The 40,494-nt window shown below is 72.6% G+C and carries 42 protein-coding genes (1 of these 42 running past the window's edge); 24 read left to right on the top strand and 18 right to left on the bottom strand.

The window, feature by feature from the left end; translation table 11 throughout:
- Positions 1 to 158: 158 nt before the first annotated feature.
- The 4 genes from QFW80_RS10050 to QFW80_RS10035 all read right to left on the bottom strand — a co-directional run bounded on the left by QFW80_RS10050 (position 159) and on the right by QFW80_RS10035 (position 3,226).
- Positions 159 to 914, bottom strand: coding sequence for an SDR family NAD(P)-dependent oxidoreductase (locus tag QFW80_RS10050; RefSeq protein WP_280601727.1), 756 nt, complete (start codon positions 912 to 914; stop codon positions 159 to 161).
- 32 nt (positions 915 to 946) lie between these two features.
- A complete protein-coding gene (locus QFW80_RS10045) occupies positions 947 to 1,459 on the bottom strand; it encodes a DUF1097 domain-containing protein (RefSeq protein WP_280601726.1) in 513 nt (170 codons plus the stop codon).
- 73 nt (positions 1,460 to 1,532) lie between these two features.
- Positions 1,533 to 2,462, bottom strand: a complete 930-nt coding sequence (locus tag QFW80_RS10040) for an SDR family NAD(P)-dependent oxidoreductase (RefSeq protein WP_280601725.1) — start codon at positions 2,460 to 2,462, stop codon at positions 1,533 to 1,535.
- A gap of 17 nt (positions 2,463 to 2,479) precedes the next feature.
- Entirely contained in the window at positions 2,480 to 3,226 is a 747-nt protein-coding gene (locus QFW80_RS10035; RefSeq protein ID WP_280601724.1) for an SDR family oxidoreductase, read from the bottom strand.
- Between the two features lie 253 nt (positions 3,227 to 3,479).
- Between QFW80_RS10035 and QFW80_RS10030 the strand changes: the two genes are divergently transcribed.
- The gene (locus tag QFW80_RS10030) at positions 3,480 to 4,364 is read left to right on the top strand and encodes a LysR family transcriptional regulator (protein ID WP_280601723.1); all 885 of its coding nucleotides are present in this window, start codon (positions 3,480 to 3,482) and stop codon (positions 4,362 to 4,364) included.
- 116 nt (positions 4,365 to 4,480) lie between these two features.
- Entirely contained in the window at positions 4,481 to 5,491 is a 1,011-nt protein-coding gene (locus tag QFW80_RS10025) for an aldo/keto reductase (RefSeq protein WP_280601721.1), read from the top strand.
- Between the two features lie 197 nt (positions 5,492 to 5,688).
- On the opposite strand, the gene QFW80_RS10020 is transcribed toward QFW80_RS10025, so the two are convergent.
- The 4 genes from QFW80_RS10020 to QFW80_RS10005 form a co-directional block, all read right to left on the bottom strand.
- Positions 5,689 to 7,830 carry a prolyl oligopeptidase family serine peptidase gene (locus QFW80_RS10020; RefSeq protein ID WP_280601720.1) on the bottom strand — a complete coding sequence of 714 codons (2,142 nt, stop codon included), beginning with the start codon at positions 7,828 to 7,830 and terminating at the stop codon, positions 5,689 to 5,691.
- A 338-nt stretch (positions 7,831 to 8,168) separates the two neighbouring features.
- Entirely contained in the window at positions 8,169 to 8,600 is a 432-nt protein-coding gene (locus tag QFW80_RS10015) for an SRPBCC family protein (RefSeq protein WP_280601719.1), read from the bottom strand.
- 10 nt (positions 8,601 to 8,610) lie between these two features.
- Entirely contained in the window at positions 8,611 to 8,940 is a 330-nt protein-coding gene (locus tag QFW80_RS10010) for a metalloregulator ArsR/SmtB family transcription factor (RefSeq protein ID WP_280601717.1), read from the bottom strand.
- A gap of 304 nt (positions 8,941 to 9,244) precedes the next feature.
- Positions 9,245 to 9,778, bottom strand: coding sequence for a hypothetical protein (locus QFW80_RS10005; protein WP_280601716.1), 534 nt, complete (start codon positions 9,776 to 9,778; stop codon positions 9,245 to 9,247).
- A 406-nt stretch (positions 9,779 to 10,184) separates the two neighbouring features.
- On the opposite strand from QFW80_RS10005, the gene QFW80_RS10000 reads away from it, so the two are divergent.
- Positions 10,185 to 10,808 carry a DUF6630 family protein gene (locus tag QFW80_RS10000; protein WP_280601714.1) on the top strand — a complete coding sequence of 208 codons (624 nt, stop codon included), beginning with the start codon at positions 10,185 to 10,187 and terminating at the stop codon, positions 10,806 to 10,808.
- Between the two features lie 51 nt (positions 10,809 to 10,859).
- Here the strand turns inward: QFW80_RS10000 and QFW80_RS09995 are convergent, their stop codons facing one another.
- Together QFW80_RS09995 and QFW80_RS09990 are read right to left on the bottom strand one after the other, a co-directional pair.
- Positions 10,860 to 11,159, bottom strand: a complete 300-nt coding sequence (locus QFW80_RS09995; RefSeq protein WP_280601713.1) for an excalibur calcium-binding domain-containing protein — start codon at positions 11,157 to 11,159, stop codon at positions 10,860 to 10,862.
- Positions 11,160 to 11,207: 48 nt separating this feature from the next.
- A complete protein-coding gene (locus QFW80_RS09990) occupies positions 11,208 to 12,107 on the bottom strand; it encodes a restriction endonuclease (protein WP_280601712.1) in 900 nt (299 codons plus the stop codon).
- A 203-nt stretch (positions 12,108 to 12,310) separates the two neighbouring features.
- Between QFW80_RS09990 and QFW80_RS09985 the strand changes: the two genes are divergently transcribed.
- From QFW80_RS09985 to QFW80_RS09975, 3 genes are all read left to right on the top strand, one after another.
- A complete protein-coding gene (locus QFW80_RS09985; RefSeq protein WP_280601711.1) occupies positions 12,311 to 12,712 on the top strand; it encodes a hypothetical protein in 402 nt (133 codons plus the stop codon).
- Positions 12,713 to 12,880: 168 nt separating this feature from the next.
- A complete protein-coding gene (locus QFW80_RS09980; protein WP_280601710.1) occupies positions 12,881 to 14,002 on the top strand; it encodes a DUF4932 domain-containing protein in 1,122 nt (373 codons plus the stop codon).
- Between the two features lie 20 nt (positions 14,003 to 14,022).
- A complete protein-coding gene (locus QFW80_RS09975; protein ID WP_280601708.1) occupies positions 14,023 to 14,859 on the top strand; it encodes a DUF5694 domain-containing protein in 837 nt (278 codons plus the stop codon).
- A 225-nt stretch (positions 14,860 to 15,084) separates the two neighbouring features.
- On the opposite strand, the gene QFW80_RS09970 is transcribed toward QFW80_RS09975, so the two are convergent.
- Positions 15,085 to 15,795 carry an alpha/beta fold hydrolase gene (locus QFW80_RS09970; protein ID WP_280601706.1) on the bottom strand — a complete coding sequence of 237 codons (711 nt, stop codon included), beginning with the start codon at positions 15,793 to 15,795 and terminating at the stop codon, positions 15,085 to 15,087.
- Between the two features lie 257 nt (positions 15,796 to 16,052).
- On the bottom strand, positions 16,053 to 16,949 hold the full coding sequence (locus QFW80_RS09965) for a LysR family transcriptional regulator (RefSeq protein ID WP_280601704.1): 897 nt from the start codon (positions 16,947 to 16,949) through the stop codon (positions 16,053 to 16,055).
- A gap of 99 nt (positions 16,950 to 17,048) precedes the next feature.
- Here QFW80_RS09965 and QFW80_RS09960 point away from each other — a divergent pair, with 99 nt between their 5' ends.
- From QFW80_RS09960 to QFW80_RS09950, 3 genes are all read left to right on the top strand, one after another.
- Entirely contained in the window at positions 17,049 to 17,414 is a 366-nt protein-coding gene (locus QFW80_RS09960) for an Atu4866 domain-containing protein (RefSeq protein ID WP_280601702.1), read from the top strand.
- Positions 17,415 to 17,484: 70 nt separating this feature from the next.
- Entirely contained in the window at positions 17,485 to 18,219 is a 735-nt protein-coding gene (locus QFW80_RS09955) for an SDR family oxidoreductase (RefSeq protein ID WP_280601701.1), read from the top strand.
- Positions 18,216 to 18,890, top strand: a complete 675-nt coding sequence (locus QFW80_RS09950; protein ID WP_280601700.1) for a nuclear transport factor 2 family protein — start codon at positions 18,216 to 18,218, stop codon at positions 18,888 to 18,890. Before QFW80_RS09955 ends, QFW80_RS09950 begins: the two co-directional genes overlap by 4 nt.
- 257 nt (positions 18,891 to 19,147) lie before the next feature.
- Here QFW80_RS09950 and QFW80_RS09945 read toward each other — a convergent pair whose 3' ends face one another.
- From QFW80_RS09945 to QFW80_RS09935, 3 genes are all read right to left on the bottom strand, one after another.
- Positions 19,148 to 19,528: a hypothetical protein gene (locus tag QFW80_RS09945; RefSeq protein WP_280601698.1), complete on the bottom strand. Its 381-nt coding sequence runs from the start codon at positions 19,526 to 19,528 to the stop codon at positions 19,148 to 19,150.
- Positions 19,525 to 19,827 carry an autorepressor SdpR family transcription factor gene (locus QFW80_RS09940; RefSeq protein WP_280601697.1) on the bottom strand — a complete coding sequence of 101 codons (303 nt, stop codon included), beginning with the start codon at positions 19,825 to 19,827 and terminating at the stop codon, positions 19,525 to 19,527. Before QFW80_RS09940 ends, QFW80_RS09945 begins: the two co-directional genes overlap by 4 nt.
- A 253-nt stretch (positions 19,828 to 20,080) precedes the next feature.
- Positions 20,081 to 20,317, bottom strand: coding sequence for a hypothetical protein (locus tag QFW80_RS09935; RefSeq protein ID WP_280601695.1), 237 nt, complete (start codon positions 20,315 to 20,317; stop codon positions 20,081 to 20,083).
- 310 nt (positions 20,318 to 20,627) lie between these two features.
- On the opposite strand from QFW80_RS09935, the gene QFW80_RS09930 reads away from it, so the two are divergent.
- Genes QFW80_RS09930 through QFW80_RS09910 form a run of 5 tightly spaced genes read left to right on the top strand, consistent with a single transcriptional unit; the run spans position 20,628 to position 27,479 of the window.
- Complete coding sequence (locus QFW80_RS09930) at positions 20,628 to 23,447, top strand: ATP-binding protein (protein WP_280601694.1); 2,820 nt, start codon at positions 20,628 to 20,630, stop codon at positions 23,445 to 23,447.
- Complete coding sequence (locus QFW80_RS09925) at positions 23,444 to 23,830, top strand: response regulator (protein WP_280601693.1); 387 nt, start codon at positions 23,444 to 23,446, stop codon at positions 23,828 to 23,830. The genes QFW80_RS09930 and QFW80_RS09925 overlap by 4 nt, the downstream gene beginning before the upstream one ends.
- Complete coding sequence (locus QFW80_RS09920) at positions 23,827 to 24,993, top strand: YaiO family outer membrane beta-barrel protein (protein ID WP_280601692.1); 1,167 nt, start codon at positions 23,827 to 23,829, stop codon at positions 24,991 to 24,993. Before QFW80_RS09925 ends, QFW80_RS09920 begins: the two co-directional genes overlap by 4 nt.
- A 3-nt stretch (positions 24,994 to 24,996) precedes the next feature.
- Positions 24,997 to 26,082, top strand: coding sequence for a HEAT repeat domain-containing protein (locus tag QFW80_RS09915; protein ID WP_280601691.1), 1,086 nt, complete (start codon positions 24,997 to 24,999; stop codon positions 26,080 to 26,082).
- Entirely contained in the window at positions 26,079 to 27,479 is a 1,401-nt protein-coding gene (locus tag QFW80_RS09910) for a glycosyltransferase family 2 protein (protein ID WP_280601689.1), read from the top strand. Before QFW80_RS09915 ends, QFW80_RS09910 begins: the two co-directional genes overlap by 4 nt.
- A 22-nt stretch (positions 27,480 to 27,501) precedes the next feature.
- Here the strand turns inward: QFW80_RS09910 and QFW80_RS09905 are convergent, their stop codons facing one another.
- Together QFW80_RS09905 and QFW80_RS09900 are read right to left on the bottom strand one after the other, a co-directional pair.
- Positions 27,502 to 28,890 (bottom strand): sensor histidine kinase, encoded by a 1,389-nt coding sequence (locus QFW80_RS09905; protein ID WP_280601688.1) that lies wholly within the window; start codon positions 28,888 to 28,890, stop codon positions 27,502 to 27,504.
- Positions 28,887 to 29,552: a response regulator transcription factor gene (locus QFW80_RS09900; protein WP_280601686.1), complete on the bottom strand. Its 666-nt coding sequence runs from the start codon at positions 29,550 to 29,552 to the stop codon at positions 28,887 to 28,889. The genes QFW80_RS09905 and QFW80_RS09900 overlap by 4 nt, the downstream gene beginning before the upstream one ends.
- Before the next feature lie 173 nt (positions 29,553 to 29,725).
- On the opposite strand from QFW80_RS09900, the gene QFW80_RS09895 reads away from it, so the two are divergent.
- The 7 genes from QFW80_RS09895 to QFW80_RS09865 are packed head-to-tail and all read left to right on the top strand — an operon-like array spanning position 29,726 to position 36,541.
- Positions 29,726 to 30,805, top strand: a complete 1,080-nt coding sequence (locus QFW80_RS09895; protein WP_280601685.1) for an SDR family oxidoreductase — start codon at positions 29,726 to 29,728, stop codon at positions 30,803 to 30,805.
- Between the two features lies 1 nt (position 30,806).
- Positions 30,807 to 32,204 (top strand): NTP/NDP exchange transporter, encoded by a 1,398-nt coding sequence (locus tag QFW80_RS09890; RefSeq protein WP_280601683.1) that lies wholly within the window; start codon positions 30,807 to 30,809, stop codon positions 32,202 to 32,204.
- Entirely contained in the window at positions 32,201 to 33,013 is an 813-nt protein-coding gene (locus QFW80_RS09885; protein ID WP_280601681.1) for a MipA/OmpV family protein, read from the top strand. The genes QFW80_RS09890 and QFW80_RS09885 overlap by 4 nt, the downstream gene beginning before the upstream one ends.
- Before the next feature lies 1 nt (position 33,014).
- Entirely contained in the window at positions 33,015 to 33,959 is a 945-nt protein-coding gene (locus tag QFW80_RS09880) for an alpha/beta hydrolase (RefSeq protein ID WP_280601680.1), read from the top strand.
- A 47-nt stretch (positions 33,960 to 34,006) separates the two neighbouring features.
- Entirely contained in the window at positions 34,007 to 35,125 is a 1,119-nt protein-coding gene (locus tag QFW80_RS09875; protein WP_280601679.1) for an SDR family oxidoreductase, read from the top strand.
- A gap of 31 nt (positions 35,126 to 35,156) precedes the next feature.
- Positions 35,157 to 36,143 carry an oxidoreductase gene (locus QFW80_RS09870; protein WP_280601678.1) on the top strand — a complete coding sequence of 329 codons (987 nt, stop codon included), beginning with the start codon at positions 35,157 to 35,159 and terminating at the stop codon, positions 36,141 to 36,143.
- A gap of 17 nt (positions 36,144 to 36,160) precedes the next feature.
- Positions 36,161 to 36,541 (top strand): hypothetical protein, encoded by a 381-nt coding sequence (locus QFW80_RS09865; RefSeq protein ID WP_280601676.1) that lies wholly within the window; start codon positions 36,161 to 36,163, stop codon positions 36,539 to 36,541.
- A gap of 384 nt (positions 36,542 to 36,925) precedes the next feature.
- On the opposite strand, the gene QFW80_RS09860 is transcribed toward QFW80_RS09865, so the two are convergent.
- Positions 36,926 to 37,765, bottom strand: coding sequence for a helix-turn-helix domain-containing protein (locus QFW80_RS09860; protein WP_280601674.1), 840 nt, complete (start codon positions 37,763 to 37,765; stop codon positions 36,926 to 36,928).
- A gap of 89 nt (positions 37,766 to 37,854) precedes the next feature.
- On the opposite strand from QFW80_RS09860, the gene QFW80_RS09855 reads away from it, so the two are divergent.
- The 3 genes from QFW80_RS09855 to QFW80_RS09845 form a co-directional block, all read left to right on the top strand.
- Positions 37,855 to 38,682 (top strand): NAD-dependent epimerase/dehydratase family protein, encoded by an 828-nt coding sequence (locus QFW80_RS09855; RefSeq protein ID WP_280601672.1) that lies wholly within the window; start codon positions 37,855 to 37,857, stop codon positions 38,680 to 38,682.
- A 202-nt stretch (positions 38,683 to 38,884) separates the two neighbouring features.
- The gene (locus QFW80_RS09850) at positions 38,885 to 39,427 is read left to right on the top strand and encodes a hypothetical protein (RefSeq protein ID WP_280601671.1); all 543 of its coding nucleotides are present in this window, start codon (positions 38,885 to 38,887) and stop codon (positions 39,425 to 39,427) included.
- A gap of 25 nt (positions 39,428 to 39,452) precedes the next feature.
- On the top strand, positions 39,453 to 40,494 hold the 5' portion of the coding sequence (locus QFW80_RS09845) for a hypothetical protein (RefSeq protein WP_280601669.1). Its footprint extends 422 nt past the window's final position; the window shows 1,042 of its 1,464 coding nt (coding positions 1–1,042); it begins with the start codon at positions 39,453 to 39,455; the stop codon falls past the right edge of the window.

The following is a 40,494-nucleotide window of genomic DNA, read 5'->3' as shown; positions in this document are numbered from 1 at the left end:
CCCGGGGAACCGCCGGGCGGACGAGTGGTGCGACGATGTCCGTGTCGCCTGCCAGTCGCGCCTCGCGGGGGCGGCCACGACCCGACACGGCACGTCGCAGGCGCGCATCCCGGCCGCCGCACTCCGCGGCCCGGGGATGCGCTCGCCCCGTGCAGGGCTCAGATCCCCTGCCCGCCCGAGACCTCGATTCGCTGCGCGTTGACCCAGCGGTTGGCGTCGGTGAGCAGCGAGGCGATCATCGGCCCGATGTCGTCCGGCACGCCCGCGCGGCCGAGCGCGGTGGCGCTGGCGATGTGGGCGTTGAGCTCGGCGTTGTCGCGCACCGCGCCGCCGCCGAAGTCGGTCTCGATCGCGCCGGGCGCGACGCAGTTCACCGCGATGCCGCGTTCGCCCAGCTCCTTGGCGAGGTAGCGCGTGAGCACCTCGACCGCGCCCTTTGCCGACGCGTACGCGGCGTAGCCCGGATACGCGAAGCGGGTGAGTCCGCTGGACAGGTTGACGATGCGGCTGCCGTCGGCCAGCCGCGGCAGCAGCGCCTGGGTGAGGAAGAACACGCCCTTGAGCTGCACGTCGATCAGGCGGTCGAACTGCTCGACCGTGGTCTCGGCGAACGGCGCCATGAGGCCGTGGCCGGCGTTGTTGACCAGGTGGTCGAAGCGGTCGCGCCGCCACGTCCCGCGCAGCGCCGCGTCGACCCGTTCGGCGAAGGCCTCGAAGCCGGACACGTCGCCGGTGTCGAGCGGCAGCGCGACCGCGCGCCGGCCGAGCGCTTCGATCTCGGCGACGACCACCGCGGCCTCGTCGGCCTGGCTGCGGTAGGTGAGGATGACATCGCCGCCGTTGCGGGCGACGGCCAGGGCGGTATTGCGGCCCAAGCCGCGGCTGCCGCCGGTGATGAGGGTGATCTTGCTCACGGGATGCTCCTGATGTCGGTGGGAAGGGTCAGTCACGCGCGGTGACGATCCGGTCGATCTCCCCGCGCCATGCGCGCCGGCAGGCGATGCGCGATCCAGCCGGCGGCCGATCCGATCGCGGTCGCAACGAACAGGTGCAGCCAGCTCGCGACGGTCGGTTCGAGGTGGGCGGCGAACCACGTCACCAGGCCGAGGAAGTAGGCCAGCAGGTTGTTCATCGCCGGCAGGCCGCGCAGGCTCACGACCTGGAACGCGACCACGAGCACTACCAGCGGCAGCGCGACGCCCGGCCCGGTCATCGCCGCCACGCGCGGCAGGGCGAGCGAGGCCAGCAGGCCGATCGCGAGACCCAGGCCGACGCAGCCGAGGTTCTCGAACGTGCTGCGGGTGGTCAGGCCGCGGGTGTAGAACGCGATCCAGCCGACGAACATCGCCCAGACGGGCAAGCCGACGGTCAGGCTCAGCGCCGCCGCCGATGACGCGACGATGGCGGCGATGAGGGTGGTGAGGAAGAACACGCGGGGCGGGGTTCGGGCAGGGCCCATGGGTGCTGTCCGGGTCGGGCGAATGCGAGGGGCCGCGGTCGTGCGGGGGGCCGGCGGGGTGCCTGCGCCGCGATCAGCCGGGTGCAGCGGGCCTGAGCAGGCTTTCCAGCCCGAGGTTGCGGTAGAACTCGCGGCGCACGCGGTCGCCCACGGCGTTCACCGCTTCGGCGCCGTCTTCGCTGGGGTCCACATGCACGCGGAACGGACGCGTGCCATGCGGCAGCTCGACCACGCGCGCGATCGCGGCGGCGACATCGGCCACGTCGGCGTCGTCGGGCTCGAGCGCCTTCAGCCGCTCCAGGATCTGATCGGGCAGCCCGGCATAGGGGCCTTCGTCGTACTCGCGCGCGCGCCCGGCATCGCCGGGCTTGCCGGCGTTGGCGAAGTGGTTGGTGCCCTGCGTATAGGCACCGGGCAGCACGATGGTGGTCTCGATGCCCCAGCGCGAGAGTTCGGTCGCGTAGGAGACCGCGATCGAATCCATCGCCGCCTTCGCCGCGAAGTACGGCGCCAGGTACGGTGGCGTGCCACCGCGCGTGCTGCTCGACCCCACCCACACCAGCAGGCCGCTGCGCTGCGCGCGCAGGTGCGGCAGCGCCGCGCGGTTGACACGCTGGGTACCCACCACGTTGACCTCGTACTGCTCGACGAACTGTTCCGGCGTGAACGCCTCCGTGGGGCCGAACACCATGTGGCCGGCGTTGTGGACCAGCACGTCCAGGCGCCCGGCCTGGTCGAGGACGTGCTGCACGGCGGCGTCGGCCGACGCCTGCGACAGCACGTCGAGCTCGACCGTGCGCAGGTCGACACCGTGTTCGGACGCATGCAACGCGGCCGCGGCGGCCTGCTTCGCGTTGCGCCCGGCGATGTCGCGCATGCTGGCGTAGACGGTGTGCCCGGCCGCGGCCAGGCGGCGCGCGCTCAGCGCACCGAAGCCGGACGAGGCGCCGGTGACCAGGATGGTCGTGCGCGCCTCTCGCGAGGCCTGCATGTGCTCAGTCATGTCTTGATCTCCCGTGTTCAGACCATGCCGCCGTTGGCGCGCAGCACCTGGCCGTTGATCCAGGCGCCGTCGGCGCCGGCGAGGAAGGACACGACCGAGGCGATGTCGTCGGGCGTGCCGAGGCGCTCGAGCGGAGTCATCTTGGCCATGCGCTCGATCAGTTCGGGCGACTTGCCGTCGAGGAACAGGGCGGTGCCCGTCGGACCGGGCGCGACCGCGTTGACCGTGATCGAGCGACCGCGCAGCTCCTTCGCGAGGATCGCGGTCAGCGTCTCGATGGCGGCCTTGGTGGCGGCGTAGGCGCCGTAGGTTTCCAGCTTCAGGCCGACCACGCTGGTGGACAGGCTGACGATGCGCCCGCCGTCGCGCAGTCGCCGCGCCGCCTCGCGCATGGCGTTGAAGCTGCCCTTGAGGTTGATGGCCAGCATGCGGTCGAACACGTCGTCTTCGGTGTCCGACAGCGGCGCGAGCTGCATCACGCCGGCGTTGTTGACCAGCACGTCGATGCCGCCGAAGCGCGCCTCGGCCGCATCGAACATCCGTCGCACGGCGGCGGGATCGGCCACGTCGGCCTTCAGGGCGATGGCCTCGCCACCGGCATCGGCGATGCGCGCGAGGACCTGGTCGGCGTCCTCGCGGCCGCCGGCGTAATTGAGGACCACCGCGTGGCCATCGGCGGCCAGACGCTGCGCGATGGCGGCGCCGATGCCGCGGGAACTGCCGGTGACCAGGGCGACGGGACGGGGCGGGGCTGGCTGGGACATGGGGGACTCCGGGGAAGGGGCGCGCGCCGCGGCGCGCGACCGCGCTGACGGGGGAAGGGCGAGGCCGGGCGTGGCGCCGGGGAAGGCCGGTGGCGCGTGCGCCGCGCCAGGGTTCGCCGGCGCCGCATCGGCATGGTCGGCAGGGGCGGCTTGCGGCGGTCTTACGGGTCGGTTGGGTGTGCGACGACCTTATCCGTTCATCTTTTCCGGATAATCCCCGATAATCCGGCAACTCTATCCGAGAGACCGGACAATGGACCGCATCGACGCCATGCGCGTATTCGCGCGGATCGTGGAGCGCCGCAGCTTCACCCGCGCCGCGGACGACCTGGACCTGCCGCGCGCGACCGTCACCGATGCGATCAAATCGCTCGAGGCGCGGGTGGGCGTGCAGCTGCTGCAGCGGACCACCCGCCAGGTGGCGCCCACGCTCGAGGGCGAGGCGTTCTACGGCCGGTGCCTGCGCCTGATCGCTGACATGGAGGATGCCGAAAGCGCGTTCAGCGCCTCCGCACCCGCCGGGCCGCTGCGCATCGACGTGCACGGCATGCTGGCGCGGCACCTGCTGTTCCCGCGGCTGCCGGACTTCCTGGCGCAGCACCCCGGCATCGAACTGGACGTCAGCGAGGGCGACCGCTACGTCGACCTGGTGCGCGAGGGCGTGGACTGCGCGGTGCGCGTGGGCGAACTGCGCGACAGCGACCTGGTCGCACGCCGGCTGACCACCCTTCCCGAAGCCACCGCGGCCTCGCCCGGCTACTGCGCGCGCCACGGCACCCCGGCCACCATCGACGCGTTGCAGGACGGCCATCTGATGGTGGGCTTCCAGTCGACCTCGACCGGCGGCCTGCTGCCGCTGGAATTCCAGCTCGGCAGCCGCGTGCGCGAGCTGGTGCTGCCCACCCGCGTGCGCGTGGGTGGCGCCGAGTCGTACCTGGGCGCCGCGCTCGCCGGCTTCGGCCTGCTGCAGGCGCCGCGCTACCGGCTGGAGCCGCATTTCGCCGCCGGCGAACTGGTGCCGTTGCTGGCGGCGACCCCGCCCAGGCCCAGCCCGGTCCACATCGTCTACACCCGCACGCGCCTGCCCTCGCCACGTCTGCGCGCGTTCATCGACTGGGCGGCGCGCGAGTTCGGCTGAGTTCGCCGCCGCGCTCGATGCCCGCGACGACATCGCCTGAAGGCGCGCGGGTGCATGCTGGCGCCTTCGCGTGCCCGCACGCGCATGCCTTCCCCCGCTTTCCGAGGAATTCCCCCATGCCCCTGAAAGACCTCCTGCCCCAGCGCGTCGGCTTCGGGACCGCGCCACTTGGGAACATGTTCCGCGACATCCCCGAGGACGAAGCCCGCGCCACGGTCGACGCCGCCTGGGACGACGGCATCCGCTACTTCGACACCGCGCCGCTGTACGGCGCGGGGCTGGCCGAACTGCGCCTGGGCGAGATGCTCTCGGCGCGCCCGCGCGACGAGTACGTGATCAGCACCAAGGTCGGCCGCCTGATCCTCGACGAACGCGAGACCGGCGCACGCGACCAGGGCGAGAAGGGCGGCCTGTTCGAGCACGGCCGGCCCAACCGCGTGGTCAACGACTACTCGCACGACGCCACCCTGCGTTCGCTCGACGACAGCATGCAGCGCCTGCGCACCGACCGCATCGAGATTGCCTGGGTGCACGACGTGGCCCAGGACTTTTACGGCGACGAATGGATCGGCCAGTTCGAACACGCGCGCACCGGCGCGTTCCGCGCGCTCGACCGGCTGCGCGACGAGGGCGTGATCCAGGCCTGGGGCCTGGGCGTGAACAAGGTGGAGGCGATCGAGCTGCTGCTGGACCTGGACGAACCGCGCCCCGACGGCTTCCTGCTGGCCGGCCGCTACACCCTGCTCGACCACGACCTCGCCCTGCAGCGGGTGATGCCGAAGGTGGCCGAACGCGGCCTGGGCATCGTGGTCGGCGGCCCGTACAGCTCCGGGGTGCTGGTGGGCGGGCCGAATTTCGAATACGCACCCGCGCCGCCGCACATCCTCGGCAAGGTAGCGCGGATCAAGGCGATCGCCGACCGCTACGGCGTGAGCATGAAGGCCGCGGGCCTGCAGTTCGCGCTCGCCCATCCGGCGGTGGCCGCGGTGATTCCCGGCGCAAGCCGGCCCGACCGGATCGCCGAGGACCGCGCCGCGCTCGCCGAAACCGTGCCCGACGATTTCTGGCGCGAGCTGCGCGAAGCGCAGCTGGTGCATCCGCTGGCGCCGTTGCCGAGCGACAATTGAGCGCGGCGCCGCGCGGCTCAGCGCGGCCGGCACCAGGACATCGCGCAATAGACGCGCACCCGGGCCCGATGCGGCGGCGGTGGACGAGGCGGATGCCGAGCGACGCCTGTTCCACCATCGGCCGCCCCTGCACCCGGTTGGCCGGCGCCAGCAGCGCTGCGGCGGCGCAGGCATGCGAGCGGGCGAGGCCCGCTTGACTACGGCGTCGCGGACACGGGCGGCTGAAACGCCTGCAGGCCGCCCTGCCACAGCGCGAACGCGTAGATGTCCGTCCATACCTCGTCGAGCTGGCTGCGGCTGGACCCCATGCCGTGGCCGGCCTCGAAATCGATGCGCAGCAGCACCGGTTCGTCGCTGGCAGTGGCGGCGGCCAGGCGCGCGGCGTACTTGGCGCTGTGAAAGGTGGCCGCGCGCGGATCGTTGAGGCCGCTCACCACCAGCGTCGCCGGATAGTCCACGCCCTCGCGGATGTGCTGGTAGGGATCGAGGTCGTACATGGTGCGGAACGAGGCCTCATCCGTGATCGGCCCGCCCCACTCCTCGATGTCGGCGTAGTTCTGCTCGGATACGTAGCGGATCGGATTCATGAAACCAACGTTCGCGATCGCGCCGCTGAACAGGTCGGGGCGTTCGTTGATCGCGCCGCCCAGCATCACCCCGCCGGCGGAGGTGCCGAGCAGCGTGAGCGTGGCCGGCGACCCCACCTTGCCCGCCACCAGCGTCTCCGCCACGTCGATCGCATCGCGCCAGGTGTTGGCCTTGGTGCCGGCCTTGCCGGCGTAGTGCCAGTCGCGGCCGAACTCTCCGCCGCCGCGCACGTTGGCCACCGCGTACACGCCGCCGCGATCGAGGAAGGCGAGCAGGCGCGCGTTGAACCGCGGCGAGGCGGGATAGCCGTAGGAGCCGTAGGCCTCGAGCAGCACCGGCGTACTGGCGTCGGGCGTGGCGCCCTGCTTCATCACGAGGGTGTACGGCACCTGCACGCCGTCGCGCGCGGTGGCCACGCTGCGGCGCGCCTCGTAACCCGCGATGTCGAACGGCGGCGGCGGTACCAGGGTCAGGTCTTCCATGCGGCCGCTGTCCAGGTCCAGGCGGTAGACGGTGAGCGGCGTGAACCAGCCGGTCATCGCCACCAGCACGTGGTCCGCGTGCGTGTCGCCGCGCAGCCACGAGACCTGGCCGTCGAACGGCAGGGCGATGCGCTCGGGCGCCTGCCCGTCGGCGATCCGCCACAGCCCGGACACCGCGCCCTCGAGCGTGCGCACCAGCAGCCCGGTGCGGGTGGGCAGGAACGATTCGATCACCGGATCGCCCGGCAGCGACAGCGCGCGCGCCCGCGCCAGGTCCGGCGCGGTCGCCGAGGTTTCCAGCACGCGGCCACCGGACGCGCCCTGCTTCGACAGCAGGAACATGCGGTCGCCGTGCAGCGCGGCGTCCACAACCAGATCGTCGAAGCCGGCGAAGCGGGTCCACTGCGCCTGGCCGGTCATCGCCGTGTCGGCATCGGCGCGGTACATGGCCATCTCGCTGCGGCCGTCGCGCACGAAGGCCAGCGCGGTGTCGCTGCCCGGATCGAACAGCACCGGCAGGAACTGGGTCGGCGCGGCCTCGATGCCGCCTTCGCCGCGTCGCGCCAGCACCATGTCGGCGGCGTCCGCGCCCACGCGGTGCAGGCGCGGCTCGTTGCCGACGAAGTACCCGGGCGTGCCCGGCTCGCCGACGAACTTGAGATAGCTGAAGGCGCGGCCGTCGGTGGTCCAGCCCATTGCCATCGCGTGCGGGATCGCCGCGGGCAGCAGGGTCGCGCCGGCCACCTCGAGCACCCGCAGGGTGGAATGTTCGGTACCGCGTTTGGACAGCGCCACCAGCACGTGCATGCCGTCGGGTGCGGCGGACCAGGTGTCGAGCACCTGTTCGCCGTCGCCCTGCAGCTGGGTGGGGTCGAGCAGCACGCGCACCGTGCCGTCGGCCTCGCGCACCATCAGCTTGGTGTCCTGCTCGCCGGCGGCGCGGATCTCGTGGAAGACGCGGCCGCCCGCCAGTTCGCTGCGGCCCACGCTGCTCAGTTCTCCCGAGCGTGCGGCCACGTCGGCCAGCAGCGACGCACGCCCCGGCAGCGCCGCGAACACCGTCTGCGTGTGCGCGCCCTGCGCCTTCAGCCACGGCAGCCATTCCGGATCCTTGCCGCTCTCCATCCAGCGGTACGGGTCGGTGACGCGGGTGCCGTAGTAGTCGTCGACCACCGGCTCGACCTTCGCGACGGGCGGCTGGGCGACGGCCAGGCAGGGAACCAGCAGGGCGAGCAGGCACAGCGGTCGCGACAGGCGGACATGGGGCATCAGGGCTCTCCGGATCGGGACGAAACGCAAGGTGCGGGGTGCCTGGTTTTGAACGCGAAAAGCGCCGACGAACCGACAGGCACACCATTGCGGTCCCCTGCCGGATGCGGCGAATTCGGGTTCCGGCCACGCATGCCGGTCCCGTAGCCCGGGTCAGCAAAGCGCACCCGGCTGCCGCTGCCAGGCCACACGACGAGCGCCCCCGCTCCGGCACAACGGAGCGCCGCCGCCCTCAGAACGACGCGGGCTCGGATCGTGCTCCGATGTCTCCGTCTCGCCGGATGTGGCCTGCGGCCGTATCCGGGCGACGCGTCTGATCGCGCCGGGCCCCGCATCCGTCAGTCCAACGCCTGCTCCAGCGCCGCCAGCATCTTCGCCCAGGCCTGGCGGCTGCTGTCCTCGTACTCGCGCCAGGCCGGATCCATTTCGGCGGTGAGCGTGAGTTCGCAGCCGTCGTCGAGCGCGCGGAAGTCCAGCGTGATGCGGTCCTCGTCGGGCGAGACGGCGGGAATGCCGAAGGTGAACACCAGCCGGTGCGGACGGTCGATCTCCAGGTAGCGGCCGCAGTGCTCGACATCGCCATCGGCGCGGCGGTCGACCATGACGAAGCGGCCGCCTACGCGCGGGTCGAGTTCGCAGCGCACCAGACCGCCGGTCTCGGCGGAGAACATGAAGCGCGCGACGGTGGCGGGGTCCAGCCAGGCATCGAACACGCGTGCGGCTGGATGCGCGTAGCGGTGGGTGACGCGGATCAGGATCGGCGCGGTCATGCGGGCTCCTTCAGTCGGGCGATGCGGAATCGAGGACCCGGGCGAGGCGCTCGAGGCGCCCGCTCCACTGGGCGGTGCGGGCGTGCATCCACGCCGCGGCGTCCTCGATCGGCCGCGGGTCGATCCGCAGCAGGTGTTCGCGCCCCACGCGGCGGCGCCGCACCAGGCGCGCGCGCTCGAGGATGCGGATGTGCTTGGAGACCGAGTTGAGCGAGATCGCGAACGGCGCGGCCACGTCGGTCACGCGCGCCTCGCCGCGCGCGAGGCGCTCCAGGATCGCGCGCCGCACCGGATCGGCGAAGGCGATCAGCACATTGTCGCGGGCGTCGTGCTTCAACATTCACCCATCTTGGTGAATGTTATCAGGCATGTCAATCGGACGCGTGTGGGGCCGAACTTCGATATCGGGCGCTTGGCGGGTGAACGCAGGCGCCCGCAGCGACCGAATCGCGTCGGGCGCGCCGAGCGCCTGCGCGGTGCCGGCACGCCCCTGACGCCAACCGTCAGGACAGGCGCACGAGGCATCGATCCTGCAGCGCGCCCATCGCTTGCGGCGCGCGCCTCGCGGACTCGGACAGGGTCGCCGCAGACGCGCAGGCCTCGGGTGGCCTAGGTCGCCCCGGATCCGGCGTGCAGCGTGCGCGTCAGTCGTCGCCGTCCGGCGGACGCAGCATCTCGCCGGTCCGCTCGCGCGCCTTCCAGGCCTCGTATTCGGCGCGTGTGATGGTGCCGTCGGGCACGGTGTCGATCTCGCCGAAACGCTCCTGCAGGTCGGCGTGCCGGGACAGGTCGACCCGCCGCACGCTGCCGTCGCCGCGCGCGTTGATCTCCTCGTAGCCGGGCGTGCGGTCGCCGCCGAACTCCCGCGTCGCCGTGCCCGGCGGTTGCCCCGGGATACGCGTGGTGGGCACCTGCGGCTGCACCAGCGGCCGGGTGGGCTCCGCGAGCGGCCGCACCGGCTGCGTCAGCGGACGCGTCGGCTGCGCGAGCGGACGCGCGGATTGGCCGAGCGGCCGGGCCGGCTGTGCCACCGGTCGCACGGGCTGCACGGCAGGGCGCGCCGGTGGCGTCGGTTGCGCACCCTCGCTGCCGGTACCAGCGCGCTGTTGAGCGTACGCGACGCCGGTGGAGAGGGCGATGGCCATGGCCGTCAGTGCGAACGCGTGGATGGTCATCATGTCGGTTGTCCTCTCCGGATTCGGGCACACGACTCGAACGCCGTGACGCCGGATCGGCCGCCCGCGTGGCCGCCCTGCGCATGCAGGAGACCACACCGGGGATTCGCATCCCGTGCGGACACGCCGGCCGCGGCCTCACGCCGTCTTACCGTCCGGGTACGGATCGGAAGTGGCTGCATGGGCGGCGCGCAATGCGCCACGCCTGATGCACGGAGCCGGGCCACCGCGCTGTGGAATGCGCGTGCGGGCGCATGCAGGCGAGCGGGATTCCGCTGCGGCGTCCGATTCCATCGCGCCTGCGCCGGGCGGCGACGCACGCGTCCATCGCCTGAACCCGCGAACCGTTGCGCGCTCCCGCCAGCCATCGGCACGTGCCCGACACGCCCGCGGCCATGGACGCATTAGCATGTCATACGCACCCGCCCGTGCGACCACGCGCGCGGCCGCTGCGCCCCACCTGCCCGCGGATCCCATGACCATGGCCACGCCCGACCCCGAATTCGACCCGGACGACAACTACACCGGCGACGCCGATCGCATGGACCTGGACGAGGACCTCTCGGCCGAGGCCCTGGTCTGGCAGCTGCTGCTGCTCGTCAATCCCGGCGACGAGGACGCGGCGCTGCAGCAGTTCGGCGCGTTCCAGGAAGCGCTCGACGGCGGCGATGCGGAGGACGTCGACGTAGCGTGGGTGCTGAAGGACGTGATCGACTGGAAGTCCGGCTTCCACATCGAGGAGACCGATCCCGGCGCCCTGATCGACTGTCTCGCCGAACTGGCCGCGCGCTTCGGCATCACCTTCGACTGGGGCGTGGAAGACCCGACCGACGACGCCTTCCTCGCGCAGGCGTCGACCGATGCCCTGCTCGAGACCGCGCACGACCAGCTGCGCCTGGACGGCTACAGCCTGTGGACCTGGGAGACCGGCACGGACGCGCGCGCCGGCTGGATGACGCTGGCCGGCGACGACGAAGGCATGCGCGTGGTCGCCTCCGCACTGGGCATCGAGGTGCGGCTGGCGGGCACCTGAGCGCATGGCCCGCCCGGATCGGCCCTTGGAACGGCGATGGCGCGTGCGGACTCAGCCGCACCACTGCCGTTCGCACGGGACGCCGTCGCAGTTGCCGTCCATCTTCGTGTCCGGGCAATGCCGCAGGAAATAGGTCGCCTCCTCGCAGGAGCGCATCTGCGAGCAATGGGTGCGGCCATCGCAGGTGAAGCCGGACACGACCTCCGGCCGCCCGGGTGCGACCGCGGGCGCGGATGACGTCGTGAGGGCCGGGCGCGGCGGCGCCCCGGCACGCGCGTCATTCGACCTGAAGTGGCGCCAGCCGCCCCAGGCGGCGACCGCAAGGATCAACAGCACGACGAGCGTCTTCATGACGGATCTCCCGGAGTGGCGACTGCGATGGTCGAAACCCGCGGCCGGTCAGCGCGTGCCGCGGCAGGCGGGAAAGCTCGCGCAGCCCCAGAACGTGGCGGCGGTGAAACGGTTGATGCGGCTGACCATGGCCGCGCCGCAGCGCGGGCAGTCGGGCGTGGTCTCGGCGGCGAGCGCGGGCGGATCGTCCGGGGCCGCGTCGTCCTGGGCAGCGGATGCGGCGGTCGTGGCCGCAGCGCGGGCACGGTCGGCGGCCGGCGCGCTGGCTGGCGTGCCCGGAGCGCCACCGGGCGCCACCCGGGTCGCGCCCGGCGGCGTCGCCTGCACCCCGCGGATCATCGCCAGCAGGGTGTCGCCGTCGATCAGCGCGATCGGCTTGGCGGCCGCGAAGCGTGCCGCATCGCGGCTGAAGCCGCCCAGCGCGGCGATGCGCACGGCGTGGGCGCGGTGATGGACCAGCAGGCCCATCATTTCGCGCACCACGTTGACCGGCACCTTGCGCCGGCGCCACTGCTTGCACTGCACCAGCGTGCGCCGGTCGTCCTTGCGCAGCACCAGGTCGATGCCGCCGTCGGCGCCGCCGAGTCCGCTTTCTTCCACCACGTACCCCTGGCGGCGGAAAGCCTCGCCGACCAGGCGCTCGAAGTCGCGCCAGCCCAGCGCGGCCACTGAATCCAGTCCGGTCTGCGCGTCCAGCAGCGTCCGTCTCCGCCTGGCGGCGGCGAACGACGCCAGCGAGGCCAGGGCGCACGCGGCGAGGACCAGCCAGGCCAGCGGGGCGAACGGATTGCCGTGTGCGAAGAGCTGGCCGAACGCGCCGCCGCCATCCGCGAACCATGCCGGCAGCCCATGGCGGAGCAGTGCGAAGCCCGCGATGCCGGCCGCCAGCGCCACTGGCCAAGGCAGCCTGGCCAGCGTCCCGAGCGCGCTACCCCTTCCGCGTCCCATGCGGACCCCCGTCACATTTTTCCCCGGCGGCGACGATAGCGCGCCGGCGCACCGGACGGAAGACAGGGCGGCCTCCGCACCGGGACTCCCGGCACCGGCGCGCACAGCCGGCGCGGTTGCGCGCGTGCGGCGGAGCCCCGGTTCATCGCGCCTCCCGGGCCGTCCGGCGATGCTGTGGCCTCGCCACGATGGATGAGCCGCCCATGTCCCTGCTGTTCGCGCTGTGCCTGATTGCCCTGGCCTGGGGGCTGGGCGCGCTGCAGCTGTGGCCGCACGCGCGATGGGCGGGCGCGGTGCTGCCGTGGCTGGGGGGCGCGCTGGCGGTGGCGTTCTTCGCCTGCCTGGGGCTGGGCCTCTGGGGGCTGGTCGAGGCGGGGCGCTGGGGCTCGCCGTCGGTGGCGCAGGCGGTCCACGGCCTGCTGGGCGAGGGCTCGTGGCTGATGCGCCGCTCCGGATGGGGGGCGCTGAACCGGGCGGCGAACGTGTACCTCAACCTGGATGTCGCGTGGACGCTGCTGGTGCTGTGCTTCGCGGTGCTGCACGGGCTGGTGCACTGGGCCGGCGTGGCCGAGCGCCGGCGGCAGGCGCAGGTGCGACGGCGCTGACGTGCGTGCGGAAGCGCGGGCCATGCGGCCGCCTTCCGGTGGGAGGGCCGATGCGGCACGCTGCGTCCGCATTCACGCGCGCCCTTCGCGTTTCGGCGGCGAGCATCGCGGGGTAGCGCCGATGGGTGTTGCTACCATGCATCGCGTGTCCCGCTCCAACCGATGCACGTGACGCGACTGTTCCCGATCGGCCTCGCCCTGCTGCTGGCCGCCTGCAGCCGGCCTCCCGTTCCCGGAGACGCCACCGCCGCACCGACACTCGCTGCACCCGACGCCCCGGCGATCGCGCACGTGGTGGCGGTGCATCCGGGCACCGAACTGCTGCACGTCATCAACTACCTGGCGCGCGTGTACGGCCCGCCGGTGCGCGAGTACGACTATCGCCGCGACGTGGACGCATGGTTCGGCCACCTGCGCGATCACCCCGCGGTGGTGCATGCGCGCACGCTGCCGTACAACGACTTCGCCGAGCTGGGCTGGGCGCTCGAGTTCCCCGGCCCCAGGCTGGCGGAACCGGAGGGCTTCGCCCACCTGGGCCTGATCAGGGACGAGGCCTACCTGCGCGAGTACCTGCGGCTGGCGGTCGAGTTCGCGAAGGACTCGGATTTCGCCGGCTTCTTCGCCGCCCACGAGGCCGAGTACGCGCGCTGGGTGGCGCAGTTCGAGGCGCGGCTGGACGCGGCCGACCCGTTGCCCGAACTCGCCGATTTCTACGGCACCGGGCTGGACAAGACGCTGTACTTCTCGATCTCGCCGCTGGGCGTGGTGCTCAAGGCCAACATCGTGATCGACGAGGTGGCGCCGCGGCACGCCGGCTACGGCCCGATCCTGGTGCCGTTCGACCCGCGGTTCCTGCCCGAGGGCCCGACCGATGCCGCGCGCTTCGACTATGCCGACGAACCCCTGGCCAACGCGGTCTGGCACGAAGCCACCCACATCGCGCTGGAGCAGTTCGCCGAGGGCCAGCGCGAGGTGCTGATGGCCATCGACTACGCCGACGACTTCTCCCGCCAGTTCAAGGTGTTCGAGGATCCGCGGCTGGACACCTATTTCTTCGTGCACGAAGTGCTGTCGGATGCGGTGGCGATCCACCTCAAGGGCGAACGTTTCGGCAGCACGTCGGCGGAGACACACCTCGCGCAGAACGAGGCGATGGGCGGCACGCTGTACCGGCCAGTGGTCGAGCATTTTCGCGATGCGTACGCGCCCGGCCGCCACGAACGCGATTTCCGCGCCTACCTGCCGGCCCTGGCCGGCTTCATCAGCAGCGTCGACGACGAGGCCCCATGACCCTTACGCATTCCTTCGCCATGCGATTCCTGCCGCTCCCGCGCCTGCTGGCCGCGGGCCTTGCCGCCACGCTGCTGCTGGCCGGCCCGGTCGCTGCGGCGGACGCCAGACCGATCCGCATCCTGCTGCTGGGGACCTTCCACATGCACAACCCCGGCCAGGACGCGGTCAACATCGACAGCGACGACGTCCTGGCGCCGCGCCGCCAGGCCGAGCTGGAAGCGCTGGCCGACGCGCTGCTGGCGTTCGCGCCCACCAAGGTGGCGGTGGAAGCGCGCACCGGCGGCACCGACCTGGTGTGGCCGGAGCCGCTGGATCCCGATGCGCTGCGTACCGACCGCAACGAGATTGTCCAGGTGGCGCAGCGGCTGGCGATGAAGGCCGGCATCAAGCGCCTGCACGCGGTGGACGTGACCGGCGAGTTCGACCTGGATCCGCTGCGCGCGGTGACCGCGGCGCGTGGCGCGCGCGAGATGCGCGAGACCATGGCCGAGGGCGCCGAAGTGGGCCGGCAGATGGGCGAACGGCTCACCACGCTTTCGATCCCGGGCTACCTGGACTGGCTCAACAGCGATGCGATGATCGAGGCCAACCATCGCATGTACCGGCGCTGGCTGCGGGTATCCGGCGACGGCCAGTACCCCGGCGCGAAGCTGGTGACCGACTGGTACGCGCGCAACATGCAGATCTGCGCGCGCATCCTGCAGGTGGCGCAGCCCGGCGACAACATCGTGGTGCTGTACGGCGTGGGCCACGTGTACTGGCTGCGCGAGTGCATGACCGGGCTGGATGACGTGGAGGTGGTGCATCCGTCGCGGTACCTGCAGGCGGCGGACAGGGCCCGCGGGGCGGGTTGATTCGGAGGTTCGGCGCCGCGCCACCGTACGCAGCGTCGGTCCGCAGCGAGGCCTTCGCGCCGCCGGACCGGCCACCACGTAGCCCGGGTAAGGCGAAGCCGCACCGGGGAAGGCGGCCGACGTCATCCCGCACCGGCGCGAGCGATCCGCACCAGGACTCGGCGGCGAATCCCGGATGCGCCCTGCGGGCTTATCCGGGCTACGACTGGCCCTGTTTCCGGGCGGTCATTGCCGGCCGACTTCAGCAAAGATCCTTTTCAACTCGGTGAACGATTCGTCCTGCGCGAGTGCGACATGGCTGGCGTCGTTCGAAATTCTCCATTCGCACTTCGGCAACCGGGAAGCGAGGTCTGCGATGCTCTCGACGGGCGCGTTCTCGTCGCCTTCGCCATGATGGACGTAGACCATCGGTGCGTTGGCATACGGAATCGAGTCCCACGACCCCAGGAGCACCTTGAAGTCGCCCCAGGCGCCGTGGGCCAGGTCACGGGGCACGCCCCAAGTGCCGAGCGCCTGCATTGCATCCTCGTAGCTGTTGCCGCGGAACAGCTCGAGCAGCTGGAGCGTCGGCGGCGAGGTCACCGTCCGGGTGAACGTCTCCGGCGTGCCCATCGACGCCAGCAGATAGCACCCCCGCACACGGTCCGGAGCGTTGGCCGCCAGGTGGAGCGCGAATGGCCCGCCGCCGCTGCCCCCCATCGCATGGCAGCTGCCGATGCCGATGGATTCCAGGTACTGCAGGGTGTGCCGGGTGCAGACATCGAATGAAGGCTCGCAGTCGGCACGGTCGTACCAGGGGCGCGTCGGGCAGATCAGCCGTACGTTCGACCGGGTCGCCAGTTCGGAGAACTCGCTCCCGGATTCGCCTCGCTGCGGCGTCCCCATGAAGAACACGAGGGGCTCGCCTCCGCCGCGCCCGAACTCATGAAACTCCATGCGTATCCTCCCGGATTCCTGCGTCACAAGCGATTCGGTCCGACGGACAGGCGCCGGGAAGCGGGGCCGGCCTGGGCGAGCCGTCGGCTTGCGCCGATGCGCTCCGCCGTTCGCGCCCGCACCCTACCAGCAAAGCCGTCGCCGGACACGTCGCAAGAGAAGTCCCGGCCACTCCCCGGATCTGGCTGACGTCACCCTCGGTCGGCTGGAAGCCGGGCATGATCCGGTTTCCGGCTGCCTGCGTGCCGTATCGCAGGTTATCCGGGCTCGCCGAACGTGCGCACGTGCTCCACCAGCGCGCGCAGCTTGCGCGGCTGGTTGTGGCGGTTGGGGAAGTAGAGGAAGAAGCCGGCAAACGGCGGCAGGTAGTCCTGCAGCATCGGCACCAGGCGTCCGGCGCGGATCCAGTCCCGGAAATTCTCCTCCAGGCCGAACGTGATCCCGCCGCCGGACAGCGCCGTGGTCAGCATCACGCGCAGGTCGTTGGTGGTGACCTGCGGATCCACGTCGACCGCGAACTCGCGCCCATCTTCGCTGAACTCCCAGCGATAGGGCGCAGTCTCCGGCGCGGGACGCCAGCCGATGCAGCGGTGGTGCACGAGCTCGCGCGGATGCCGCGGCAGGCCGTGCGCCTCGACGTAGGCGGGCGCGGCCACCGCCAGCTGCCGCTGCGGGCCGCTGAACGGCACCGCCACCATGTCCTGCTCGATCACCTCGCCCAGCTGCACGCCGGCATCGAAGCCGGCGGCGACCAGATCCACCGGAGCGTCGGTCACGGTGACATCCAGGGTGATGCCCGGATACGCCTGGGCGAAGGCGGCCACGAACGGGCCGGACAGGAACCGTTCGGCGATCGACGACACGCTGACCCGCAGCAGGCCGCGCGGCGGGCCGTCGTCGACCGCCTCATCGAGCGCGGCGCCGACCGTGCGCAGCGGCGCGGCGACCTGCGCATGCAGGCGTTCGCCCGCCTCGGTGAGCCGGACGCTGCGGGTGGTGCGCTGGACCAGGGCCACGCCCAGCGTGTCCTCGAGTCGGCGGATGCCCTGGCTGACGGCCGAGCGGGTGACGCCCAGCGCGTCGGCGGCGGCGCGGAAGCTGCCCGCCTCGGCGACGGCGAGGAACAGGCGCAGGAGGTTGAGGTCGGGCGACATTGGTTAGCAAGTCTAACCAGTGCAATCAGCAATTGCCGGCTTCTCGCGACAGTCTCCGGCCCCTATCGTCTCTCCCGAGCCCAACGACGGAGTCCCGCCATGACCGATTCCCCCCGCCGCCCCGCCAGCGCCCTGGCCCCGGCCCTGCTCGCTGGCGCCCTGGCGGCCTCCGGCCCCGCGCCCGCGGCCGACCCGCACCCCTACGTCGGCCTGTGGGTCACCGACGACGGTCGCGTGCGCCACGCCCTGCTGCCCGACGGGCGCTACGACGAGGCCCGCGGCACGCGCGAAAGCGCCTACCAGGGCCGCTACCGGGTCACCGGCAACCACATCGACTACGTGGACGACACCGGCTTCACCGCCGACGGTGTGTTCGTGTCGGAGCACGTGCTGCACCACGGCGGCATGGTGCTGCGCCGGGTGGTGCCCGGGGCCGATCCGGCCGCCCCGTCCGGCGCGCGCTGAGCCCGGCGCCGCCGCACCACCGCCCTCCGCGCGGTGCGTCCCTTCCCCCACTGCAACAGGAAACCCGACCATGAAAGACCTCAACGACAGGATCGTGCTCATCACCGGCGCCAGCAGCGGCATCGGCGAGACCACCGCTCGCACGCTGGCCGCACGCGGCGCCACCGTGGTGCTGGGCGCGCGCCGCACCGACCGGCTCCAGGCCTTGGCCGCCGGCATCGCCGCCGACGGCGGCACCGCGCATGCGCGCGTGCTGGACGTGACCTCGCGCGAGGACATGCAGGCCTTCGTCGACGACGCCGTCGCCCGCTACGGCCGCGTCGACGTACTGGTCAACAACGCCGGCGTGATGCCGCTGGCGCCTCTGTCGGCGCTCAAGACCGACGAATGGGACACGATGATCGACGTCAACATCCGCGGCGTGCTGCACGGCATCGCCGCCGTGCTGCCGCGGATGGAAGCCCAGGGCCACGGCCACGTGGTCAACGTGTCCTCGATCGCCGGCCTGTTCGTGATGCACAGCGCCGCGGTGTACTGCGCCACCAAGTACGCGGTGCGCGCGATCTCCGAGGGCCTGCGCATGGAGAGCGACGTCGTGCGCGTGACCTGCGTGTACCCCGGCGCGGTGGAATCGGAACTCGCGAACACCATCACCCACGCCGAGACCGCCAAGACGATCGACCAGTTCCGCCAGATCGCGCTCAAGCCCGAGGCGATCGCCAACGCCATCGCCCACGCCATCGCCCAGCCGGCCGACGTGGACACCACCGACATCGTGGTCCGCCACGTCAGGAGCCCGGCATGAGCGGCATCGGGAACGGTGTGTCCCTGCGCGTCGGCGCGCCCCGCACGCGTGCGCCCGCCGAGGCCGGCGTGACGCGTCGCTCCCTCCTTCCCCCGGCGCCGCGAGCAGGTGCCGGAGGCGGAGGCGCGCGCGCGCGGTGCGGGTGGCTGCTGGCGGGAACACTGCTGGTCTCGGGCCTCGCCTCCGCGTCGCAGGCGAGACCGGCCGCATACGGCGCCATCCCGTCGGGCCTCGCCTCGGCGAACTCGGCGGCGCCGTCGCGGGCCGATGCCGGCACCCGCACCGCGGCGAACGAGGCCCGCGTCCGCGCCGCCTTCGAGGCCTGGCGCGCCGGCACCGGCAACGTGTTCGACCTGCTGCACGAGGACGCCGTGTGGACCGTTGCCGGCGACAGTCCGGTCTCGGGCGTCTACCGCGGCAAGCGCGACTTCATGGACAACGCGGTCGCGCCGATCACCGCGCGCCTGGCCACGCCGATCGTGCCCGAGCTCGACCACCTGGTGGCGCAGGGCGATACGGTGGTGGCGGTCTGGCGCGGCACCGCGCGCGCGAACGACGGCGGCACCTACGCCAACCACTACGCCTGGCACATGGTGTTCGACACCGACGGCCGCATCGTGCGCGTGGTCGCCTTCCTCGACACCTGGGCGCTGCAGGCGCTGATGGAGTGATCGGGAGTTGGGAGGACAGCGCCCCCGGAGTGCTCCGCGGCCACCGCCCCGGATGCACCCTGCGGGCTTGTCCGGGCGACGCAAGCGGTTCCGGCGTAGCCCGGGTAAGGCGAAGCCGCACCCGGGGTTTGGCAGGCGCCGCGCGACCTGCGACTGCGTCGAGCATCGATCGGACGGTGGGCGAACGAGCTTGAAGACTCCACGCTTCACGCCTCCCGGAACGGCCGCCACGAAGAGAGACAGGACCGCGATGTCATTCAAGCGACGCCGGTGTTCGCCCTGCGTCGCAGCCGCATGCAGTAGGCGAACGTCACCGCGATGCCGAGGATGATCGCGGCGCAGCCGCCCGCGACCGCCACCGGGATCGGCGCGAACGCCCACAGGCCCGCGTAGACCAGGCCGCTGAGCACCATCGACCAGCCGCCGAGCCGCTTGACCCTGGCGACCGCGACGCTCGGCGCCACGGCCTTGGGCATGCGGTTGCCGATCCAGGCGATCATCAGCCCGTTGAGTCCGATCACCACGCGCGTGGTGGTGTCCTGGTCGATATGGCCGAGCTTGCGTGCGTAGCTCGCCACCAGCGCCACGGCGATGATGCCGACGGCCCAGGCAATGTAGCCGGTCAGTTCCCTGTTCATCGTGCGATCTCCCTCTTTTTCCTGGTTTTCGATGCGCTCGTGCCCACGCCGACGGAATGCACGAAGCCCAGCAGCGCTTCCTCCAGCACCGAGAGCTTGAGGTGGTAGATGACGGACTTGCCGGACTTCTCGGTGTCCACGAGGTCGGCCTCCTTCAGCACCGCGAAGTGCGCCGACATCGTCGGCTTGGACACGTCGAACTGGTCACTCAGTTCGCCCGCGCTCAGCGGGCCCTCGCGCAGCAGCTGCAGCACGCGTCGGCGGGTGGGATCGGAAAGGGCTTTGAACACCTGGCTCATGTTGCGATGATTAGCTAATCATCGAATTATGTCAAGGCGGGCCCCGGATGCGTCCTGCGGGCTTGTCCGTGCTACGCGCGGGCCACGTAGCCCGGGTAAGGCGAAGCCGCACCCGGGGCCACGGCACCACCTCCGGAACCGTCAAGCGCGCAAACCGCGCAGGCGAACGGGAAGACGCGGACGGCGTGGCGCGAGTCCGGTCTCGGCGCGCCCGGATGCGCCCTGCGGGCTTATCCGGGCTACGGGCAACGGCTTATCCGGGCGACGTGATGCGTTGCGCGTAGTCGTCGCGGACGTGACGGTTGATGTAGGTGTTGAGGTCGTTGCCGGCGGCGGCCAGGCGCTGCATCTCCAGCACGTGCAGGCGTCCGGGATGGCTGTCGTCGTAGCGGTAGGTGCCGCCGCGGTGGAAGCGCACCACGATCCATCCGGGGCCGCTTTCGTAGGCGGCCACGCCCGAATCACCGTCGGCATCGCGGTAGGGTGTCATCGGTTCGCGTCCTCGTCTCGCGTCGCCGTGTTCGTGCCTCGCGACTGCCTTTGCTTCGCGATCGCGATCGCTGTGCCATCGCCTCGCCGTCGCAGCGCAGCGCCACGCTGCGGCACGGGCGGTATCCGGGCCCGTGCGCGGAGCGGCGCAGCGCGGGGGCGAGTGCCTGCGTGTTACCACCGGGGATGTCGACTTCGCGTGGTCGCGGCGCACCGCCGGACGTGAACTGCGTCCGGGCCTGCGACCTGAGTCCACGACATCACGACGGCGAGCCGCTAGCATCGGCCCGGACCGCTTCAGGTGACCTCACTTGCGCCTCCCGTCCGGGACGACCCTGCACAACCTCGGCTTCGCCGCCGCGCTGGTGCTGCTGAGCCTGATGGCCTGGCAGGGCAAGCGCACCCAGGAGGTGCTGCTCGACACCAACGCCGCGATCGCCGACAGCCTCGAGCTGATCACCGTGGTGCAGGGCATGTTCTCGGCGCTGCAGGACGTGGAGACCGGCTCGCGCGGCTACGTGCTGACCGCGGATCCGGCGTATCTCGCGCCCTACCGCGACGGTCGCGCGCGCGTGGCGGCGCTGCGCGGCGAACTCGGACGCAGGCTGGCCGGCCGCGGTCGCGAGGCGTGGCTGGGCACGCTGGACGCGGACATCGCCCGCCGGCTGGAGATCGCGGCGGCCAATGTCGCCCGGCGCGACCGGCTCGGGCTGGAACAGGCGGCGCAGGTGATGGCCATGGCCGGCGGCAAGGAAACGATGGACGCGCTGCGCGCCGAACTGGGCGCGCTCGAGTCGGAGGAACGCGCGTTGCTGGCCGCGCGGACCGCGCTGGCCGCCTCGATCCTGGAACGCGGCCGCTGGCAGGTGCTGGGCGGCAGCTTGGTGATCGCGCTGCTGATGGTGTGGTTCCTGCGCGCGATGAACCGCACCCTGCGGCGCCAGGCGCAGCTGGCGCGCATCGCCAGTGCCGGCGAGGCGCGCCAGGCCGCGCTGCTGCGCGCGGTGCCCGACGACCTGTACGAACTGCATGCCGACGGCCGCATCAAGGTGCTGTCGCAGGCCAGCGGCCGGCGCGGCGAAGTACCGGCCGGGCTGGCCGGCGCGTTCGCCGACCTCGCCCGCCATCCGGACCGCAGCCTGGTCGCGTTCGACTGGCACGACGACAACGGTCGCGACCACGAGGTGCGGATCGCGCGCAGCGACGGCGGCGAAAGCCTGGCCATCGTGCGCAACGTCACCGAGGCGGCGCGCGCGCGCCGACGCCTGCGCGACCAGCAGGCGTTCCTGCGCAGCGTGGTGGACGCCGACGAGAACCTGATCTTCGTGCGCGACGCCGGCGGCCGGGTGCTGCTGTGCAACCAGGCCTTCGCGGCCCTGCTGGGCCTGCAGCCCGGGCAGGTCGAAGGCCAGCGCGTGGAGGACCTGCCCGGCGGCGACCTGCTGGCGCCGCTGCTCGAGGGCGATACCGCGCTGCTGCGCGAGGACTCGGAACTGCGCCGCCCCGAGCTGGCGGTGGCCGACGTCCACGGTCGGGAACGCTGGCTGCAACTGCTGAAGCGGCCGATGGCGCTGTCCGACCAGCAGCCGCTGGTGCTCGCGGTGGCGGTGGACGTCTCCGCGCGGCGCCAGGTCGAACGCATGAAGGCCGAATTCATCTCCACCGTCAGCCACGAGCTGCGCACGCCGCTGACCGCGATCCGCGGCGGGCTGTCGATGGTCACCGGCGGCATGGCCGGCGAGGTGCCCGAAGCGATGCGGCCGCTGCTGGAGATCGCGCACAAGAACAGCGAGCGGCTGGTGCGGCTGATCAACGACATCCTCGACATCGAGAAGCTGGAGAGCGGCCGCCTGGTGCTGAACCTGCAGCCGCTGGCGCTGCGGCCGCTGCTGGCGCAGGCGATCGAGCAGATCGGCGGCTACGCCGGCGAGTTCGGCGTGCGCGTGCACCTGGTGCCCGGCGAGGACGCCGAGGTGGACGTGGACCCGGACCGCTTCGCCCAGGTGATGGCGAACCTGCTGTCGAACGCGATCAAGCACTCGCCGCCGGGCGAGGAGGTGGTGGTGGTGCTGGCGCTGCGCGACGACCACGTCGAGGTCTCGGTCGCCGACCGCGGCGCCGGGATACCCGAGGCGTTCCGCGGGCGCGTGTTCGAACGCTTCGCCCAGGCCGATTCGTCCGACGTGCGCACGCGCGGCGGCACCGGCCTCGGGCTGGCGATCACCCGCTCGCTGGTCGAGCAGCTCGGCGGCAGCATCGGCTTCGATACCCAGACCGACCACGGCACCTGCTTCTTCGTGCGCCTGCCGCTGGCGCGGCGCAATGCGGTCCCGCCGGTCGACGCCGAGGGCCGCCAGCGCGTGCTGCTGGTGGATGGCGACGCGGCCGCGGCGACGCAGCTTGCGGCGCTGCTGGAACAGCACGGCCACGCGACCGTGGTGGCCGCCTCCGCCGCCCAGGCGCGACAGGTGCTGGCCTCCACCCCGGTGTACGCGCTCACGGTCAACCTCGCGCTGCCCGACGAGGACGGGCTGGCGTTCGTGCGCGCGCTGCGCAGCCAGCAGGCCTACCGCCACCTGCCGATCCTGGCGCTGGGCGTGCAGCCGCCGGCACCCGAGCGCGAGGCGGTGAGCGGCGGCGCGGTGGGCATCGTCGACTGGCTGCACAAGCCGCTGGATCCGGGGCGCGTGGTCGAGGCGGTGCGCGCCTGCCTGCGCGGTTCCGGAGCGCCCGCGCAGGTGCTGCACGTGGAGGACGACGCCGACCTGCGCACCCTGGTCGCGCACCTGCTGGAGGACGAGGCGCTGCGGCTGCACGGCGCGGGCAGCCTCGCCGAGGCGCGCCGCGAACTGGCGGCCCGCCACCACGACCTGGTCATCCTCGACCTGATGCTGCCCGACGGCGACGGCAGCGAACTGCTGGCCGAACTCGCGGCCGCCAGCCCGCCGACGCTCGCGATCATCTTCTCCGCGCTGGACACCGACGCGGTGGTGCCCGGCGCCGACAGCGGCCTGGTGCTGCGACGGCTGGTGAAGTCGCGCCACAGCGGCGCCACCCTGGCGGCGGTGATCGGCGACTACCTGCGCAACTGGCCTCCGCGGGCCACGACACAAGGAGATCCGACGCGATGAACGAACGGGCCGCACCACGGGTGCTGGTGGTCGAGGACGAGGAGGACATCGCCTACATCCTGCGCTTCCTGTTCCAGCGCGAAGGCTTCACGGTGGACCACGCCGCCGACGGGCGCGAGGCGCTGGCACGGCTGGAGCAGCCGCCGCCGCACGCGGTGGTGCTGGACATCATGCTGCCCTACCACGACGGCATCGAGATCGTGGAGCGGCTGCGCGCGCAGCCCGGCTGGCGCGACGTGCCGGTGCTGATGCTCACCGCCAAGGCGCGCGAGGTGGACATCGTGCGCGCGCTCGACCTCGGCGCCGACGACTACGTGACCAAGCCGTTCCAGCCCGAAGAGGTGCTGGCGCGGCTGCGGCGGCTGCTGCGGAGGGCGGCATGAGGGTCGCGCGCAGCGTGCTGGCCGCGCTGCTGGCGCTGGCGGGCACGCAGGCCGCCGCGCAGGTCGGGCCCGAGGTGGACGCGCGCCTGGCGGCGCAGGACTGGGCGGGCGCCGAGCGGCTGCTGCGCGCGCGGCTGGCGGTGGCACCCGACGACGATGCCGCGCGCTTCCAGCTGGCGCGGGTGCTGGCCTGGCAGCAGCGCGCGGCCGAGGCGCTGCCGCTGTACGACGCGCTGCTGGCGCGCGAACCCGGCAATGCCGACTACCTGTTCGGCCGCGCCCAGGCGCAGCTTTGGTCGGGCGACCGCGCCGCGGCGCAGGCGAGCGTGGCACGGCTGGAGGCGATCACGCCCGGGTATCCGGGCGTGGACGACCTGCGCCGGCAGATGACGCCGGACCCTGCGCCCGCGCCGATGCAGGCGGCAGCGCCGGAACGTCCCGCAGGCGATCGCCTGGTGGACGGAGGAGATCCAGTTGCGCCCCGCATGCGCGAGATCGGCCTCGGCCTGCGCCACGAATGGCTGACGCAGGGCCTCGAGGCCTGGCAGGGCCAGCGCCTCGACGTGTCCGGCCGCGGCGACGGGCGCGGCTGGTACGTCGCCGCCGCGCGCGAACGCCGCTTCGGACTGGTCGACAGCGGCCTGGAGGCGGGGATCGCGCTGCCGGTGGCGCCGCGCTGGACGCTGCAGCTCGATGGCGGCGCCTGGCCCGGCTCGGACTTCCAGCCGCGCTGGTTCGGCGACGTGCGCATGCAGCACGCGTTCGAAGGCGGCACGGTGCTGGCCGCCGGCCTGCGCCGCACGCGCTACCCGGAGGCGACCGTCGAACGGCTGGCGCTGGCGCTGGAGCAGTACGTCGGCGACTGGCGGCTGGGCTATACCTTCAACCGCACCGACGTCGACGGCGAACGCGTCAACGGCCACGACGCCGCGGTCGACCGCTACTACGGCGAGCGCGACGTGATCGGCCTGCGGCTGACCGCGGGCAGCGAGGACGTGCAGCAGGGCACCGGGATCGTCGCCAGCCGGGTGCGGGCGCTCGCGCTGCAGGGACGCCACGGCCTGTCGTCCACCTGGTCGCTGCAGTGGGGCGTGGGCTACGTGCGCCAGGGCGATTTCCACGACCGTCGCTGGCTGCAGCTGGGCGTGCGGCGGGCGTTCTGAGCCATGCCCGACTGGCTCGCCATCGCCCTGGTCGATCCGGTCCTGCGCTGGGCCGTGTACGTCACCGCCGCGCTGGCGGTGTTGACGCTGCTGACCATGGGCCAGGTGCTGGTGCTGGCCGAACTCGGCAGCCGTCAGCTGGCACGGCGCCGCGGCTTCGACGCCGACTGGCGGCCACGCCTGGCCGAGGCCTCGCTCTCCGACTGCGCGCCGCCGCCGTGGCCCGCGCCGCGCGCGCAGCAGCGGCTGTGGTTCCTGCTGCTGTGGAGCCGCACCCAGCGCCAGTTGCGCGGCGAGGCGCATGCGCGCCTCAACCGCGTGCTGGAGGCGTACGCGCTGGACCGGTTCGCGCTGGACCTGCTGCGCCGCCGCGGCATCCACCTGCGCCTGCTCGCGCTGGCGGTGTTGCGCGAACTCGCCGACGCCGTGCACTGGGACGTGGTGGCGCGCTTCCTGCGCCACGACAATCCCTTCCTCGCGCTGGCGGCGGCCGAAGTGCTGGTCACCATCGACGCGCCGCGGGCGATGCGCGACGTGCTGCCGGTCGCGGTGGCGCGCCAGGACTGGACGCCGCAGCGCGTCGCCGCGCTGTGCCAGCTGGCCGGACGCGCGGCGGTGTCGCTACCGCTGCTCGACGCGCTGCAGTCCGCGCCGGCAGCCGCGCAGCGGCGGATCGCGCCCCTCACGCAGTGGGCGGATCCGGCCGTGCTCGCCGGCTGGGCCCGCGCGGTGCTCGATGGCCCGCCCGGATCCCACGATCCCGCCCTGCGCCAGGCCGCCCTGCAGGTGGTCGGCTCGCTGCGCGACGGGGCCGACCGGCCGCGGCTGTCGCAGGCACTGGCCGATGCCGACGCGGGCGTGCGCCTGGCCGCGCTCAAGGCGCTGGGCAAGCAGGCCGCGCTCAGGGACCTCGACCAGCTGCTCGCCCTGCTGCCCGATCCCGACTGGGCCGTGCGCCAGGAAGCGGCCGACGCGATCGCCGCGCAGCCCGGGTTCGACCGCGCCGCGGTGGAGCGCATCGCCGACACCGTCGCCGACCGCTACGGCCGCGACGCGCTGCGGCGCGCGATCGCGGAGCGGCATCCGTGAGCGGCAGCTGGCTGTGGTGGGCGCAGGTGGTCTTCATTGGCTACTTCCTCGCGCTCAACGGCGGCTACCTGGCGCTCAACCTGCTGTCGATGGCCAGCCTGCGCGGCTACATGCGCCAGCGCAGCGCGCTCGGCGACGAGGCCCCATACCTCGGCGTGGAGCCGCCGATCTCGCTGCTGGTGCCCGGCTACAACGAGGAGGCGACCATCCGCACTTCGGTGCGCTCGATGCTGCAGCTGCAGTACCCGGATTTCGAGGTGGTGGTGATCAACGACGGCTCGCGCGACCGCACGCTCGACGTGCTGCGCGAGGAGTTCGAGCTGGTGCCGCATCCCGAGCCGATGCGGCGCACGCTGGAGCACAAGCCGATCCGCGTGGTCTACCGCTCGCGGCGCTACGCCAACCTGCGGGTGATCGACAAGGAGAACGGCGGCAAGGCCGACGCGCTCAACGCCGGCATCAACGCCGCGCGCCACACGTTGTTCTGCGCGGTCGACGCCGACTCCATCCTGCAGCGCGACAGCCTGCTGCGCGTGGTGCAGCCGTTCTTGGAGGACGAGCGCACCGTGGCCGCCGGCGGCACCGTGCGCCTGGCCAACGGCTCGGAGGTGCGCGGCGGCTTCCTGGTGCGCGCGGGACTGCCGCGCAACTGGGTGGCGCGGTTCCAGATCGTCGAATACCTGCGCGCGTTCCTGCTCGGCCGCCTGGGCTGGTCGCCGCTCAACGCGGTGCTGATCATCTCCGGCGCGTTCGGCCTGTTCAACCGCGAGCGGGTGCTGGCGGTGGGCGGCTACAGCACCACCACCGTCGGCGAGGACATGGAGCTGGTGGTGCGCCTGCACCGCTGGCACCGCGAGCGCCGCATCCCGTATCGCATCCGCTACCTGCCCGACCCGATCTGCTGGACCGAGGCGCCGGAGGACCTGGGCACGCTCGGCCGCCAGCGCAGCCGCTGGCAGCGCGGCCTGGCCGAGAGCCTGACCCGGCACGCGCGCCTGGCGCTGAGCCCGCGCGCGGGCGCGGCCGGCCTGCTGGCGTGGCCGTTCATGGCCGTGTTCGAGTGGATCGGCCCACTGATCGAGCTGGCCGGCTACGTGGTGATGATCGGCGGCTTCGCCCTGGGCGTGATCTCCTCCGCGGCGCTGGTGGTGTTCCTGCTGGTGGCGATCGGCATGGGCATCCTGTTGTCGGTCAACGGGCTGCTGCTGGAGACCCTGTCGTTCCGCGTGTACGCGCGCAAGCGCGACATGCTGCTGATGTTCGCGATGGCGGTGCTGGAGAACCTCGGCTACCGCCAGCTCAACACCCTGTGGCGCTGCCGCGGGATGTGGCAGTGGTTCTCGCGCCGCAAGCACAACTGGGGAGTGATGCGGCGCAGCGGGAAGTGGGGGCAGTAGGACGGGTCGCGACCGGTGCGGCTCAGTCCTGCCCCCGCAGCGGCAGCCGCACCTCGATCGCGCAGCCGCGCCCGCCGAGGCCCGCGGTGCAGCGCACCGCGCCGCCGTGGGCGGAGACCACGCGCTGCACCAGCGACAGGCCCATGCCGATGCCCGCGCTGCGGTGGCCGTTGGCACCGCGGTAGAAGCGCTCGAACACGCGTTCGCGGTCGGCGTCGGGGATGCCGGGACCATCGTCGGCCACCCGCAGCACGCCGATGCGCGCGTCGCCCTCGGCGACCACGTCGGTGGACAGGCGCACGCGCGCGCCGTCGCCGCCGTGGCGCAGGGCGTTGTCGAGCAGGTTGCGCACCAGGATGCCGAGATCGTCGATGTCGCCGCGCACCGGCGCGTGGCGCAGTTCCAGTTCGAGCCTGCGGCCTTCGCGCGTTGCCACCTGGGCGAACTCGTCGGCGACCATGCCAGCGACCAGGGCCAGGTCCAGGTCGGTCGCGCGGGCGCCGCCGCCCGCCTCCACCCGCGCCGCGTCGAGCAGCTGCTGCGCCAGCCGCGAGGTGCGTTCGATGCCGGCGATCAGCTCCGACAGCGCCAGGCGCGCCTCCTCGCGGTCGCCGGCGTGCTGCAGCACCTGGGCCTGCGCAAGCAGCGCGGCCAGCGGGGTGCGCAGTTCGTGCGCGGCCTCGCCGAGGAACTCGCGTTCGTGCTGCAGCGCCTGCGCCAGCCGCTCGAGCAGCCGGTTGAAGCCCTGCACCAGGGGCACCACCTCGCTCGGCAGGCCGGCATCGGGCAGCGGCGCGAAATCCAGCGGCGCGCGCGCATTGAGCGCCTCGCCCAGCCGCGCCACCGGCCGCAGCGACCACTCGATCACCAGCCACACCGCCAGCCCCAGTGCGAGCAGCAGCGCCAGCGCGGTGCCGAGGCTGGAGCGGAACCAGCGCTTCATCTCCATGTGCACCGCCGCTTCGGGGATGCCCACCTGCACCTGCACGCGGCCGCCCAGGTCGCGCACCGCGTACACCCGCCAGGGCACGCCGTCGATCGACTGCGAGGTGAAGCCGTCCTCGAAGTCGTCCACCATCGCCTGCGCCGGCGCGGAACGCGACGACACCAGCCGCCGCCCGGCGCCGAGGTCCCAGGCCTGGAACGCGAGCAGGTCGAACTTGCCGAGGGTCTTCTTCTCCTCCAGGTCGAGCTCGAAGCGCCGCGGCTGCTGCGCGGCGCCGGTGATGTCCTGCGGCAGCGACTGCAGGATCTGCTCGGCGACGTTGCGGATCATGCCGTCGAGGTCGCCCACCTGGCGCTTGGACATCTGCACATACTGCAGCGCGAACCAGCCGGCCCAGCCGGTGAACAGCACGATCGCCAGCGCGGCCAGCAGCCGCGTGCGCAACGACCGGGGCGCGCGGATCACGACTCGTCCCCGGCGCGGTAGCCGTGGCCGTGTTCGGTGACGACCACGCCGTCGCCCAGCTTGCGCCGCAGCTGGTGCACGTAGACCGCCACCGTGTTGCTGCCCACGCCGCCGTCGCTGCCGTACAGCCGCGCCTGCAGCTGCTCGCGGCCGAGCACGCGCCCGCGCGCCTCGAACAGCGTCAGCAGGATGCGCAGTTCGTTCGCGCTCAGCGCGACGCGCTCGCCGCCGCGGCTGACCACGCGCGCGGCCGGATCGATCTCGACGTCGCGCCAGTGCAGCATCGGCGTCACCGCGCCGCGGCTGCGGCGCAGCACCGCGCGCAGCCGCGCCAGCATCTCGTCGCGCTGGAACGGCTTGACGATGTAGTCGTCGGCGCCGGCGTCGAGCCCGCGCACGCGGTCGCTGAGCTGGTCGCGCGCGGTGATCACCAGCACCGGCGTGGGATCGTAGCGCGCGCGCATCGCGGCGAGCACGTCGAGCCCGGAGCCCTGCGGCAGGCCGAGGTCGAGCAGCACGGCGACGAAGGCGTGGTCGATCAGCACCGCGCGCGCGGCGGCCGCGTCCTCGCAATGCACCACGCGCCAGCCCTCCTGGGCCAGCGCCGCGGTGAGCGCGCGCCCGAGCATATGGTCGTCTTCGACCAGCAGGATTTCGTCCATTGGGGGCTGTGCGCAGGCGGTGCCGGCAATCATGCGTGGCGCCCATTAAAACGGTTTTAAGTGCGCACGTGCAGCAGGCCCATCGCTTAAACGCGAATTAATCGCCGGCATCGAGCATGACCTCCATCGCCACGGCCGCATCCCCGACGGCCGCCGCATGCAGGAGCACGCCGATGACCGCCCCCACCCTCTCCACCGCGCATCCGCCGGAAGACCGCGACCACGCACCACGCGTCCGCGCCGCCCGTCGCCCCGCGCGCTGGCGCACCGCGTTGACCCTGATCTGCCTGCTGGCGGCCACTGCCTGCAGCGCCGGGCGATCGTCGGCGCAGGGCGCACCCCCGCCCGACTGGGCCGTGGCCGACATCCCGGCGCAGGATGGCCGCGTCGTCGTGGTGACCGGTGGGACGAGCGGCATCGGCTTCGAGACCGCGAAGGCGCTGGCCGCCGCCGGCGCGCAGGTGGTGATCGCGGCCCGCAATGCCGAGCGTGGCGCGGAAGCGGTGGCGGCGATCCGCGGCGACACGCCCGATGCGGTGGTCCGTTTCGAATCGCTCGACCTCTCCGACCTGGCGTCCGTGCGCGGGTTCGCGCGGCGCCTCGATGCATCGCTGCCGCGCATCGACGTTCTGGTCAACAACGCCGGGATCATGGAGCCGCCGCGGCGGGGGGAATCCGCCGACGGCTACGAGATGCAGTTCGCGACCAACTACCTCGGCCACTTCGCGCTGACCGCGGAGCTGCTGCCACTGCTGCGCAAGGCGCCGTCGCCGCGCGTGGTGAACCTGTCGAGCATCGCCGCACGGCGGGGCGAGATCCAGTTCGACGACCCGCAGTTCGTGCGCGACTACGACCCCGGCGACGCCTACCAGCAGTCCAAGCTGGCCTCCCTGATGTTCGCCCTGGAGCTGCAGCGCCGCAGCGACGCGGCCGGCTGGGGCATCCGCAGCATCGCCTCGCATCCGGGCGTCTCGCGCACCAACCTGCAGGCCAACAACGGCGTCGTCCGCCAGCTCCTGGGCCACCTGCTCCTGCAGCCCGCCGCACGCGGGGCGCTGCCGACGCTGTATGCCGCAGCCGCGCCCGATGCACGCGGCGGCCATTACTACGGCCCGACCGGCGTGATGGAGTTGCGCGGCCCGCTCGGACTGGCCCGGGTACCCGCGGCCGCCACCGACGAAGCCGCGTCCGCACGGCTGTGGGACATGAGCGAGACGCTGGCCGGCGTCCGCTTCGCGGACGCGGTGCGCTGAGATGCGCGGCTCCACGCCACCGGCGCCGACGGCGCGCCGCCGCCCGGGACTGCTGCAGTCGCTGGCGAACATCCGCCACGGCGAACGCGCCGCGGTCGCGGTCGCGGCGCTGTTCTTCTTCTGCGTGCTGACCGCGCTGATGCTGCTGCGCCCGGTGCGCGACGCACTGGGCATGTCGCAGGGCATGGACCAGGTGCGCTGGCTGTTCGTCGGCACCGCGCTGGTGACGCTGGCGGTGAACCCGGCGTTCGGCTGGCTGGCCGCGCGGCTGCGCCGGTTCCCGCTGCTGGCCGCGACCTACGGCTTCTTCGCGGTCGGCCTGGCCACGTTCTGGGCCCTGCTGCGGTTCGCGCCCGGCGCGGTGGGCGACACCAGCGGGCAGGTGTTCTACGTCTGGTTCAGCGTGTTCAACCTGTTCGCGACGATGGTGTTCTGGGCGTTGCTGGCCGAACGCTTCGATGCCGACCAGGGCAAGCGCCTGTTCGCGCCGATCTCGGTCGGCGGCACCCTGGGCGCGATCTTCGGGCCGTGGCTGACCTCGCGCCTGGCCGAGGTGGTCGGCACGCCCGCGCTGTTGCTGGTGGCCGGCGCGTTCGTGCTCGCGGCGCTGGCGCTCGGCGGCTGGCTGCTGCGGCTGCTGCCCGACCGCAAGGCCGCATCGATGCGCGAACGCGACGGGCCGGTGGGTGGCAGCGCCTGGGCCGGGCTGCGCGCGGTGGTGCGCTCGCCGTACCTGAGCGGGATCGCCGGCTACGTGCTGCTGATGACGGTCATGGCGACCTTCATCTACTTCACCCGGCTGCAGATGGTGGCCGATGTCGCCGGCGATACCGATGCGCGCGCCGCGGTGATGGGCCGCATCGACATGTGGACCCAGATCGCGGTGCTGGTGCTGCAGGTCACGCTGACCGGCCGGCTGATCCAGCGCTTCGGCCTGGGCATCGCGCTGGCGCTGCTGCCGGTGGCGACCGCGGTCGGCTTCATCGGCCTGGCCGCGTACGGCTCGTTCGTGGTGCTGGTGGTGCTGGAAGCGGGCAACCGCGCGATGCAGCGCGGCATCACACGGCCCGCGCGCGAAGCGCTGTTCACCGTGCTGGGCCGCGAGGACACCTACAAGGCCAAGGCCGCGATCGACACCTTCGTGTACCGCAGCGGCGACGTGCTCGGCGCCCAGGTCGAAGGCCTGCTCGGGCGCCTGGGCTTTGCGCTCGGCGGGCTGGTGGGCGTGGTCGTGCCGCTGGCCTTCGCCTGGACCGCGCTGGGCCTGTGGCTGGGCCGCGCGCATGCGCGCCGCGCCGCGCCGGAAGCCGCGCCCGATGCCTCGCCCTCGTTTCCCCCACCCGCCGCGCCCCCTCGCCGCACCCGCGGCAGTGCGGCTCCATCGCAGGACTTCCCATGACCATGATCCGACACGCGATCGCCGGCAGCGCCGGCGGCGTCCTCCTCGCCCTGTCCGCGGCCGCGGCCGCGCAGTCCGCGCCACCGGTCGCCGATCCGTCCACGCGCGGCGAATGGACGCTCGGCGCCGGCGTCATCGCCATCGACAGCCCCTACGCCGGCGAAGACTCGCGGCTGCGTCCCGTGCCGCTCCTGGGCTTCGACGGCGACCGCTTCTTCGTGCGCGGCACCGCCGCGGGCGTGCATCTGGTGCAGTCGGGGGGATTCACGCTCGACGCGATCGCCTCGGTGCGGCTGGACGGTGTCGACATCGACGACCTCGGCCGCAGCGAACTGCTCGCCAACGGCGTCGACGCCACCCTGCTCGAGGATCGCGACGACGGCCTCGACGCCGGCTTCCGCGCGACCTACGGCGGCGGCTGGGGCGCGCTCGCGCTGGAGGCGGTGCACGACGTCAGCGACGCCAGCGACGGCTTCGAGGTCGCCCTCGACTACCGCTACACCTGGCTGCTCGGGCGCTCGGCGATCACCGCGAACGTGGGCAGCAGCCTGCTGTCGGACGATCTCGCCGGCTACTACTACGGCACCCTCGACGAGGAAGTCGCGCGCGGCGTGACCGCCTACGCGCCGGGCTCGGCGCTGGTGCACCGCATCGGCGTGACCTGGATGCATCCGCTGGGCGCGACCTGGCACGTGGTCGCCTCGGCCGAGGCCAGCCACCTGCCCGACGAGCTGCGCGACAGCCCGCTGCTCGAGCCCGACAGCGACCGCAGCGGCCGCCTGTTCCTCGGCTTCAGCCGGCGGTTCTGACATGGCCGCCGCGACCCCCACCCTGCGCGAGGCGACGTTCCACAACGGCGCGATCCCGATCGCCGCGCAGCTGCACCTGCCGCCGGACTTCGACCAGGACCGCAGCTGGCCGGCCGTCGTGCTGTCCACGCCCGGCAGCAGCGTCAAGGAACAGGTCGGCGCGATCTACGCGCGCAAGCTGGCCGCGCGCAGCTTCGTCGCGATCACCTTCGATCCGTCGCACCAGGGCGCCAGCGGCGGCGAGCCACGCGATCTGGAAGACCCGGCCACGCGGGTCGAGGACCTGCGTTGCGCGGTCGACCACCTGGTGACGCTGCCGTTCGTCGACGAGTCGCGCATCGCCGTGCTCGGCATCTGCGCCGGCGGTGGCTACGCGGTCAACGCGGCGCTGACCGAGCACCGCTTCAAGGCGGTGGCCACGGTGGTGGCCACCGACGTCGGCCGCGCCTTCCGCCGCATGCTGCGCGGCGAACGCCTGCATGCGCGCCTGGCCGAGGTGGGCCGCGCGCGCACCGCCGCCGCACGCGGCGCGGCCGAACGGCGCGAGCCGTGGATCCCCGACAGCCTCGAGACCGCCGGCGCCGAAAGCGTCACCGATCGCGACCTGCTCGAAGCAATCCGCTTCTACCGGGAATCGCCGCATCGGCACCCGAACGCCAGCAACCGGCTGCTGTTCCGAAGCCTCGGGCCAATGCTCGGCTTCGACGCCTTCCACCTGGTGCCCGACCTGCTGGTGCAGCCGCTGATGGTGATCGTCGGCGGCCGCCAGGGCAGCACCTGCCAGTACGAGACCGGGCAGGCGCTGTACGGCCTGGCGCGCGGGCCGGACAAGGCGCTGGTGGTGATCCCCGGCGCCGGCCACTACGACCTCTATCACCGCGACGAGCACATCGACCCGGCGCTGGACCGCATCGCGCCGTTCCTGCAGTTCCACCTCGACCCCTGACGCGGCCCCCGCCGCACTTCCCCACGCCCCCCAACGAGGAGATCGACATGCCCATTCAGAGCTTCGCCACCCCCTCCCGCGCGCACCGCCCCGGCGCGCTGTCCAGCGCCCACCAGCGCCTGGTCACGCGCGATCCGCGCAATGCCCCCGCCGCCTGGCGCCAGCGCATCGCCGCGCTGTGCCTGGTGGCTGTGGCCGCCTTCGCCAGCACCACGGCCCGCGCGCAGGCCGCGCCCAAACCCGACTGGTCGACGGCCGACATGCCGTCGCAGGCGGGTCGCATCTTCGTCGTCACCGGCGGCACCAGCGGCATGGGCTTCGAGGATGCCAAGGCGCTGGCCGGCGCCGGCGCGCGTGTGGTCATCGTCGCCCGCAACGCCGAGCGCGGCGCCGAATCGATCGCGAAGATCCGCGCCGAGGACCCGGACGCGGAGGTGCAGTTCGAATCCGTGGACCTCGGCGACCTGGCCACGGTGCGCGCGCTGGCCGCGCGGCTGCGCGAATCGCTGCCGCGCATCGACGGCCTGATCAACAACGCCGCGATCATGGCGCCGCCCGAGCGCGGCACCTCGCCCGACGGCCTGGAGTCGCAGTTCGCGATCAACTACGCCGGCCACTTCGTGCTCACCGCGGAACTGCTGCCGCTGCTGCGCCGGAGCGAGGCGCCGCGCGTGGTGACGCTGTCGAGCATCGCCGCGCTGCGCGGACGGATCGATTTCGACGACCTGCAGTCCGAGCGCAGCTACGAGCCGATGGTGGCGTACGCGCAGTCCAAGCTCGCCTGCCTGATGTTCGCGCGCGAACTGCAGCGGCGCAGCGAGGCCGCCGGCTGGGGCCTGCAGAGCCTGGCCGCGCACCCGGGCGTCGCGGTGACCGAACTGGTCGCGCGCGGACCGGGCCTGGACAGCGAACAGGGCCAGCAGTGGGCCGCGCGCCGCGAGCACTTCCAGACCGCCGCGCAGGGCGCGATCCCGACCCTGTTCGCCGTCACCGCGCCCGAGGCCGTCGGCGGCGCGTACTACGGCCCCACCGGCCCGCAGGAGGTCAACGGCCCGCTCGGCCTGGCCACCGTGCCGCCCGCGGCGCAGGACGCCGACGTCGCCGCGCGCCTGTGGTCGGTCACCGAGCAGCTGACCGGCACCCGCTTCCCCACCGGCGCGCGCTGACGCGCGCCGCCTTCCCGACAGGAGCATCGCCATGGACCGCTGGACCCCCCACGACATCCCCTCGCAGCGCGGCCGCACCGCCGTGGTCACCGGCACCGGTGGCCTCGGCTTCGAGACCGCACTCGCCCTGGCGCGCGCCGGCGCCAGCGTCGTCATCGCCGGCCGCGACGCGGCCAAGGGCGCCGACGCCACCGGCCGCATCCGCGAGGCCGTGCCCGGCGCGGACGTCGAGCACGTGCCGCTCGACCTCGCACGCCTCGACTCGGTCGCGGCCTGCGCCGCGCGCCTGCGCGCCTCGTTCGAGCGCGTCGACCTGCTGGTCAACAACGCCGGCGTCATGACCCCGCCCGAGCGCCGCACCACCGCCGACGGCTTCGAGCTGCAGTTCGGCACCAACCACCTGGGCCATTTCGCGCTCACCGCGCAGCTGCTGCCGCTGCTGCGGCGGAGCACCGACGCGCGCGTGGTGACCCTGTCGAGCGTCGCCGCGCGCGCGGGCCGCTTCGACTTCGACGACCTGCAGGGCGAACGCCACTACGACGCGATGGCGGCCTACGCGCAGTCCAAGCTCGCCTGCCTGGTGTTCGCGATGGAGCTGCAGCGGCGCAGCGAGGCCTTCGGCTGGGGCCTGCGCAGCATCGCCGCGCACCCCGGCATCTCGCGCACCGACCTGCTGCTCAACGGCGCCGGCCCCGACAGCGCCGCCGGGCGCGCGCGGCGCTGGCTGTGGTTCCTGTTCCAGCCGGCGGCCAACGGCGCCTGGCCGACACTGTTCGCGGCCACCGCGCCGCAGGCCGAGGGCGGCGCGTACTACGGGCCCGCGTACTTCAGCGAGACCCGCGGCGCGCCGAGCTTCGCCCGCGTGCCGGATCGCGCACTCGACCTTGGTCACGCGCTGCGGCTGTGGGAGGTATCGGAACGGCTCACCGGCCTGCGCGTCGCCGACGAGGCCCGCGAAGGCGCGGATGCTCGCGGCGTCGCTCCCTTCGCCCGTCTGCGCCACGTCGCGCACGCCTGACGCCCCGGAGCACCTCCATGCACAAGTGGCTCGTGTACATCGCGTTCGGCTGGCTCACGCTCACCGGCATCGCGCATTTCGTGATCGACGTGGTGTCGCACCATGTGCGCGGCGTGCATCCGCCCGGCGCGCAGGCCACGCTGCTGTACTACGGCCTGCACTCGGCGTACGCGCTGGGCCAGGTGGCGCTCGGCGCGCTCGGGCTGATGGTCGCGGCGCGCGCGCTGCCGCTGCTGGGCACCACGCCACCGCTGGCGCTCGCACTGCTGGCCGGGCTGGGCTGGCTGGCGATCTCGTTCCTGTTCTCGCCCTACCTGCCGCCGCGGATCAACGCGGGCGTGTTCTGCGCGCTGGTGCTGGCCGCGTGGATGGCGCGGCCGGGAGCGATGGCGGGCTGATCCGGCTCCAGCCGACCGGTGCCGCGACGCGACGCGCCGTAGCCCGGGTAAGGCAACGCCGCACCCGGGGCGGTGGCCGGGCGGCCCGCCGTCCGACCCTGGCGGCGTCCCCGACGCGGGAGACGACGCGGGGTCTGGGATGCGGGGGATCCCCGGATGCGCCCGGCGGGCTTATCCGGGCTACGCGACTGGTGCTGGCGGGCTGAGCCGGCTCCAGCCCACCGGCGCCGCGACGCGACGCGCCGTAGCCCGGGTAAGGCAACGCCGCACCCGGGGCGGTGGCCGGGCGGCCCATCACCCGACCCTGACGCGTCCCGACAGCGGAGACGACGCGGGGTCTGAGATACGGGGGGTCCCCGGACGCGCCCTGCGGGCTTATCCGGGCTACGCGACTGGTGCTGGCGGCGTGGCTGGCGCGGCCGGGAGCGATGGCGAGCTGAGCCGGCTCCAGCCGACCGGTGCCGCGACGCGCAGTTCCGCCAGCAACGCGTTCGGCGTCGCGCCGGCGATCGTGTTGAACTCGGCGATCAGATGGGCCTGGTCGTAATAGCCCGCGTCGGCGGCGATCGCGGCCCAGCCGGGCGCGTCGCTCGATTGCGCGTCGCGCAACGCACGCGCGAAGCGCTCCAGCCGCGCGACCGCCTTCGGCGACAGGCCGAGCGTGTCGTGGAACTCGCGCCGCAGCTGGCGTTCGCTCACGCCGGCGGCGCGTGCGACCTCGGCCACGCCCGAGACCTGCAAGCGTTCGATCGCGAACGCCAGTCGCGACCCGGTGCCACGCGCGCCATCCGCGGCGCGAGCGCGTTCCAGGATCGCGGCCTGCAGCCGCGCGGCCGCGGTGTGCGCGTCGGGCGCCGTCGCCAGAGCTTCGCGCAGCCGCGCGCCCGCGACCTCGCCCCAGAAATCCCCGACCGCCACGACCTGGCCGACCAGCGACGCGGGCGACGCACCCGACACCGCGCGCTGCATGCCCGGCTGCAGCCGCAGCAGGATCGCGCGATGGCCGCCGGCCACCTGCTTGCGCCGTACCCGCCGCTGCGCGCCCAGCACATGCACGTCGACGCCGCCGGGCACGCCCGGCCCGAAGCGCGCCACCAGCTGCACGCCCGTCGACGGCGTGGCGATGCGCGCCAGCGGCTGCGGGCTCTCGTCCACCAGCAGGCCCGCGACCAGGTGCGCGGCCTCCGCGCGGACCGGCAGGGAGCGGGTGTGGGCGAACGACATGCATGAAGTCTGGTGACGGCAGCGCCCGCATACAAGCGGTGTCCGATTTTTCCAATGCACGCGTTGCGTCGCACGACACCATGCGCGCCATGGACATCCTCATCACCGGCGCAACGGGAAAGGTGGGCAGCCGGCTCGCCATCCGACTCAAAGACCGCGGACACACCGTCCGCGCCCTGGTGCGCGACCCCGCGCGCGCCGACTCTCTCGCCGCGGGCATCGCGCTCGCGCATGGCGACCTGCTGCAACCCGACACCCTCGCCGCCGCCGTGCGCGGCGTCGACGCGGTGGTGCACTGCGCCGCGTTCTTCCGCGGCGCGACGCCCGAGCAGGCGCATGCCGTGAACGATGCCGGCACGCGCCGGCTGGCCGAGGCCGCACGCGCCGCGGGCGTGGCGCGCTTCGTGTTCACCAGCACCGGCCTGTGCTACGGCTCCACCGGCGGCCGGCCCGCGGTGGAGGACGACGCCCCCGCGCCGGTCGACGCCTACCCCCTGAGCAAGCTTGCAGCCGAGCGCATGCTGCTGGCCACCGACGGCCTGGACGTGCGCATCCTGCGCCTGCCCTTCGTCTATGGCGACGGCGACCCGCACATCGCCGAGGTGGTGCCGCTGATGCGCGGCTTCCCGCCCGGCATGCGCATGTCGATCGGCCACCACGCCGACATCGCCCAGGCCGTGGCGCGCGTGCTGGAAGCCCCGTCGCCCGCACATCGCCTGTACAACGTCGCCGACGACGACGCGCCCGACCTGGCCACACTGGTCGCCGCGGTCGGCGCGCCGCCGCCCGACGGCTCGGACGCCGCACGCGCGGCCGCGTTCGAGGTGGTGATGGACACCCGCCGCATCCGCGACGACCTCGGCTTCGCACCGGCGTATCCGCGGCTGGCGGATGCGGTGGCGGCGGTTGCGATGTAAGCCGCCTGCTCCCTCGTTGCCGCTTGCAGCACCCGTAGCCCGGGTAAGGCAAAGCCGCACCCGGGGCCTTGACCGGCGCAGGGCGTCCGATGCGGGCGCGGGCAACGCCTTCCCGGATTCGCCCTGCGGGCTTATCCGGGCTACGCAGGCTGGTGTAGGGTAGGCATCTCATCGGGAGGGACTCTGGATGCGTGCACTAGGGATGGTGGGTCTGCTGGCGTTGGCGGCGTGCGCCGCGGCGGGTGGCGGCCGCGAGGGCGCGGGTACCGCGCACGGAGACGCGGATTCGCGCCAGTCGGCGCCTTCGATGACGCAAGCGCCGACGACATCGGCGCCCCAGGGGACCTTTTCCGGTGCCTGGCAGGCATGCGCAGGCACCTCGTCGCCGGAGGAATGCAGCCGTTATCTGCTGGTGCAGCGGGGCGACCGCATCTGTGGCATCTGGTCCTACGTCGCGTCCGGCCAGGCCTATGAGGGCAGAGTCGTGGCTCGCGCGATGTCCGCGACGCAAGCGCGACGCACGCATGTGTGCGGCCGCCCGGGGTCCGAAACCGATACCGAGTGCGTGGATAGCTGGCAGCGCATCGACAGGCCGCTGTTGCTGTGCGACGGCAAGCTCGGGGATATGGCGCGCGCAGATGGCGAATGCTTCGCCGACTACGAGGCGGCGCCCAGTCTGGAGCGCGAGTGGACCGCGTTGCAGGCGGAGCCGTGGGTGCATGACTGTCTGTCGAACGGTCCGTAAGGGCTGACTCGACGGGAGATAGACCATGACCAACCCGAATCCCCTGACCGAGAACGAGTTGCGCGCCGTCGCCTATTTCGCCGTCGGCGTGACCTCCGAAGGCAGCATTGCAGGTCGCGACGTTGCCTACCGACTGAGCTTCGCGGGAAACGTGGGTCCGGGCGGGCGCATGCATCCGGTGGCCAACAGCGGTTATTCGTTTGGCACCATGCAGGTCGATCTTGGACAGCACCCCGCAGTGGCGCGGGAGCTGCTGGACGGATATCAGGCATGGGCGGCGACGCAGCCGGATCGCGCTGCCCTCGAACTCGGGCAGCACAATTACGACACCGTGCTGGCGTCCCTGCAGCGGACGGGTCGCCAGATGCGGGCTGACCATGCCGTGGACATCGACCGCTCGGGCATCAACCGTTTCCTGGTCTCGGACGCCGGGCGCACGTTCGTGCATGGCATGGACAGTACGCATGTCCGTGGCGTGACTGCGACCGACGGCGTTGCCGGCAACCGCGACACCGCACTGGAACGGCTCCTCCGCACGGACCTGTATCGCAATGCGACCGGTGACGAACAGGCGGAACTGGCAGGCATGTTCATGAAGCTGCAGAACCAGGCGGGTCAGGCTCGCTGGCGAGGCTTGCTGGACGGCGTCGAAGCGGGGACCCTGACATCGTCGGAAGCGGTGAAGACAGCCATTGATGCTCTGCTACCGAACCAGGGGAATGGCCACCCGGACTACCTCCAGAGCGGGGCGGACAATACGCTCCGGGGCATCGGTGTCCTCAACGCGCTACGAGGCTCCGATCCAGCCAACCCGCTGGCGAGGGCATGGGCGAACGTGTCGGCCGACCCCCTCGTCGGGCCGGTCACCGCACGCCAGGCGAGCCCGGCGAACCCGGATCTCGGCTTCGAGTACGACATGGTGCGCTCCCTGTTCCTCACGCCCGAGCCCTCCAGGCGGCTCATCGCTGCGCTCGATCGTGGGGCCACATTGGCGGAAGGCGACCCGCAGCCGCAGGCGAATGGCAGCCGCCAGGCGGGGTTTTACGCGGCAGGGGACGATTTCGTGC

The sequence above is a fragment of the Luteimonas rhizosphaericola genome (genome assembly GCF_029888045.1).
Lineage (GTDB): Bacteria > Pseudomonadota > Gammaproteobacteria > Xanthomonadales > Xanthomonadaceae > Luteimonas > Luteimonas rhizosphaericola.
The sequence above is the reverse complement of the archived record's forward strand: the minus strand, read 5'-3'. Positions and strand labels throughout refer to the sequence as shown.

Bases quoted from the DNA above. Each gene is read 5' to 3' on its own strand.
- QFW80_RS10045 (WP_280601726.1), bottom strand. From the start codon at position 1,459: ATGGGCCCTGCCCGAACCCCGCCCCGCGTGTTCTTCCTCACCACCCTC.
- QFW80_RS10040 (WP_280601725.1), bottom strand. From the start codon at position 2,462: ATGACTGAGCACATGCAGGCCTCGCGAGAGGCGCGCACGACCATCCTG.
- QFW80_RS10035 (WP_280601724.1), bottom strand. From the start codon at position 3,226: ATGTCCCAGCCAGCCCCGCCCCGTCCCGTCGCCCTGGTCACCGGCAGT.
- QFW80_RS10030 (WP_280601723.1), top strand. From the start codon at position 3,480: ATGGACCGCATCGACGCCATGCGCGTATTCGCGCGGATCGTGGAGCGC.
- QFW80_RS10025 (WP_280601721.1), top strand. From the start codon at position 4,481: ATGCCCCTGAAAGACCTCCTGCCCCAGCGCGTCGGCTTCGGGACCGCG.
- QFW80_RS10020 (WP_280601720.1), bottom strand. From the start codon at position 7,830: ATGCCCCATGTCCGCCTGTCGCGACCGCTGTGCCTGCTCGCCCTGCTG.
- QFW80_RS10015 (WP_280601719.1), bottom strand. From the start codon at position 8,600: ATGACCGCGCCGATCCTGATCCGCGTCACCCACCGCTACGCGCATCCA.
- QFW80_RS10010 (WP_280601717.1), bottom strand. From the start codon at position 8,940: ATGTTGAAGCACGACGCCCGCGACAATGTGCTGATCGCCTTCGCCGAT.
- QFW80_RS10005 (WP_280601716.1), bottom strand. From the start codon at position 9,778: ATGATGACCATCCACGCGTTCGCACTGACGGCCATGGCCATCGCCCTC.
- QFW80_RS10000 (WP_280601714.1), top strand. From the start codon at position 10,185: ATGTCATACGCACCCGCCCGTGCGACCACGCGCGCGGCCGCTGCGCCC.
- QFW80_RS09995 (WP_280601713.1), bottom strand. From the start codon at position 11,159: ATGAAGACGCTCGTCGTGCTGTTGATCCTTGCGGTCGCCGCCTGGGGC.
- QFW80_RS09990 (WP_280601712.1), bottom strand. From the start codon at position 12,107: ATGGGACGCGGAAGGGGTAGCGCGCTCGGGACGCTGGCCAGGCTGCCT.
- QFW80_RS09985 (WP_280601711.1), top strand. From the start codon at position 12,311: ATGTCCCTGCTGTTCGCGCTGTGCCTGATTGCCCTGGCCTGGGGGCTG.
- QFW80_RS09975 (WP_280601708.1), top strand. From the start codon at position 14,023: ATGCGATTCCTGCCGCTCCCGCGCCTGCTGGCCGCGGGCCTTGCCGCC.
- QFW80_RS09970 (WP_280601706.1), bottom strand. From the start codon at position 15,795: ATGGAGTTTCATGAGTTCGGGCGCGGCGGAGGCGAGCCCCTCGTGTTC.
- QFW80_RS09965 (WP_280601704.1), bottom strand. From the start codon at position 16,949: ATGTCGCCCGACCTCAACCTCCTGCGCCTGTTCCTCGCCGTCGCCGAG.
- QFW80_RS09960 (WP_280601702.1), top strand. From the start codon at position 17,049: ATGACCGATTCCCCCCGCCGCCCCGCCAGCGCCCTGGCCCCGGCCCTG.
- QFW80_RS09955 (WP_280601701.1), top strand. From the start codon at position 17,485: ATGAAAGACCTCAACGACAGGATCGTGCTCATCACCGGCGCCAGCAGC.
- QFW80_RS09950 (WP_280601700.1), top strand. From the start codon at position 18,216: ATGAGCGGCATCGGGAACGGTGTGTCCCTGCGCGTCGGCGCGCCCCGC.
- QFW80_RS09945 (WP_280601698.1), bottom strand. From the start codon at position 19,528: ATGAACAGGGAACTGACCGGCTACATTGCCTGGGCCGTCGGCATCATC.
- QFW80_RS09940 (WP_280601697.1), bottom strand. From the start codon at position 19,827: ATGAGCCAGGTGTTCAAAGCCCTTTCCGATCCCACCCGCCGACGCGTG.
- QFW80_RS09935 (WP_280601695.1), bottom strand. From the start codon at position 20,317: ATGACACCCTACCGCGATGCCGACGGTGATTCGGGCGTGGCCGCCTAC.
- QFW80_RS09925 (WP_280601693.1), top strand. From the start codon at position 23,444: ATGAACGAACGGGCCGCACCACGGGTGCTGGTGGTCGAGGACGAGGAG.
- QFW80_RS09920 (WP_280601692.1), top strand. From the start codon at position 23,827: ATGAGGGTCGCGCGCAGCGTGCTGGCCGCGCTGCTGGCGCTGGCGGGC.
- QFW80_RS09915 (WP_280601691.1), top strand. From the start codon at position 24,997: ATGCCCGACTGGCTCGCCATCGCCCTGGTCGATCCGGTCCTGCGCTGG.
- QFW80_RS09900 (WP_280601686.1), bottom strand. From the start codon at position 29,552: ATGGACGAAATCCTGCTGGTCGAAGACGACCATATGCTCGGGCGCGCG.
- QFW80_RS09895 (WP_280601685.1), top strand. From the start codon at position 29,726: ATGACCGCCCCCACCCTCTCCACCGCGCATCCGCCGGAAGACCGCGAC.
- QFW80_RS09890 (WP_280601683.1), top strand. From the start codon at position 30,807: ATGCGCGGCTCCACGCCACCGGCGCCGACGGCGCGCCGCCGCCCGGGA.
- QFW80_RS09885 (WP_280601681.1), top strand. From the start codon at position 32,201: ATGACCATGATCCGACACGCGATCGCCGGCAGCGCCGGCGGCGTCCTC.
- QFW80_RS09880 (WP_280601680.1), top strand. From the start codon at position 33,015: ATGGCCGCCGCGACCCCCACCCTGCGCGAGGCGACGTTCCACAACGGC.
- QFW80_RS09875 (WP_280601679.1), top strand. From the start codon at position 34,007: ATGCCCATTCAGAGCTTCGCCACCCCCTCCCGCGCGCACCGCCCCGGC.
- QFW80_RS09870 (WP_280601678.1), top strand. From the start codon at position 35,157: ATGGACCGCTGGACCCCCCACGACATCCCCTCGCAGCGCGGCCGCACC.
- QFW80_RS09865 (WP_280601676.1), top strand. From the start codon at position 36,161: ATGCACAAGTGGCTCGTGTACATCGCGTTCGGCTGGCTCACGCTCACC.
- QFW80_RS09860 (WP_280601674.1), bottom strand. From the start codon at position 37,765: ATGTCGTTCGCCCACACCCGCTCCCTGCCGGTCCGCGCGGAGGCCGCG.
- QFW80_RS09855 (WP_280601672.1), top strand. From the start codon at position 37,855: ATGGACATCCTCATCACCGGCGCAACGGGAAAGGTGGGCAGCCGGCTC.
- QFW80_RS09850 (WP_280601671.1), top strand. From the start codon at position 38,885: ATGGTGGGTCTGCTGGCGTTGGCGGCGTGCGCCGCGGCGGGTGGCGGC.